Genomic DNA, 57,671 nt, shown 5'->3' with positions numbered 1-57,671 from the left:
CCTATCTGCGGCAAGAAAACCAATTGGTAGACGGTAATGGGTAATTGGTAGTTGGTAAAAATCATCTCCCTGCTTCCCCTATTCCCTGTTCCCTGTTCCCTGATAAAGTTATAAAAGAGATGATTGTGCAAAAATTATGAGCAATTCTCCCGCAAACGAACCTAAACCCAGCTACGTGAAACTTGCCATGCGAAACATGGTGAGAAAAGGTGGAACATCTCTCAAACATTTTGGACTAACTGCTGTAGGACTATTAGCTCTTTTGGTTGGTCTTGCTTACCTAACTCGCTAACAAAGGAGATTTTGTGCCTCCTAAAATCGAATTATTTGTAGAAAATTGTTTTCAAGAATTTTCTCCTGTAGTAGCGGAAAACAGCGGGGTTACTCATGCACCCGTATCTGAATATACCTGGGAAAACTGGTTTGATCAATGGTTGGAAATTCTCACCCCTGAACTTCCACCTGCACCGAGTTATGAAATCGGGCTGCGTTTGACAAATGATGCCGAAATTCAAGAATTAAACGCTCAATACCGTCAACAAAATAAACCTACAGATGTTTTAGCCTTTGCTTGTTTGGAAGACAACTTCCCCCAAACCGAGGAAATGCTTGCTTCTCAACCTTTGTATTTAGGAGATATTATTGTATCTATAGATACAGCACAGCGTCAAGCTCAACAGCAGGAACATAGTTTAAGCACAGAGTTAGCTTGGTTAACTGCTCATGGTTTATTGCATCTTTTAGGCTGGGATCATCCTGATGAAGAAAGTTTGATGCAAATGTTAAAAAAACAAGCAACATTACTAGATGCAGTAGGTATTATTGTTAACTTTAAATAGTGGATGTAGATAAGATTTTTGCTTTGGGTGGCAATGTTTACAAAATTATTGTCACAAATTCCTTAAAATTACCTCAAATTTTCATCCCGCCCTTAAAATTAACCAAGATTCCCACGTTAGAAGATTTGTCTTCTCCAGCCTATGTCCCAACAAATTTCCCCACCACCAACACCAAACCGCTTACCAACCGTTGTGTCCAAAGAACGGGAATTTTCCTGGCAGATAGCCTCTAATTTATTTGTTAGTTTTAAGTATGCCTGGGCTGGAATCAGCTATAGTTTTCAAACTCAACGCAACTTTCGTGTTCATGTAGCTGTTTGCGCTTTCGCTATTGGATTGAGTCTTCTTTTACATCTACAAGCAGTAGAAATAGCCATAATTGCTATTACCAGCGGTTTAGTTTTGACCTTGGAGTTAGTAAATACAGCTATTGAGTCTCTGGTAGACTTAACAGTTAAGCAAACATACCATGACTTAGCCAAAGTTGCTAAAGACTGTGCTGCTGGTGCTGTGCTTGTATCAGCTTTGGTATCTCTGCTGGTAGCGGCTACACTTTTACTTCCTCCTCTAGTAGCTTTAATCATGAATGCTATTTAAAGGATGTTTGTAAATCAACCTTTTCCCATAGTATTGAAAATTTTGGGAAACAACTGTTGTCTATCTTTGATGTCAAGATACTCAAAGGAAGACGGCGATTTTTAATCTAAATAAATTAGGTAAAAATTGTGATTATAGTCATCGATAATTACGATAGCTTTACATATAATTTGGTGCAGTATTTGGGAGAACTAGCCGCAGATTTCCCAGTAGCTACCCAGTTGAAAGTTTTTCGTAACGATAAGATCACTGTAGATGAAATTCGGGCGTTAAATCCTGATGCAGTGGTAATTTCCCCAGGACCTGGTCGTCCAGAAGATGCAGGAATTTCTTTAGATGTAATTGAACAACTCGGATCTAGTTTACCGATTTTAGGTGTTTGTTTAGGACATCAAAGTATTGGTCAGGTGTTCGGTGGTAAAATCGTTTCTGCACCAGAGTTGATGCACGGTAAAACCTCCCTGGTATCTCATACTGGAGTTGGGGTTTTTCAAGGATTAGAAAATCCTATTACCGCCACCAGATATCATAGTTTGGTGATTGACCGCGAGACTTGCCCGGAAGTATTGGAAATCACGGCTTGGGTGGAAGATGGCACAATTATGGGAGTACAACACCGGAACTATCCTCACATTCAAGGTGTCCAGTTTCATCCAGAGAGTGTGCTGACTGCTTCGGGTAAGCAGTTACTACGGAATTTTCTGGAACAATTACAGGCGAGAGAGTGATTCATGAAACGACGAGAGTTGATGGGCTATGCTGGGGCTGGTTTGGTGACAGCTTTAGTTACTAATTTAGGTTCCAACCTTCAAGCTAACGCCCAATCTAGTGGTGTATCAGTTCAATGGTTGGGTCACACTTGCTTTCTGTTTACTGGTGGGGGTGTGAAAATTCTCGTCAATCCATTTCGGACTGTCGGCTGTACTGCTGGGTATCGTCTCCCAAAAGTTGCGGCTGATTTGGTGCTGATTAGCAGTCAACTGTTAGATGAAGGGGCTGTGGAGGGACTACCAGGAAATCCCAAGCTGATGTATGAACCTGGAGTTTATGAATTTAAAGGTCTTAAGTTCCAAGGAATTGCCATAGACCACGACCGCAAAGGTGGTAAACAATTTGGTAAAAATACTGCTTGGAAATGGACCCAAGGGGGAATCAATATTGTACATTTAGGGGGCGCTGCTGCTCCTATTTCCATTGAGCAAAAAATCCTCACAGGTCGCCCTGATGTGGCATTAGTTCCTGTGGGAGGTAGTGCTAAAGCTTACAATGCTGAGGAAGCAAAACAGGCGGTTGGGATCTTAAATCCAAAGTTGGTAATTCCTACTCACTATCGCACTAAAGCGGCTGATGCAGCTAGTTGTGAGATTACACCTGTAGATGATTTTCTAGCTTTGATGCCTGGTGTCAATGTCCGACGCAGTAATGGTGATGCGATCGCTATTAACTCTAAGGCTTTGCCGGAAAATACGGAAATCCAGATTTTGAGTTATAAGTTTTAGGTTGTAGTAGATTGTCGGTTGGGTTGAGGAAGATAGCTTGCTTCGTGCTGGGTGGAACTCAAAAATCCCGCAAGAAATTCAAGTTCCTTGCTAATGGCGCAAATCATTTAAAGATGACTAAACCAAGTGAAGTACCTCAACCAACGGCAAGTTATAGCAGGAGTCAGGAGTCAGGAGTCAGGAGTAAAACCCTTTTGTAGTGGGAGTTTTATTATCAATTGAGGTTCTAACCACCTTGTTCATGGCTATAATAAAAGGTTATAGTGAATCTCTATGAATTTCAAAGCCTTTTCTTTGGTAAAAGTCCTTTCGACTTTTCCGGTTTGGAGATAATCACCCTCCACAATCTTCAGGAAAGAGCGATCGCTCTCCGTTAAATTAAAAGAGCGATCGCTGTGTATGAGTTCCGAATAATAGACATCTCCGGTAATTAAATGTGCGTGGTTTGAAACCCTTGTAGAGACGTTCCGCCGGAACGTCTCTACCATATTTCCGGAGAGGTCTAATAGTCACTACTTTTCCGGTTTGGAGATAATCACCCTCCACAATCTTCAGGAAAGAGCGATCGCTCTCCGTTAAATTAAAAGAGCGATCGCTGTATATGAGTTCCGAATAATAGACATCTCCGGTAATTAAATGTGCGTGGTTTGAAACCCTTGTAGAGACGTTCCGCCGGAACGTCTCTACCATATTTCCGGAGAGGTCTAATAGTCACTACAAATCTTGGTGAACTGATAATAAATGATTTTTCCCCATCACCAATTACCAATTACCCATTTAAGCTGTATACCATTCTGGAGTCAGCTTATCTGCATCAGCCACAAGATTCTCTGTTGCTAGAGTTCCATTCATTGTCCAGATTTTATCTGCACTTGTTTGCTGATCTCTCCAGTAAACATCAGTTTTACCATCACCATTGAAATCACCAAGAGATGCTGTCAAACCAGGGCTATTGCTGGGTAGGAAGGCTTCAGAACTAACGGTTGTACCATCCATTAACCAAGCGGTATTTTCACCAGTTGTTGCATTGTGCCAGAAAATATCAGTCTTACCATTTCCGTCAAAATCACCAATTTTAGCAGTCCAATCTGTGCTTAATGTATTTACAACACCTTCGGTCACGAAAATGCCATTCATTGTCCAAATTTTATTTTCACCGCTGGCGGTATTGCGCCACAAAATATCTGTCTTTAAGTCACCGTTAAAATCACCCAAAGTAGCAGTCCAGGACGCATCTTGTGATTGTAAATTATATTCAGTGGCTTCGCTACCATCCATAAACCAAGCAATATTTTCGCCGGTTGTGTTGTTGCGCCAGAAAATGTCACTCTTGCCGTTGCCGTCGAAATCAACAATGGTTGCAGTCAAGCTTAAATCTGTGGTTTCCAGAACAGTTGCATTAACTACTGTTGTTCCATCCATCTGCCAAATGGCGTTCTGACCTGTTTGATTATTATGCCAGAAAATATCAGTTTTGCGATCGCCATTAAAATCGCCAATATTCGCACTCCAACCTGGATCAACTCTATCTAACGTCAGAAAACTAGCAACTCTTGTACCATCCATTAACACAACTACATTCTCGCCAGTTTGTTCGTTGCGTAACAAGAAGTCGGTCTTATTATCGCTGTTGAAATCAGCGGTTTTATAACTCCAGGTTGTTAAGTCATATTGACCTAAAGAAGCCTGTTCTATAACTCTTGTTCCATCCATGAGGCGAACTAAAATTTCACCTGTTTGTACATTTACCCACATTTTATCTGTTTTGCCATCACCGTTGAAATCAGGAACAATGGCGGCGCTAGTTAGGTAAGGATTGGGATTGGGATTGACACTGCCTACAGGTGGCAAAGTTGGGAATGAATCAAGAGGCATTTGGGGAAATAATTGATCTGGTGATGATCCAGGTGCAGAACTACCACCACCAGGCAATGAGATATCAAGAGGGTTTGTCAAATCTTGTGATGTTTGGCGAGATTCTAGCGCCCAACTCTTTGTATTTAGATCTAATCCTGATTTACTAGGCATGGTGTGTTTTTATGAGTAATTAATATAAAGTTTTAATTTATTTAAAATGAAGATTCTGTAAGTAAAAAACATTTGATTAATCATTTTTAGTAAATGTCATTATTTGTGGATATTGCATGGCTGTTTTTTCTGAATAATTAAAAAAAATAAAAAGTCATCTATGAACAATCAAAAAAAATCTTTTTTATTTATCAATATCAAAATTTCAGCATCAAATCCTGTTTTGTTGACAATCTGAACTATAGGAGAAACCCGACTTATCTCAAAAATTGCGTCTTCTCATGTAGATAAGATTTAGGATTGCTATAGTTCAGTCAATTGAAAATTGGCTACAATAATTGAGATGAGCAATTACAAACAGATATATCTGTGTAGTTTTGCTAAAGTTAAAAAGAATACTATTTTTCGGCAATAAATCAGCTATGCAATCAGAATATCGGCAACGTCGTGAGCATTTAATGGCGAAAATTGGTAGTGGTACAGCGATTTTTCGCAGCGCACCCTCAGCAGTTATGCACAACGATGTAGAGTATGTTTATCGTCAAGACAGTGATTTTTATTACTTAACTGGTTTTAATGAAGCCCAAGCAGTTGCAGTCTTAGCACCCCATCACGCAGAACATCGGTTTATCTTGTTTGTGCAACCCAAAGATAGAGAAAAGGAAGTTTGGAGTGGTTATCGTTGTGGAGTAGATGCAGCAAAAGAAATATATGGTGCAGATGCAGCTTACCCCATCGCAGAATTAGATGAGAAGTTACCGCAGTATTTAGAAAAAGCAGATCGGATATATTATCATTTAGGACGCGATCGCAATTTTAATGACAGAATTCTCAAACATTATCAAAGTCTACTGCGTACCTATCCCAAACGTGGAACAGGACCAGTTGCAATAGAAGATACCAGCACTATTTTACACGGTTTGAGATTACATAAAAGTAAAACCGAAATCGACTTAATGCGACAAGCGGCCGATATTGCAGTGGAAGCACACAATCATGCTTTAACACATACAGTACCAGGACGTTATGAATATGAAATTCAAGCAGAAATAGAACATATTTTCCGTCTACGAGGTGGGATGGGTCCAGCTTATCCTTCTATTGTTGCTGCTGGGAAAAATGCTTGCGTTCTGCATTACATTGAAAATAATTGTCAGATGCAAGAAAATGAATTGTTATTAATTGATGCTGGTTGTGCTTATGGTTATTACAATTCTGATATTACCCGCACATTTCCGGTAAGTGGGAAATTTACAGCAGAACAAAAAGCATTATATGAAATTGTATTAGAAGCACAAAAACAAGCGATCTCAGAAGTAAAACCCGGAAATGCTTTTAATGCACCTCATAATAAAGCAGTGCGTATTCTCACAGAAGGTTTAGTAGAATTGGGTTTACTGAAAGGGGAAATTGACAAATTAATAGAAGAGGAAAAATATAAACCATTTTATATGCACCGCACCAGTCATTGGTTAGGGTTAGATGTTCATGATGTTGGTGTTTATCAACATGGAGAAAACCCGCAACTTTTACAACCTGGTCAAGTGCTAACAATAGAACCAGGTCTTTATATTGTACCTGATACTAAACCCGCAGAAGACCAACCAGAAATTGATCCACGTTGGGTAGGAATTGGGATTAGGATTGAAGATGATGTATTGGTTACAGCACAGTGGAATGAGGTTTTAACTGCGGGAGTTCCGAAGGAAATTAAGGATGTAGAAAGATGATATAGATCCCCGACTTCTAGCAGGAATTTTCAAATTTATGGACAAGATAAAAAAAGAAGTCGGGGATCTGGTTTATAGATATATAGACATATATTATAGCCAGGGAATAAATTCCCTGTCTCAAAGCTGAAGTCGGTTAAAACCGACTATTTTCAGAGTGCGTTTTAACGCACTTTTGCTATTGCCTAGAAATTGATTTCCGGGTGGGTGTGGAAGCTAACAAATCAACCTGATCCCAGCATGGGAATAATTGTCAATTGTTGACTATTTCACAGCTTTCTAACAGTTTCTTTAATTCATTCTTGCTATCATTGGCAGATTTAAAACCAACCAAGCTAGAAATTACACCTACACCGATGTTAAGATGGCTTTGTTCAATTTTGCCAGTGTAAAATAAACAAACACTAGCAAAAGTAAAAACTGCTGATAGCGTACCGATGGCAATTTTAACTTTATATCCTAACTGAATTTGCCAAATGTACGCATTGAAAGCTTGCTTTTGTTGTTATGGGGTTAGTTTTGAGTTTTGATATTACAGTTTATTAAAGTTTATGAATAAATCAAAAACACCAGCAGACTTGATAAGTCAAGATCGAGGTGACGACACATTGAGACGTTTTCGTTATCAAATTACTTATGCAGCAATATTATCTTTGTCATTATTAGATGATAAAAATGAAATAAGTGCTATATATTGTGAACACCACGAAGATATAGAATTAGAAACAGTTGATGGTAAATTTATTGGTATTCAAGTTAAAACTAAAGAGAAAGAACAACACCCATTTAAAAGTTATGACGATCAAGTAATTAAATCAATTAGAAGATTTATACAACATGAGTTAAAATATCCTGACAAATTTGAAAAATATATAATAGCTGCTAATTGTGGATTTTGGGACGAAACCGACAATAAAAATAACTTGAAATACCTATTAAGTTTAACTCAGAAAGTTGACATATATAATCTAGATATAGATAAAGACTTAAAGAATTGGTTTAATGATAAGTTAAATAATGAAACAGACGTAAAAACTATTATTAAGGTATTTAAAAAAATAGAACTTAGGAAAACACCTGGGTTAGATAGTATAGACGATAGTTTATTGAATTCTCTATCAAAATATTTTGAAAAATCAAAAACTATACTACATAAGCAAGTTACTGATATTAAGGACAAACTTATTTTAAAATGTTTTAATGCTAGTTCCCTTGTTCTTCCTCCAGAGGCAGAATATTATTATCTATTCAGTAATCAAAGTTATCAAAAATCTAATATAGAGATTGAATCCAAAAAAATTACAAAAACAACCCTTGAAGCTATAATCAATGCTGTAAATGAATCATCTAAACAAGAATTTAGTGATACACTTTTACCAGTTAAATTTGATGAAGATTTCAACACTAACAATTACTCATGTAACCCTGAACATTTTGTTGGTAGAGATAGAGAGAAAAAACATTTTTGGGACTTTATAGACAACATAAGAAAAGGTAAAGCCGAAAAACACCTTATTTGCTTTGAAGGTAATTATGGTATGGGAAAATCATCTTTAATTTTGAAATTACAATCAGAAAGTAATAGTAAAAATGTGTTTTTTGAGCAGTTTGATACAAAAATTACAAAAACTGAACATTTTGATTTTGGGTATGTAGCAATTAAAAAAGCTATTTATAATGCAATTGATAAAAAATTCATTGACCTACCTCCATCTATATATGATGAAATAGAACCAGCAGAATATTCACTCTTCTTGCGACAACCAGCGATAAAAAAAGTATTAAACTACTTAAATGAAAATGATAAGGTTATTGTGATATTCTTTGATCACTTTGATCATCTACTAAGACAACCAAGCAGAGAAAGTACATTTGATTTTTTCGAGCAATTAATTCATGAATTCGCCTATGATAAAACAAGTATAGTATTAGGGTTTTCTTGGACAAGTGCAATATCTTTAGGTTTAGATCCAAATATAAGATTTAGGTGGGAAAAATTGATAACAGACAAAATGGAATTAGTTACAATCAGTCAGCTTTTAGATGAAGAACCTAAAAATTGCATTGAAATTTTTAAAAAATGGTTAAAAGAGAAACGAAATAAATCTCAAGAATTAAAAAAAATACAACAATTAGAAGACTGGATTTTAAATAAATATTCTGCTTTCCCATGGTTACTTAGAAGGTTATTAACTAAATTTTGTAATCCTCCGTTAGATTCTAATTTTCCTATAAAAACACAAGATATTCATAAATTGGTGATTAATATGCTTGAAAGTGATTTAAAGAAGAATTTACAACTCAGAGAACGTCAATGTTTAGAGAAAATAGCCAATTTTGAGTCTAATATATTGGAATCTTATGAAAAAGAAATACAAGTTTTAATAGAGAAAAACTTGATTATTGAATCTGATACTGAATACATAGTTAGAGATGATATTTTGCGTGAGTATATTTTAAACAAGGACATTACATTACCAGATTTGAGTATAACTTACATCCCTAAACGTCCTGTAGATTCTATATTAAAGGTATTCCGTTTACTGGAAACGGAAATAACTAAGGAGCAATTAATCAATAAACTGCTCGAACATAATCTGATAAAAACAGAAAATAAATCTCAATCTAGAAATAAAAGAAATAAAAATAACACTAAACCTGAGAATATTGATAATGTTAATAATATTATTAGCGATTTACGTCATTTTTTCCAGGTTGAATATGATACAAAAACCAAATCAATTAAAATCAAAAAAGATTTATTAGATAAAGATGATAATGAAATCTCAGATTATTTAAGAGAACAATTGGAAGAACATCTAGTTATTAAAGAAATCTGTAAAAATAAACATAAAATTAAGACTGGAAAATATTTTAAAAAGGATATGCTTAAAGACTTATTAAAAACATTATATTCTAGTGAATCTGAAGATGAATATGAAGATATTGAACTCCCATTATTAACAATATCTACTAAAAAGAAGGTACAGAAAAGGGATAAATTTGACCATTATACTAGCAGATTACTTTCTTGGTTTCGTTTTGCAGGAATAATTGAACGAAAAATTGAACAAGATGAAGATTCAATATTGTTAATACCTACTAATCGTCCTGGTAAAGAAAAAGGTAAGATAAAAAAGGAAGAGACTACAGAAGATGCTAAACATCAACAGTTAGAATTGCTTTGAAAGGTGACAGATGAATAGTTTATCTTTCTCTGCTTTAGCAAAGAGTGAAAATTTTGTCGGTCGTGATTTTATCTTCACTGCAATTAATAATTTTCTCCACCGTTACCCCAAGGGTTATTTCACCATTGTGGGTGTACCCGGTAGCGGTAAAAGTGCCATTCTTGCCCAATTTGTGCGCCAAAATCCCCATACTATTTATTACAATGCCCAAATTGCCGGTAAAAATCGAGTTGAGGCATTTTTTCCAGAGGTTTGTACACAGTTAAATTTATTGTTAGAGAAATTATCTAGCACCCCTCCCCAACCCTCCCCGCAAACGATGAGGGAGACAGGATTTATCAATGCAAATGAGGGAAGTTGGTTATTTTCTACTTTATTGCAACAAGTCAGCGAGAAATTACCAGATCAGAAAATAATTATTGTCATTGATGGTTTGGATGGAATTGATATAAATAGTCAAGCTGTAGGAACGAATTTATTTTATCTACCGCGATATTTACCGGATCAAATTTATTTTATTTTCGCTCGTCGTCCCTATCAAAAATCCCATAGTGGCTTGTTAATTGAAGCACCATCAGAGATTTTAGATTTAGCAGATTATCCAGTGGAAAATCGGCAGGATATTCAAGCATATATTCGGAGAAACCTAACCCCCCTAACCCCCCTTCCCTACCAGGGAATGGGGGAACAAGAATTTTCTAACTCCCCTCTCCTTGTAGGAGAGGGGTTGGGGGAGAGGTCAGAATTAAATGAAAATGAGAGAAACCTAACCCCCCTAACCCCCCTTCCCTACCAGGGAATGGGGGAACAAGAATTTTCTAACTCCCCTCTCCTCGCAGGAGAGGGGTTGGGGGAGAGGTCAAATCTGCTTGCTGAAAATGAAGATAATTTTATGTATGTGCAACAAATTTTAAAAGCAATAGCTAATGGTTTTTATTCTGCAAATAATTTTGAGCAAATTCCCCCAGATTTAGAAACCTATTATCAACAACATTGGCAAAAGATGCAAGGTCAGGGTTTATCTGATGTTGCGATGGATATATTGCGGGTTTTAACTGCTGAAGAAACTCAAACGATGTCAACCGTAGCTATTAGTAAAATTATCAAAGCTGATGTTTTGGATGTAGCGGAAATTATGGAAACTTGGTTAGAATTTCTGCAAGAAACACGCGAGGGTAAAGAAACTAAATATCAATTATATCATCATGGTTTTAGAAAGTGGTTGAGGGGTTATTTGAAAGGTATTATTTAAGTCAGGAAATAATTAAACTCCTGACTCCTAATATTTAACTACATCCCTCCACAAATTCTACTTCTGGTAATTTACCTGACCTATATCTAGTTACACGCTGTCCATCAGTTTCAAAAATAACTCTAAAATTTTGGTCAGCTTTATCTTTGGGTATCAAAGTTAGATAATGTCCATTTCTGACATAATTATGAGGAGTAACTTTAATTTGTCCGGGATAAAGTGATTTAATTCGTGCTTCTGTATCACCAATTTTTGCTCCTGAAACTGTGGTGATATTTGGGTTATCAATATCTACCCTAGCGATAACATCACTGGTGATATATTTCTGACGACTTTTAGCATCATCTTTTGTCACCATAAACGATATACCTTTTAGTTCTCCTTCTGTTTGAAGATAGTAACAGCTATCGCCGGCAGAAGGGACAATATATAAACGCGTATTTGCAGCAGCAGATGCTGCTTCAGGAAGATTCATTCCTGCCTTTACCGCACCAATACCATTAATAGTTACTTTTGATTGACTGGTTAATTTCGTCTGTGCAGTAACCATTCCCACTGTGAAAACAGAAGCGGTGACGGTGATAGCAGCAATAGTTAATATTTTGGTTTTGCTATTCATAGTATTTTGGGAAAGTTTCTATATTTAGATACAATAGAAAATATCTAGTTTCGTATTTTTGTTGTTTGTCAAAAACCAAATTTACACGGAGGTGACAATGACTCTTACTTTAGTCAGACACCAATTTACAGTTAAACAATATCATCAAATGGCTGAATCTGGTATTTTAACCGAAAATGACCGAGTAGAGTTAATTCGGGGGGAAATGATTGATATGTCACCTATTGGGACAAGACACGCAGGTTGTGTTCTATTTTTAAATAATTTACTAGCATTGCTATTAGGAGGACGTGCTTTAATTAATGTGCAGAATCCTTTAGAATTAAATGAAACTTCTGAACCCCAACCAGACATAGCATTATTAAAACCCCGTGCAGATTTTTATAGAAATTCACACCCCCAACCAGAGGATATATTTTTGTTAATAGAAGTTGCCGATACAACGGTAAAATATGATAGGGAAGTGAAAATTCCTTTGTATGCAGAAGCAAATATTCCTGAAGTTTGGTTAGTGGATGTTAATCAGGAAATTATAGAAGTTTATAGAAATCCTATTGATGAAATTTATCAGGATGTAAAGAATTTAGGGAAGAATCAAGTTTTATCAATTCAAGCTTTTCCTGATGTGAATATTAATGTAAGTGAATTATTTTAAATTGCAAATACACTGTTGAATTTATAATTGCGTAGGTTGGGTTGACGTAAGGAAACCCAACATTTTGATGCTCAACTTTTTATGATTTTGTTGGGTTGCGCTGTCGCTTAACCCAACCTACAATTTTATCATGAATATTTACTCTATTGGAAAACCAGGAATTAAAGTATCAATTTCCTGCATTAACCGCAAGGTTTCTGTTAAAGCAACTACTATTTTTTGATAATGAATAATTTCATCTTCAGATAATACACGATTGGCGTTTTTTCTATCTTTTAACCATTTATCTAATACTTGATATCCCCCAATTTTAAATTCCCAGATGTGTTGAGGAATATTTGTAAAATAATTCTGTTTATTTATATAAACTCTTTGCAATTCTGAATTATAGGTAACTTCGGTAATTTGATTATCTCCTATTGGTTGATAAGTTGTAATTAAATTATCAAGTGTTTCAGATTTCATTAAATGTAAATTGACTAATTCTTCTCCTTTGGTAGCTAAAGAATTAAAGAGTTTTTGATTACTGGTTAAGGGAAGACGAGGAAAATCAATCTTGAGAAATTCTGCGTATCTAGTGCGATAGGTTGGACTATGAAAAATAGCATAAGCATAGTAAAATATTGCTTCTGGTGTTGGTGTTTTACCGAGTTTATCTGTGATATTTTCTAAGAATTTAGGAGATAAGTTAGGAGTTCTTTCTATAAAAAGGTTGGTTTGTTGATTTTCTGTATTTGGATAAGTGTAGAGAGGGAAAACACTTGGCCTACCTCTATTACTAAAAAAACTACGATTATCAACTATTTGATTACAAACCATAAAATGTGTATATTGATTATCTCCTGAAGCTACTTGTCTCATTGCTAATAGTCCCAGGTTATCCTGAATTAAATTTGTTAAAACTTTTTCTTGCATTCTTCTAAGAATACTATGAAAATAGGTAAATCTTATATCAAATGGTCTATAGTATATCGGTTGAATTAAATCCTCTTGTATCCCATCTTTGATAATCAATAATCGAGATTTAAAAAAATTCCAGTTGGAAGAATCTGCAATTTTATAAATATCAGCTATATTTTGATCAAGAATTTCAGGATTAGATAATTTTTTAATAAATTCGTGTATTGTGTTTTTATCGAAAGAAATTAAAACATCATCTTTTCCTGTTTCTATGACATTAGAATATACTAAAAATATATCCTGAAGATTCCAGTAATTTTGATATTCTTTATCTATATCTAGAGAATAATTAATAGCTGTAAAAAAGTAATTAGGTGCAGTTGGTTTTAACTCTATCCAGTCAACATTACTTAAACTTGCAGATTCCAAAAACTTATATTTTTCATCACGACTTCCCCACAGATCATAATACCACACCTTAGCTTTTTCCTTGATACCATCTCTGGATTTATAAGCAGTAGAAAAATAATCAGGTTCGCTTTTTTCGCGCACAGCAATTAAAATAGATACACCTTGTTGAATGTCAAAAACATTTTGATCAACATTTCCATCTGGTGTAGTTTCTTTTAATAAAGAATTACCATGCAAATCCATAATATATAAAGTGTCAAAATACTTTAATAACTCCTCTCTCATCCCCCGATGAATTAACCCATTGAGATAGGAATGATTAGTAATAAAACCAATAATACCATAACCTTTAGGTGTTTTTTGAATTTGATATTGAGCAAACCGAATAAATTTAATATAATCATCATCTAAAGGTTGAATATTCTTTTCTTTTTCTAACCTTACTCTCCCCTTGTATAATTCTAAAAGTTCCCCAATATGGGTTAACTCAGTAATAGTTTTACCCGCTTTTCCGGTTTTATAAATCCGATTCCAAACTGAACCCGTATATTCAACATCAGCTAAATATTTCTCATCTTGATTTAAGATTCTTTTGCGTTTACTCGCATTTTGAGAACTGACAGAATAAGGAGGATTTCCTAATACCACCATTACCGGAACTTCTGTTTTCACTTTTCCTGCTTGACTGGATTCTTCCGCAATAATTTGCGTAATACCAGGAATTAAATCACCTTGTTTTATTCCTTCTTCTAACGCATTAGTTAAATAAACTTTTAATCTTTCTTCTGGTGCAAATTTATAACCCAAATCTCCTAATAATAAACCTAATTTTAAATGTGCTATCGTGTAGGGAGTCATTAATAACTCAAACCCAAAGAGACGATTTACCAGTTTTGCATCTCTTAAAAAACTATTCCATTTATCAATCCCATATTTAGCGACATTATCTCGAATTTGTTTAATAACCGCATATAAAAAAGTTCCTGTACCTGTTGCGGGGTCAAGAATTGTGACTCTACGATTTCCTAAACCATGTTGTAAATCAAAGATTTCTTCATTCACTAAAATATCATTAACAGCACGCACAATAAAATTAACTACAGGTTCAGGAGTGTAATAAACTCCTCGACTTTTTCTTAATGAAGATTGATAAGCAGCTAAAAATGTTTCATAAAAGTGAATAACTGGGTCTTCTGTGCGCGTTTCTCTACCAAAAGTTTCTAAAATATTGGTCATGTCAACTGTATTTAATAATTCTACTAAATTTTCAATTGACTTGTGAATTTTACTAACGCTATCAGTAGCAATAACTATATCAAATAAACCTTTTAAAAAAGGGATTCTATCACTAATATAAATACTTGCTGTTGTCCGGTTAAATGCAAATTGTCCAGGGTTTTGTGCATGACCTATTCTAGCAGTAAATAAACCATAAGCAATAGTTTGAGCGTACATATCCGCAAAACTTTGATTATCTATATCCAGAATCAATATTTGTTTAAATGTTTCCTTTAATTGATTTAATTGTTCGGTGTTTGCTTCTATATCTAAAGTTGAAAAAATCGCGTTTCTAATAGTTTTAGTATAAGCTGCCATTTCTTTAGCCAAATCATAATAGTTATTAATATCTTTGGCTTTTTGCTCAAGAAATAATTGTAGTAATTCTGTGATAGGTTGTAAATCATCAACCAGCGTAATTTCACCTTTTTCTAAATCAGCTAATTTAGCAGTTTTTTCACATTCTCCATCGACATACCAACGAAATTCCAGGTAATTAGTTAAAATCAAATTGTAACCAATATTGGATTCTAAATAACGTTTAATCTGTTCAGTTTTCTCTGTTTTAATTAAATCAACATTAATATCCTTAGCTTCTACATATCCCAAAACTCGATCATTTTTTCTGATAGTAAAATCAGGAATACCTTCTTGATTACCTTTTTCTTCAATTCTGGCATTAATACCAATCATTAAACCTTCAATGAGACGTTGTAAGCTAGGGTAATGACTACGTTCTCCACCGCGTTTAATGTTGGTTTGTATGTCTTGGATGTAGTAATTAAAATCAGTCATAACCAGCATTAAATTAATAGATAATATTTGTTAGACAATAGCATAAAAGTAAAACTTTTTCTAAGTGATTAAATTGTAGCGAAAACCTACAAAAATTCCATTTCTCAAACTCTTTCTCTCTGCGCCTCTGCGTGAGATAAATTCATATGCAAAAAAATGGATATGGTCAAATCAACCACATCCACTCACAAAATTTTATAGATTAGAAATTACAGTTGAGGTACAAACTGTGACTTATCAGGAACAACAGTGTACTCAGCAACAATTTGACGGAATTCTTCACCGTCAATGGTTTCTTTTTCAATCAACAAATCAACCAAACGGTCTGTAACACCGCGATGTTCACGGATAATTTTCTTAGCGTTATCGTAGCACTCTTCGGCGATCGCTCTAACTTGAGCATCAATACGAGCAGCAATAGAATCAGAATACTCAGAACGTGTTGTCCAGTCACGACCCAGGAATACTTCACCCTGTTGGCTTTCCAGTGACAAAGGACCTAAATCCGACATCCCAAACCGTGTTACCATTTGTCGTGCCATTCCTGATAACTGTTGCAAATCTCCACCCGCACCAGTTGTCACTTCCGCAGCACCGAAAATCACTTCTTCAGCAGCACGACCACCCAAAGCACCAGTAATTCTGGCCTTGAGTTGAGAACGAGAAATTAAACCTTGTTCTTCGTTGGGAGTAAACCAAGTTAAACCCTGTGCTTGTCCTCTGGGAATGAGAGTAACTTTTTGTACTGGGTCGTGGTCTTTTAATAAAGTACCGACCAAAGCGTGTCCGATTTCATGGTAAGCAATTAAGCGTTTGCTCTTGCTATCTACCAAAGGAGTACCTTCCATCCCCGCAACTACTCTGTCTACTGCATCATCAATTTCTAACAGGGTAATTGCGTCTTTGCGTCTTCTAGCGGTGAGAATAGCTGCTTCGTTGAGGAGGTTAGCTAAATCTGCACCTGTAAAACCAGGTGTACGACGGGCGATCGCATCTAAGGAAACACCGGGATCTAATTTCTTATTGCGAGCATGAACTTGTAAAACTTCCAAGCGTCCTTTAATATCAGGTGCGTCAACTGTCACCTGTCTGTCAAAACGACCAGGACGCAACAGTGCGGAGTCTAAAACATCAGGACGGTTGGTAGCAGCAATAATGATGATGCCAGTATTACCTTCAAAACCATCCATTTCGGTCAGCAGTTGGTTGAGAGTTTGTTCTCTCTCATCATTACCACCACCGATACCTGCACCCCGTTGACGACCTACAGCGTCAATTTCATCAATAAAGATGATACAAGGAGCGTTATCTTTGGCTTTTTTGAACAAGTCGCGGACACGGGAAGCACCCACACCAACGAACATTTCTACAAATTCTGAACCAGAAATTGAGAAGAAAGGAACACCAGCTTCACCAGCGATCGCTTTTGCTAGTAGAGTTTTACCAGTACCAGGAGGTCCAATTAACAATACACCTTTAGGAATTTTTGCACCTACCGCAGTAAATCTTTCTGGCTGTTTGAGGAAAGTAACAACTTCCTGTAATTCTTCCTTAGCTTCTTCAATTCCCGCCACATCATCAAATTTTACTCCGGTTTTCGCTTCCATTTGGAACCGAGCGCGGGACTTGCCAAAATTCATCGCTTGGCCAGGACCACCGGGAAGATTATTAGAACGACGAAACAAGAAAAATAGACCAGTAATCAACAACACTGGGAAGATCAGATTACCCAACAAACCCCAGATAGCGCCATCATTGCGGATGGGATGAGCATCAAAACTGACGTTATGTTCTTTGAGTTTGTTGATTAACTCAGGAGCATTAGTAGGTAAATCTACCCGCCAGCGTTGCACGCGGTTTTCAATATCTTGGTCATTAGCTTCGATAATTGCAGTTCTGCCCCCATCATACAGGTCTACATTGGTAACGCGATCAGCGTCCAAGTATTCCAGAAAACGTCCGTAGTTCATGCGGGTATTAGCTGCATTCTTACTTGCGTCCGCAGGAGCGCCTGCAAAAGCGCCTTGCCAGAAGAAAAAGCCAATTACCAAAGCCAGCACTGACCAGAGTGCTACGACTCTCCAAGAAAATTTCATCTTCTAATTTGCCTCTAGATGCCAATAGGACTGCTGTGTAACGGATGTTTATAAATCCATTTTGTTTAATTGGATATTTGATGACTGTTCATGAATGCCCAAAAAAACCATTAAGGCTTTACGGCAGATCCAGTGAGTCTATCAAGAATCTTAATTAAAGTTAACTTAATTCTCATTTTAATACAAATGCAAGGTCGTCAGAACACAGCAAGTTCCTTTGGTTATCTTTATCCACGTCATTAAAACCCCCAAACCCTTGACCTACTTAACTTCTGTAATTTTTAAAGTGTAGGGAAGATATTTACCTTTCTCGTAGGAACCAACCCAAATTTGGTAAATTCCCTGCAACCATTCACCCACAATGCCAGGATTTTTACCATCAAAATCATCATTGCACCAAGTACCACCGGGTCCTTTAATCATGATGGTGGTGTCTGCTGGACTTTCCACTTGTAATTTTAGGTAGTCAAATTTACTTGTTAATTTTAGGGTATGGTCTGGCGCTTCATCTACAAATCCATTACATGGACCCGTAGGGGTTTCACTTCCTCCGTTCACTTGTTTGCCAGGAATTGAACCACCACTCATTCCCCGCACTGTCAGCGGATCAGGCGAAAATTGGCGACCAATGGTAATATCACCAAAAATAGGTGGCGTTTCTTGAGCATCGACAATGGGATGAATTAAAGTTGTGATGCCCATCGTCACTATCATCAAAGATAATTTTATTGCTGTATTGAAAGATTTTTTGGGCATTGTAATTATATTTTTTTCTAAGTATTTTTAAAGACATGATTCTTACACTTCAAGTTCCCAATTTTCGCTCGGATAGATCCCCGACTTCTTTAAGAAGTCGGGGATCTCGGTCATAGTTCCCTATCACCTGTCACCGTATCAGCTAATTAGCGGCTGAAATTGCTTGATTTAACCGAGATTTATCTAAACCAATTTGATTTAATAACAACCATGATTGGATTAGGTCAGGCCCATGCACATCCCCAGTTAAAGCCGCTCTGAGCGATCGCATGACTAACCCTTTCTTCACACCTTGCTCTTTCACCACTTGTTTAATGATGTTTTGAGCGGTATCTGCTGAAAGTTCCGGCTGATTTTCTAAAGCTGTAAGAATAGCTTGCAGCGTCGCTTTCACACCTTCTTGCTGAAGTTGAGTTGAACCTTCTTCACTGAACTCTACCGCTTCAGTAAAAAACATTTTGCTCATGGGGACAGCATCCACCAACCGAGTCAGACTAGCAGCAATTAAACTCACCAACTGTTCTAACCAAGGACGCTCTCTAGCATCAGTAAATTGATACCCCGCTTCCTCCCAAAAAGGTATGAGTAAATCTGTCAGCTGAACAACAGGCATATTATGGATATATTGGCTATTAATCCAATCCAGTTTATCCCAGTCAAATTTAGCACCAGCTTTATTTACCCGCTCAAAGGTAAACTCCTTTGCTGCTGAGTCTAAGGTAAATATTTCCTGCGTAGAATCTGGGGCAGACCAACCTAACAAGGTCATATAATTGACTAAACCTTCCGCAGTAAAACCCATTTTCTGAAAGTCAGAAATAGAAGTTACTCCATCCCGTTTAGAAAGTTTGCGCCCTTCTTGATTCAAAATCAGGGGTGTATGGGCAAATTCGGGAGCTTTTGCACCCAAAGCTTCATACAAAAGAATTTGTTTAGCTGTGTTGGCGATATGGTCTTCTCCACGAATGACATGAGTAATTTGCATATCAATGTCATCCACAACGACGACAAAGTTATACAGTGGTTGACCAATACCTTCTTCTGAAGCGCGGGCAATTACCATATCACCACCAAGGTCACTACCACGCCATGACATTTGACCCCGCACCAAGTCATTCCAAACAATTTCTCGTCCATCGTCAATTTTGAAGCGAATCACAGAGGAGCGTCCTTCAGCTTCAAAAGCGGCGCATTGTTCTGGGGTCAGGTGACGGTGACGGTTATCGTACCGGGGTGCTTCGTTTCTGGCTTTTTGTCCTTCCCGTAGCGCGTCTAATTCTTCCGATGTGGTGTAGCAGCGATAAGCTAATCCTTGATCTAACAATTTTTGTACTGCTTCCCTGTAGAGGTGCAAACGTTGAGATTGGAAAAATGGCCCTTCATCCCAGTTCAATCCTAACCAGCGTAGTCCACTCAGAATATTATCGGTGTATTCAGGGCGCGATCGCTCTAAATCTGTATCTTCAATGCGTAGAATAAACTTCCCATCATGGTGACGGGCAAATAAATAATTGAATACAGCAGTTCTCGCTGTACCAATATGTAAATTCCCAGTAGGACTAGGAGCAATACGAACTCTTACAGACACAGTTATTTCTCTCTCTCACAAAGCAAGATCACTATAACAAGTGCTGACTGGCTATAAACCATCTCTGTGGGCTATTTTCCCAGGCTGATAAAACCAGCATAAACGGGTGCTTTTCCCATTACTCAGCTTTTAGTATCTTTATAACGGGACTGACGGGGCTCGAACCCGCAACTTCCGCCGTGACAGGGCGGTGCTCTAACCAATTGAACTACAGTCCCTTGTTGTTTTCAACTTTATTATTATTGCCTATGATTTTTTACTTGTCAAGTAGTTGGAAGAAAAAATTTTGAGTTTTTTTCACAAGGAACTCTTAACAGGGAACAGGGAGCAAGAAGCAGGGTAACCAGGGGCGAATAATCTTTTACCTTTTCCCAGTCACCAATCACCAATCACCTAAACTACAGCCTGGATTTGAGATTCCAGATGTTCCAATATTTGAGCTTGTATCTGCTTGTACTGCTGCTTTAACAACTTTTTGCTGACGTGGGACTGAGAGGAGGATGGTAGTTGCTGACTTTGTTTAACCCAATTTTTCAACTTTTGTCTCTGTGCTGGAGCAATGCTGCTGCTGAGGATATTGGCACAGTTATGAGGGGGTTCTAGAGTGAAGAGAATCAAAGGGTAGGACTTATTTTCCGCCAAGGACGATACTAACTGGAGATTGTGGGGATTTTGCATATCTAGGTAGCAGGGCAACCACTTGGGTTCGACTTGCCTATTGTAAAGTACCGTTATCCACAGCAGCATCGGATGGGGAGAGGTAATAAAGATAAACTGGTTATAGCGTTTTGTATCGGCGCGATTTTTAATTTCTTTCTGTGGTAACATTAACCACAGAGCAGGCACAGAAGTTTTTCCAGTATCTATCAGCTGAGGAAAAACAATTTCCTGAATAGGCTTATCTTCAGGCCAGACAATTTGCCCGTAGCTATTGGTAATCTTTTCTGAATATTCAGAAATCAAGGCATCATCAGAAGTAGTTTTTTTATCTAAACTTGTGAAAGTCGTTTGTTGGCTAGACTTTTCTATATTTGCCAAGACTTGCAGAATTTTTCTCATATTTTGGGGTCTATTCTCTGGTTTTTTCTCCAGACAAGCCATAATTAAATCATTTAACTGCTGAGGTACTTCAATATAGGGGTTTACCAGAGCCATCTCTCTTGGTTTTTCAAATTGATGTACCTTATACCAAGCGCCAAAATAGTTAGTTTCTGGTTGCCAAGGTTTTTTACCTGTCAACATTTCAAACATCATCACACCCAAGCTATAAATATCAGAGCGGCTGTCTAATTCTCCTCCATCTAATTGTTCTGGGGAACAATAGGGTAAAGTTCCATGAAATCCTTTAGTTTTGTTTGGTGTTGCCGAGTTTAAAAATTTCGCAATCCCAAAATCTAAAATTTTTACTAACTGCCCCAAAATGGGATCAGGAATTACGATTATGTTAGCTGGTTTAATATCTCTATGAACTAATGGATAAATTTGACCATCCATACTAATGCCTTCATGGGCGCACTGCAAGCCTAAACAAATTTGGCGTGAAAGATTGAGAAATATGGGTAGAGGTACAGGAATTAAATCTTTTAAAATCTGGCCAGATAGATATTCCATTACGTAAAATGCCTTACCACTTTTACTAACACCGTAATCATAAGCCCTGACAATATGTATACTCTTTTGGCTCAATGCTGCACTCAGAAGGGCTTCACGATTAAAGTTAGCTTGAATTTTGGGGTTGGTGAATGTCTGGGATAAAAATTTTATGGCAACTGGTGTACCTCCTAGCAAAACATCAGATGCTAAAAAAACTTCACCCATGCCACCTTTACCGATTAACTTTTGAAGTTGATAACGGTTGGCAAGCAACTCCTGATTTTCTGGAGACGCAAATGGGCCTGTGTTCACTTTAATAACCTCTAAATCTGAACCTGAATTTATTGGAAGTAATTGATGTTGATTGCTAGAGTAAGTAAGTCGGTGGGAAAAAACCGTAGACGCGTAGCGGCTTCTCGAAGAGTAGTATGTAACAAAAAGTAAATTCACCAAAACCCTCTTCCCCGTTCCCCGTTCCCTGTTCCCTTGTCATAACGACAATTTTTAACGCCCACTTACTTATGATTAAGATTTAAATAAATCAAATAATCTCACTAGCCAAGATTTGAAAAAACCTCCTGGTTTTTTGGATTTGGTATTGAGCTTTTTGCTAATTTGTGATTTTAATTTTTCATATTCTATTTTGAGAAGAATTTTTGCTTGATGGGAAGAAGTAAGTTTATCGAAATTTTTATTTTGACTTAAATTGATGGCATCAGATAGATATTGACGCTGTTTGGCTGTTAGCATAAAGGTCATGACATGACTACATTTATGAGGATCTTCACGGGCGAACAATAACAGATGATAGTAGCCAATTCCTGCTAAATTCCGCAAGATTTTTTCTTCTTTATTATCTTTAATATCCAAGTAATAAGATAACCATCTAATCAGATCAGACTGCTCATCATATAACATTGTCACCCACAATATCATTGGGTAATCTTCTATTTTACTAATAAATTCAGTAGTATGTATTTTTTCTTTTAATTTCCGAATTTCTGCTTGAGGTAACATAGCCCACAAAGTTAATATATTCCCTTTGGGTGTATGCAAGAGATGGGGAAAACAAATTAATCCCACTGGTTTATTTTTAGGCCACTGTTTTTGCCAACACTCTTGTTCTGAAATTGATGTTAAAGGTACTATTTTGACATTATGCTCCGGCTGTAGTTTTTCACCATCATGGCTAGGATATTGTTCAATCTGTGCTTTAATTTTAACTAAATCATCTAATATTTCCTTGACGCTCTGGGGTCTGTCATTCACATCCTTTGCTAAACAACGCATTACTAATTGTTGTAATTCCTGGGGAATACTGACATGGGGATTGACTTCTTCAAATGTAGGTGGAGCTTGAATACAATGAAGTTTACACCAAGTGCTAAAAGAGTGGCTTGTTGTATGAAATGGATGTTTTCTTGTGAGCATTTCAAACATCAACACGCCTAAACTATAAATATCAGAGCGCACATCTAAAATTTTCTGCCCTTGCATATGTTCTGGAGAGGAGTAAGGTAAACTGCCTATAAAAGATTCAGTCATTGTCATTCCACTACTCTCGGTCAAAAATTTGGCAATCCCAAAATCAAGAATTTTGACTATTTCTGTTTTTTTACCATTATTATTAATGAATATATTTTCTGGTTTAATATCTCTATGGATAATAGGATAAACTTTGCCATTTAGGGTTACTCCTTGATGAGCGCAATGTAAACCTAAACAAATTTGCTGGCACATTACTAAAAATCTTAATATGGTTAAACTTTCAACTTTCAGAATTTGTTTTATCGTGTTCCCCCGCAGATATTCCATAACATAAAACGGCACTCTTTCATTGGTGATGCCATAAGTGAACACACGGGTAATATGTGGACTTTTTTTCCCTAATTGAGCGCCAATAAAAATTTCTCTACCAAAGCGTTCTGCTAAATGTTTATTTCCTATACTTAAAGAGAGCATTTTCACAGCAACTAACATACATTCCTTGGTGACATCTTCTGCTAGGTAAACTCTACCCATGCCTCCTGCACCAAGTAAATTTCTAATTAAATAACGGTTATTTAATAATTGCCCAATATAAATGTCTGATGATGTTTTGGATTCATTCATATCCTGTTTGTTATGCTAGACTACAAAATAAATATAGATATTTACTACAGGATATTTTAGCAAAATTATTACAACTATGTTCTTCTACGTATACATAAATCTCAATCACGCTATGCGATGATGAATATGTTTGTTTTGTAAAGATTTAGCAGTGCTAAATTTCTACTTGTGGAGGCAGACAATAGCATTTAATTTGGACACCAATGATTGAGGATGGCTATAGCTCATCGATCCTGTTAATTGATATCAAATCACTTTGATTGACTTGGTAAAAGCTACCTCATCTTATGTAACATATTTTAGTAATCATTTTGTAACCGTATAAATACTTAAATTGTACTAACTTAAAACCTCAGTAGAGAGTAATTATACTGGAAATCAGTTATTGAGGAATGGGAACTGGCAGCAACCGCAATAGCCTGGTTAAGGGTGATTCCAGCTTGAGTTTAAAGGCTAGGATTTGGGTGCTTTGCAGTCTGTTGAAATTGTTGTCGCTGACTAAAATTAACGAAGTTTGTCCATCAGGTAGTTTAGAACCAAGGGTTAAGCCCTCAATGTTGTCTAGTGCTACATCCAGAGTTTGCAAATCTAAGAGTAGTTTTTTCTCTACGGGTTTGATTTTTTTGATGTCAACCGCTGACAGGCTATCAAGATTGTGAATATCATCTGCATTTTCCAGGGAAACCTGAAACAAGGAAATAGCAAATCCCAAACCAGTAAAAGTCCTTTCTAGACTCAGTAAGTGTCCTTGATTATCCAAGGAGAGTAAATCAGTTAATCCACTGTCAAACCTGCCTGTAAAATTGAATAGGGGTGTGACTGGTTCTGTTTGATAAAGAAATTCTTTTTCAGGTTGGTTGTTGTCCAGGCTATACTGCAAGATGCGGCAAGAATTAGCAAAGCCTGGTTTGGCTGCTGCACCATCTTGAATTAGTGAGTTTTCAGTCGCTGTAAATAATGATTGATTGTTGGGTGTGATGGTGAGGCTTTCAAAGGCTAGGTTATTACGGATACCCTGCTGATTTTTTGAATCTGGTAGAAATTTATTTGGTATGGGTAAAGTGGTAATAGCTTGACCAGAAGCAAGGGAAAATTCTTTAATAAAAGGATTAATTAATTTTTGAACATCACCTTCAGAAGAAATCAATACAGTTGCTTTGTTAGTTAAAGTAATACCTTCTGTATCAGTGGTTCTGGGGGTAAATTTTTGGTTATTTTCGTTTAATAAAGTGGTGACAGCTACGGGAGTAACTCCATCTTTAGTTAGCTTACCTGTGCTGAGGTCAATTTTTAGGGTATAAAATCGAGGGTTGGCTTTTTGTCCTCTATCGTCAGAAATGGCATAATAAAGGTCGTTTTTGGCATCGTAGGTAATTCCAGATAATCCTCCCAGTTCGGTTTTTTGGAAGGAGTATCCTGTGGGTAAAGTGGCTGCACCAATGAAATCTATACCAGTTACCTTAGTTGTTGCAGAAGCTAAATTACTGAGGAATAGACTGATAATTATGATGGTGATGGTAAAATAAATAATTAAAATAATTAACGGTGGTTTCCTGAGTTTTTTGATCAGTTGCATGGATAAATAATGCCTATGAAAAATAAAAAATAAAAAATTGGGTGGGAAAGTAGAGTGTAGTTTCCAAAATCCAAAATCTAAAATCTAAAATTGGATTACGCCAGTTTTCTAGCATATTCGGCTTGAAAAAAGTTAACTAGCCAGTCTTTAACTTTGCGGGTGGCGCGACAGTCGTCTTCGTTGTAGCGTTGGATCAGTTCTAGTAAGGTGTGATCGCCTGTTTCTAACCATTGATCATACCAGTAAATACACTTGGCACCACTAGCTTCTTGATCACGCCACTCAAATCCTAACCAACGAGCGATCGCTTTGAGGGCATAACTTTCTATTGGTAAAGCAACGCTTTGTGTTAATTGTTCATAAATATCTACAAAGCGATTGAGTATCGGACTGACTGAGGAGTAAGGTGTACGGTAAAGTCTCCCTAGTTTTTTGACGGTCTCAACTTCGTAAGCACAAAAATGATAAATTGGTGCTTGGGGATATTGGCAAACTAAATCTAAAAATTGCTGCCAAATTAATTCTTCTTCGGCTGGTGTTTCTGCTAACAATGAATAAAACTGTTCTGTGTTCTCTTGTCTATCAACTACTAAAACCCCCAATAGGTAATTTAAATTTAAATCTGGTTGTGCTTCAATATCAAAATATAACTCGATGGGGGCTGTAAATGTAAGATTTTCTCCAGGTAAAGCGTAGGGTAAAATTAAAGGACGTTTTGTTAATGTTGATTGCGCTTGCAATATGAGTTTGGATGCGACTTCAGGATCAAAACCAATCAAGTTTTCTAACGTGCTGGGACTGATGTTAGCGACTGCTTCTAAAGTAGTGGTAGATAGTGCTTGTAGTTGAGTGTAGCGAATTGGGGTGACACCTGGTAACAGGGAGAGATGTTGCTGAGATTGGGCGATCGCATAACAATGATGATACCAGTGACAGAGATTGCACTTTTGCCGGGCAATAAATACTTCCGGTGCTTCTGGTGACTCAACCACTTGAATATACTCCGCCAAAATATCAAGCATTTGTGGTGTCCATTTATCTAAGTCCACCACATAAGTTGCATCCTTATTCCGCAATATCAGCCAAGCTTCTTCCAGGATTACTTCCTGTAACGCCCCCAAAATCTCCGCGTGAAAAGCAGCGACAACTTGATATTCTTGTTTGGGACGTTTACCTAGTTGAATATCCACAGGAACATAAAACCAGTCACCAAAGCTGGATGTTCCTGGCTGTTTGACAAGTAAATCTGGACGACTCAGTAAAGTATATTTTTCTTCATAAGTGGCTAATAACACTCCGCGATGAATAAGCTCAACACCTTGCTGCATTAATTCTACAGTTGCTGCTGCACCAGCTTCCCAGTTCCTGGAGGGATAATCAGGCTGGTGATAAGCCGCCAAGTTTTTTAACACGCTTTGCTGATGAGTGAGTTTGTCTTGTTGCACTTTCACCAGCAACTCATGGGTAACATCTCGCTGGCTATAGTCACCATGAGTATCTAAAAAAGGCCGCCGCTTACAGCGTTGATATTGGAGTAGGAGTTCAGCATTAATGATCATTCATTTAATTTAACAATAATTGGGATATTTTGGGAGGCAGGAGGCAGGAGGCAGGAGGCAGGAAGAATAATATTATTAATATAGGTTTTTAGGCTAAATCTTCGGATTTAACATTTTAAATTTCAAATCCAAAATCCAAAATCTAAAATCCAAAATTGATATGTTGCATCACCATCGCGCCAAATTTCCAGCTTTAGCGAATAAAATTTATTTTAATTATGGGGGACAAGGACCAATGCCTCAAGGGGCGATGGATGCTATCACACAAACTCAAGCGCATATTCAGGAAATAGGACCTTTTGGTGCTGAGGCTTATGGCTGGATATCTCCCCAGATGCAAGCTACTAGGGAGGCGATCGCATCTACATTAAATGTACCAACTGACACGATTACCCTCACAGGTAATGTCACCATTGGCTGTAACATCGGAATGTGGGGAATTGATTGGCAAGCTGGTGATCATTTGTTGCTTTCCGACTGTGAACATCCGGGAGTGATTGCCACTGCTCAAGAAATTAGTCGTAGATTCGCTATAGAAGTTTCCACTTGTCCCCTGATGGCAACTTTAAACGAGGGCGATCCTGTCACTATTATTGCCGAAAGTTTACGCCCCAATACACGACTAGTAATTTTAAGTCATGTCTTATGGAATACAGGTCAAGTTTTGCCTATTGACAAAATAACAGAAATATGCAGGAATAACAATTCCTTGTTGTTGGTAGATGCGGCTCAATCTGTTGGGGTTCTGCCTTTAAATTTAACAGAATCAGGGGTTGATTTCTATGCTTTTACTGGACATAAATGGTTATGTGGACCAGCAGGTGTAGGTGCTTTGTATGTGCGACCCCAAACGCGGGAAATGTTACAACCGACATTTATTGGTTTGGATGGAGTAATTACCAACAATCAAGCACAACCTATTAATTGGCAACCAGATGGGCGAAGATATGAAGTGTCTACCTTGGCAACTCCATTATATGTGGGTTTAAGGGAAGCGATCGCCGTTCATAATCAGTGGGGAACCGCAGAAGAACGCTATCAGAAAATTTGCAGAAACAGTGAATATCTTTGGCAAAAGTTAACAGCATTAACAAATGTCAAATGTTTAAAAAATTCTCCACCTCAAAGCGGTTTAGTTGCCTTTCAGCTTGCTAATAATCAGCCTAGTTCCAAATTAGTTCAATTTTTAGAATCCCAAAAAATCTTAACTCGCACAATTGCCAATCCTAATTGTGTTCGCGTTAGTGTTCATTACCTAACTTTAGAATCAGAAATTGACCAATTAATAGCAGCAATCGAAATATTTTCTCATCTGTAAATGTCAATTTTAAGCTACACCCAAAGATACAGATATAGTAGTTCCCATGCTCGTGAGGTACAAAGTTTTTTAGTTTTAGGGAACAGGGAACAGGGAACAGGGAACAGGGAACAGGGAACAGCGAATAAATTGGTGTGTACTTCATTAGACTGGGAAACGTTATAAGTTCTGCTATTCTTGGCATCTTTACGTCTAGTCTGAGAGAAGCCGCTAACGCGTCTATGCGTGAGGTAAATCAAAACCGAAACAACCATGAAACGTCCAATTTTATATATAGCCATTACTAATCACGGCTTTGGCCATACTACCCGCACTGCATCAATAGCCGCAACAATTCAAAAATTATGTCCAGAAGTGCTGTTAATTCTTGTCACAACTGCACCTCGATGGCTGCTAGAATCCTATATAAAAGGTGATTTTATCCTGCGTCAAAGATCATTTGATTTAGGTGTTGTTCAAGCTGATAGTTTGTCAATGGATAAAGCAGCCACTCTAGAAAAGTTAAGAGAGATTAAAAAAAATCAGAATTCGTTAATTGCGTCGGAAGTTAATTTTATTCGTCAAAATCGTGTTAATCTCATTTTGGCAGATATTCCCTTTCTTGCGGCTGGCTTTGCGAAAGCGGCAAACATTCCCTGTTGGATGACAAGTAACTTTAGTTGGGAGTTTATTTATCGCCATTGGGGAGGAGAATTTATAGAAATTGCTGATTGGATCAGTGATTGGTATAATAAAAGCGATCGCTTGTTTCGTCTTCCCTTCCATGAACCAATGTCCGCTTTTCCCAACATCCTAGATGTGGGTTTAACAGGTGGTTCTCCCAACTTCTCCATTGATGAAATACGCACCACTTGGGGAATAACTGCACCACCAGAAAAAACCATCTTATTAACATTTGGAGGTTTGGGTTTACAGGCAATTCCTTATGATAATATTAGGAAATTTGCTGATTGGCAATTTATCACCTTTGATGCCTTAGCACCAGAGTTGCCTAACTTAATTAAAGTTCAAAATCGTCAATACCGTCCTGTCGATTTTATGCCAATTTGTGGAAGAGTCGTTTCTAAACCTGGGTACAGCACTTTTGCAGAAGCTACACTTCTAGGACTGCCTATTATTACCATACCTCGTAATGACTTTGCTGAAGCTGCCTTGCTATTAGAAGGAATTAAAAATTACAACCACCATCAAATTATCACACCAACAGAATTTTTTGACGGCAATTGGGATTTTCTCCATGACTCTACCCAACCACCAAAGCAAGCGCAACCAATAGCTAAAGATGGTAATGAAACTATAGCCAAAGCCGTGATAGATTATTTTCAGGGAAGCATTCAGGGGTGAGCAGTCAGCTATCAGCTTTAGTTATAAGCGCGTGATTTGGGGAAATGGGGAAATATTAAAGGTTTATTCTTTCCCTAAATAGCAGCTTCTACCCACATATCATAATTGATAATTGATAAATTCCGAAAATTCAATTATGAGTTATGAATCCTTACCTATAAATTAGCAATGACACACTACCAAAAATTATTAAGAATTTCTACTACTGGCAAATCTTTTCAGAATATTACCTCAAAAATTGCTGCTATAGTCGCAGATTCTGGGGTTAAAACTGGGCTTTGCACTTTATTTTTGCGTCACACTTCAGCCAGTTTAGTTATTCAAGAAAATGCTGATCCTGATGTATTAATAGACTTAGCAAATTTTATGGCTAAATTGGTACCAGAAGGCAACCATTATATCCATGATGCCGAAGGTGCTGATGATATGCCAGGACACATCCGCACAGTTTTAACCCATACTTCCGAAAACATTCCCATTAATAATGGCCATTTAGTCTTGGGAACATGGCAAGGTATTTACATTTGGGAACATCGCCAGCATAATCATAGCAGAGAGTTAGTAGTTCACATTTCTGGTTAAAAATGTGATTAAATACTAAGTAAGAATTCAGGAGTCAGAAGTCAGGAGTAAAACCCTCTTGTATTCAGAGTTTGACTATCAATTGATGTCCTAAGCACCCTATCAACTGCTCTATAAAAAACTATAAAAGCAAATCCAACATATATTCATATATTAAATAGTCCACTTACCTCCTAAATTTACCATGCCATCTAAAATTACTCTCACCATCACTCAAGGTACACTCTCTGGAAAGGAATATAGTTTTGATTCTCGCAGCACTTGTATCATTGGCAGAAATCATGATTGTAATTTACAATTAGCTAATGAAATTGATATGACTATTTCCCGATATCACTGCTTATTAGATATTAACCCCCCAGATATTCGTGTGCGTGACTTGGGAAGTTTAAATGGCACTTTTGTTAATGGTAAAAAAATCGGACAAAGGAAACGCAATCAAACCGCACGAGAAGGTTTAAAATTAAATTTTCCAGAATATGATTTACAAGATGGTGATGAAATTAAATTGGGGGATATTTTATTTAAAATAGGCATAGAAGCAGAAGAATCACAGCTAATTAAAACGCCAACTCCAGTTATAGAAAAAGTAAAACCAAATTTTTTAAACATCATTCACCAATTACTAGATTTAGCTTCAGAGGGTAACGAGAATCTGCAAATAATTTCCTGTTATAAATTCGTCAAGTCTCTTGGTAAAGGTGGTTTGGGTGAAGTATTTTTAGCAGAAAATAGCAAGTTAAGAAAATTTGTGGCTATAAAGTTGATGTCCCCAGCGGTTGCTGGGAAAGAAGAGGGTATACAGAAGTTTTTGGAGGAGGCAGAAAAGACCAAGTGTTTGCAAAATCCTCATATAGTGCAGTTGTTAGATTATGGCTTTGCTGAAGAAACTTTCTTTTTTATCATGGAATACTGTGAAGGAGGTAATGTTTGGGATTTAATGCAAAGGTCAGGATGGCGTTTACCTGTTAATATCGCTGTAGAAATTATTATCCAAGTTCTCGATGGTTTGATATATGCCCATCAAGTAGAAATTCCTGATGGGAAAATGGGAACAGGTAAAAGTTTGATTCACCGTGATTTAAACCCATATAATATTTTGATTACATACATCGATGATAAAATAGTGGCGAAAATAGGTGATTATGGTTTAGCGAAAGCTTTTGATCTAGCTGGTTTAAGTGGTCAAACTTTGACAGGAAATCAGATGGGTACACCTGCATTTATCCCACGTCAGCAGGTGCTAGATTTTCAAAACTCGCTACCAGAAGTTGATGTTTGGGCAACAGCAGCTTGTTTATATAATATGCTAACGGGATATTTTCCCCGTGATTTTACAGGTGATCCTTGGTTAGCAGTCTTGCAAAATGACCCTGTACCTATTCTTCAACGTAATAAAACAATTCCTAAAAAATTAGCTGAAGTGATAGATTTAGCTTTAGTGGAAAAGCCGCAAATTACTTTTCAGACTGCTGAGAAGTTTAAGCAAGCATTGATAAATAGTATTCCCTAAGTATTTTCCCAGGTGCTATCTGTCCCCTATTTTCTATCCTCAGAGATATGATAACTATATCTCTAGCGAGTAGCGAAGCTCAAAAACTGACATCATACTGAGGACTTATCGTAGTTGGATTGAGGCTACAATGGTTGGTTGAATCACCCTCTAACTGTGTAATTACGTAAAATTACGGCGAAAACATCTCATGAAAATTGCTGATTTAATCACCTGGTTTGAAGAATGGGCAAATCCGGCTTGGTGTGAAAGCTGGGATAATTGCGGTTGGCAGATTGAGCCGGGTGTTTTAGAGGAAGAAGCACGGGTATTAGTGTGTTTGACTCCGACTTTAGCAGTGATGGCAGAAGCGATCGCTCTCAATGCTAATCTGATTTTTGCCCATCATCCCCTAATTTTTAATCCCCCCAAATCTCTACGCAGTGGGGAACCACTAGGGGAAATGGTGAAGTTAGCTTTTACTCACAATATCGGTATCTACAGCGCCCATACAAATTTCGACCAGGTAAATGATGGCACAGCGGATGTTTTGGCGCAAATGTTACATCTGCAAGCCGTTTCTCCCATAGTTCCTACCCAATCGGGTTTAGGATATGGCCGGGTAGGAATGTTACAAGCAGCTTTAACATTGCAAGAATTACTCACCACAATTCAACATCAACTTAACCCCCCAAAGTTGATTTTTTCCCCCGCTGCGAATTTACAACAACAAATTTCACGAGTTGCTGTTTTGGGTGGTTCGGGAGCAGGTTTTATTTCCGCAGTCGTGAAAACCAACGCCCAAGCCTATCTCACCGCTGATTGTAAATTTCATCAATTCCAAGAAAGTAGAGATCAAGGACTGATTTTAATTGATGCTGGACATTATGCCACTGAGCGCCCAGCGTGCGATCGCTTGGTACAAAAATTCCAATCACTCAACTTAAATTGGGTGCAATTAAGTCAAGAGGATGAAGATTTCCGCCAGTTTTTACCATGATGAAATCTTATTTTAGTTTGTGCTTTTAAATACTAGATATTAATTACGTAATTAAATAGCTTGTATAATTAAAAACAAAATTCTTTTTTAGCAATTTAATATTGTATGTTATTTTTGGCACTTATTTTTTATAAGTGCTTAGTTCATAACCTTATATATTATATGATTTGTTTTTTTCATCGTGACGGAGATCACAATTTTATGTAATGACAATCACGAATATTTACTGTCCTATATCAATGTATTTAGGGAGCAAGTGTTCCACACTAGAAATGATAAATCGTTCATTATGCCCTGTTTATCATGATTCGCACAATTATTGCATCTGCCTTCCAAACTGGATATCTTAGTGTTGAATCAGAGGGTCTACTCCTTCAAGTATTGGCAACTAGATGCTATCAGTCGGATGATTTAAAAGCTCTTACTACCCTATACGAAGCAATCCGCACAGGTAAAATTAAACGAGAAGCTTGCTCAAAAAATCTCAGAGAATTGCCGGTACTGAATAAAACTCACTAAGAATTGCTCGACGAAACTTAACATGAAGCCTGACTTTCTCAACCTTTGGCTGTTCTCACTGCTGGCATGGAATACATCACATTTATTTTCGGGTAGGCATCTTGCCTACCCTAGCAATTAACAAGACCGGGAGCTAGTACGAATTAATAATTCATAATTCATAATTAAGAAAGTCGCATTGCTCAGGGTGGCGGTGTTTAAATATATTGCATTCTTGTTTAAAATTCATAAGAAAGATTAAACCATTAAATATTTATCATCATAGTTATAATTGCTGTCTCATGGAACTGAGAGAATGCAAAATTGATTGAATACTGAGTAAAGGTTACTACTGAGCAATTTATCTGAATCACCGTCAGCAACTTACAAATAAAAAACCTCCCAATCATAAATCTCCCCATATTTTTGCCACTGACAGCCAAAATGCCTGTCCTAGACATCAGGTTACAGATCAAAACTCAAAACTCTTCGGTGATTGTTGTTTAAAACTATGAAGGTAAGCCTGAGAATGAGTTAAGATCAAATACATTAGGGTTAAAAGTACAGCCGAGTCCCCAGACTTCCTAGAAATGCCAATGATTACAAGTAGGCAACTCAAACAACCGCAATTATCGCTTGTTTTGCAGTACTATTTATTACATGATGGTAGTAAGGAATCACCACCACATATTAACCAGGTTAGGACAACTCCAGAAATGTTTGACTTCTATGAAGTAAACATTATCTAGCATTGCCCCAAAAGAGATTGACTTCAACAGATGGAGTAACCATTGGTTTATGACCCAAAATTTTCCTATAGTGACTACTACCACCGAGTCGTTGTGAGATTGGGTTACTAGACACACTAGTTCACAAAGCGTGAAATTGACCTCTTTAGGGTATTTCTGACCGGGGTAAGACCCAGATTTTGACAGGTTTAACTACGTTGTTTAAAAAGGCAGAAGCATTACATGCTACACCGCAAGATTTATCAACTGTGTTGCGACGGGCGGGAGGTATGTGTATTTTTGCGGGATCAGCAACGCTGGATAGAGCGGGCCCGCATCATCGATATAGAGGGAGATTTAGTGACTCTACGCTATGAAACGGACGAAGAAGACGAAGTTAGTTCTTGGGAAGAGATGGTTCGTCTAGAAAGCATTGGCTCTGTAACGCAGAAATTAGCTTCTGTATCACGGGGTAATGTCGAACCTCTCATGACTGAAGATTGTCCTGAGTCTGAGCGTATCCGCAACCGGTTCACTGACTTGAATCCCGACTAATGAGTGCTGAGTTATGAATTCTGAATCGCAAATTCTGATTCAGGATTCATGTTCAGATAACCGTTCAAAGGCAGGACAGTAACCTTCCAGAGTAACTTTAAAGTTATACAATGGGGCGGCGGGATTCCAACACCGTTGCCCTCTTTGGTATCTGCACGTACCACAGCATTCTAGATCAGACCATGTGTGGGGATGCCTATTGCGGGCTACATCTAAGCTATTTTGATTCAGCAGTTCTCGTTGGGACAAACTCCTTAACACCAGTTCTTCTCCCTGCCAACGAGCTTCTATTAAACCAGTATCCGCAAATTGCTGCCAACGAGGATCATCTGTAATTGCTTCTGGCAGGGTAATTGTAATTACTGTTTCTAGTTCCGTTAGCTCCCCTTCATAATTGGTTTCTGGGGCGGAAGGTTGTAAAAATGTTTCGCCAATGGGCAATTCTACCAAAATTCCCGCAGCGGGGGAATGAATATGATAACGATTTTGTAACTCGTCTAAGCTAGTCAGATCAGCTAAGTAAGCAGGGGAACCGTGGACAAAAACGACGTGCTGGGGTCGTAAATTATGAATTAATTGGGTTGTTCCCGGTCCATCACTATGTTGAGCTAAAAGATAGCTTTCAATGGTAGTCGGTGCTGGGTATTCTTGATCAACTTTTATATCAATTTTTTCGGGCAGGAGAATTAGCCAAGTCCCTGTGTTGGGTTGGCAATATTTGCCTAAATCCGCTGTAGAGTCCGTGAGGACAATACAGGGTGAACTGCCTAAATTAGCCAAATCTTCCACTTTTAACCGCCGCACGCGGGGACGTACCCGCTCATCCCAAAATAAAGGTTGATGACGGGCAAAATTCTGGACTGATGCGGGAAGATGGGGCAAAAGTTCTAAATAGGCATCGCAACCAGTAGCCACATTACCATCCACCCAAATATCTAAATCCCGACCAGTAAAATGATGATGAGAACGTAACAACATCAACAATTCTTGACCTAAGCCTAAAGCCGGTGTGGGTAAAATGATAGAACTATGATCAGCTATGGCTCGATTAATTCTTTCCGCCAGTTGATTTTCTTGGTTGCGTCGGTGGGGATGGCGGGATGTGCCATAGCTGCCCTCAATTAAGAGTACATCTAAATTTAAGCCCCTTAATTCCTCTAAACGTAATCCGTCTACTAGCCGAGAATTGGATAGAAAGAAATCTCCTGTGTAAAGTAATTTGTAATCACGATTTTCGGTGTGGTAGGTGAGGAGAATAGCCACAGCCCCAGGAAGATGGCCTGCGGGAAATAATTCTACAACTAAATTTTCCTGAATTTCTATAGGCGATCGCAATGGTAGCGCCTGACAAAACGCAGGAATTTCTTCGGGTGCTTGTTCCGGCCAATTTAAGGGTAATAACTTGCTAGTTACCTCACTAGCATAGACAGGCAACAGAGGAAAGGCTTGATTTAGCGCCAGCAAACCCCTAGCATGATCTGGGTGAGCATGACTGATTAATACTAAATCTGCCGCTAATAGTGAACTACCTTTATTTGCCGATTTAGTTATTCCCCTTGTCAGAGATGAAATATCCCCCAAACCACAATCTAATAAAATGCGGTGTGGACCCATCCTTACTAGTAGACATACACCTTCATCTTCATGCTGAACACTATAGGGTAGGCATTCCAATTCACTAGCCGCTTCCCCATCATCAGGAAGAGAGGATACCGACAGATCATTCCTCATGCTCTAGGAATTTACTCCTCTCTAACTGTGGTTAATGTGCAGAACCGTTGCCATGATAATTGTCTGAATCATAAAATCCGTTTTTCGTGCCGAAAAATAAGCACGCAAAGGTAAATATAACGGTTAATCCCACTAAAATTAGCTTAACATCCATCTGCTTGCCGTCCTTGATTAAAGACTTTTTTATGGTAATAGTCTAATTCTATATTTGGGCAGAATCGCTAGAAAATCTTTACTTATCAGGGACTGGGGACTGGGAAAGCAGGGGAGCAGGCGAGCAGGGGAGCAGGCGAGCAGGGGAGCAGGGGAGCAGGGGAGCAGGGGAGCAGGGGAGCAGGGGAGCAGGGGAGAAATAAATACAAAATTTAAAATTCAAAAGCTCTTGCCTTTTGCCTTTTGCCTTTTGCCTTCTTTCTGTCACCTATTCCCTGTCACCTGTCACCTTACAAAACAACTTCCTTACCGCGCTCTGTAAAGCGGACATCTTTGATTTTCCATTGGGGGTTACTGGTGAGGGTTTTGCGGAGACTACCAAATAAAGCAAACTGCTCACAACTAGAAAGAGAAACTATTTGCCGCTTAGATTCAGGAGCTAACCGTAAATCAACTGTAGCAACGCCGTCGTTAACGTTTACACGATACCCAGACAAGCTAAAGTCAGCGGTATCTCGTTGCTCTAAAATTTTCCCGACGGCTTCGTTCATGGGTTCATCGGCTGACACTGAAGCTTGTTTAGAAACATAATCTTGACATTGAGCATCACTTGTGTAGAGTGTGACTTGAGTAGTTTTCCCAGAAATAGCTTTAGAAGTTGCATCTGGAGATGGCTGGGTGGAAAATGGTTCAGATGTGACTGGAGAATTAAGGGGAGTTGGGGAGACTGTGCTGTTTTGTGTTGGTGGTGAACTTGTATTATCAGAAGTATCGCTGGAAGTACAACTGCTGATGCTGGCGCAAACTGCTAATAAAATTACGGGTAAAATATATTTTATCTTAGTGTTCATAGTAATGTTTTGGCGCTGAAGTAACTAACCCAATCTTACAGACAAGTACCAAGCTGATTTTACTGCTGATAGCTGACTGCTGTTGTATTCTGGAAATGCTTACATTTTCAATTGGGGTTGGGAGCAAGCCCTAAGACATAGCAGAAGGCAAGAGGCACTCATGCAAAAGGCAAAAGTAAAACCCTTGCCATCACTGAGTTTGAGCTTTCCAGAATGTCCTAACCGCTTTGTCCACTGCTATAGATACATTAACTTTAAAACCAAATCTCAGACTATTGGCGGAAATTTTTCTTTTTAATAATTATGGAGAAATAAATATAAATGGTGCAACCGCGCAAGCAATTTGCTCAACACTGGTTAAAAAGCGAAAAAGCACTTAACGCCATTGTCAAAGCAGCAGAATGTCAAGAAGATGATAGGATTCTGGAAATTGGTCCGGGTACGGGAATTTTAACTCGGCGTTTATTACCTTTAGTTCATTCTTTAGTTGCTGTAGAAATTGACCGTGATTTGTGTAAACTACTGGTGAAGCAACTGGGCGAGAGGGAAAATTTTTTACTTCTACAAGGAGATTTTCTGACTCTTGATGTAGCATCCCAACTGACAGGTTTTGCCAAGTTCCAAAAGCAAAATAAAGTTGTTGCCAATATTCCCTACAATATTACGGGTCCAATTATTGAAAAGTTACTTGGTACTATTGCTAACCCTAACCCAGAACCTTATGACTCTATCGTGCTACTGGTGCAGAAAGAAGTAGCAGAAAGGTTGTATGCTAATCCAGGTTCAAGAACTTTTGGGGCGTTGTCGGTGCGGGTGCAGTATTTGGCAGATTGTGAGTTAATTTGTACAGTTCCTGCTGGTGCATTTTATCCACCACCAAAAGTCGATTCCGCTGTGGTGCGCTTACTCCCCCGACAGATAGAAATTCCTGCTAATGACCCCAAAAAGTTGGAAAATCTGGTTAAATTAGGGTTTGGGGCGAAGCGGAAAATGTTAAGAAATAATTTGCAATCGGTCATTGATCGCGATCGCTTGACGCAATTACTGGAACAATTAAATATTAATCCCCAAGTTCGCGCCGAAGACCTTAGTGTTTCACAATGGGTATCACTGGTAAATCAGGTGACTGGGGACTGGTGACTGGGGACTGGTGGGAATTGGAAGAAGCAAATAAACCAATGCCCAATGACTAATGACCAATGACCAATGACTAATGACCAATTACCACTGATATGCGTTCTTATAGTTTAATTGCACCTGCGAAAATCAACTTATATTTAGAAATCATTGGCGACCGCCCTGATGGATATCATGAGTTGGCGATGATACTGCAAAGTATCGACCTTGCAGACCAAATTGATTTACACGCCGCAAGTACGGAAGCGATTCGTGTTTACTGCAACCACCCCCAAGTACCTACAGATAACAGTAATCTAGCATACCGAGCCGCCGCACTGATGGCGAAGCAATTCCCCGATGCTTTTAATAATTTCGGTGGGATGGATATTACTGTAAAAAAACGGATTCCTGTGGCTGCGGGGTTAGCTGGAGGTTCGACAAATGCAGCAGCGGTGTTAGTGGGGATAGATTTACTCTGGAACCTGGGATTAACTAAATCAGAATTAGAAGAATTGGGCGCACAACTCGGTTCAGATGTGCCGTTTTGTGTTTCTGGGGGAACAGTAATTGCTACAGGTAGAGGTGAACAACTTTCTCCTTTAACAAGTTTAAATAACATATATATAGTATTAGCTAAATACCATAGTCTAGAAGTTTCTACAGCTTGGGCTTATAAAACCTATCGGCAAGTATTTGGTAGCACATATATTAAAAATACCGAAGATTTAGCGGCTCGTGCTAGTGCAGTTCATTCGGGAGAAATTGTCAAAGCTATCTTAGATAAAGATGCGGCAGAAATTAGCCGAAAAATGCACAATGATTTAGAAAAGGTAGTATTGCCAGCTTATCCTCAAGTATTACAACTGCGCGAATTATTTGCTAGTCAAGAAGGGGTTTTAGGCACAATGATGTCAGGTTCAGGACCTTCAGTATTTGCCATTGTGGAATCAAAAGCACAAGCAGAAGTAGTCAAGGAACGTATACGATCAGCAATACCTGATGAGGATTTAGAATTGTTTGTAACTCGGACAATTGCAACTGGAATTCAAATATTAAAGTAAATTGGGGACTGGGGACTGGGGAATAAAAATTAGTTCTTTATTATTCAATTCTTATTTATTTTTCCTGTTCCCTGTTCCCTGTTCCCTGTTCCCTGTTCCCTGTTCCCTGTTCCCTGTTCCCTGTTCCCTATTCCCTGTTCCCTATTCCTGTTCCCTGTTCCCTGTTCCCTGTTCCCTGTTCCCTGTTCCCTGTTCCCTTTTCCCTGTTCCCTGTTCCCTTTTCCCCAATTACCAAATTATGAATGAACCAAATGTTACGCCATCAAAAGAGACTCCCGAACAAGTACCACCAACACCATTACGATGTATAACGGGGGCGGTAATGTCGGGAGGATTCGCATTTGCGATGTATTCTTTGATGATAGCGATCGCCACTACCTTTGCTGCCAAACCCATCCATTCCGATAACCCAATGGTGGTGAATATAGGCTCCGCTGTTCGTACCCTAGTTGTGGGTGTGGTGGCTTTGGGAACGGGTATATTTGGTATAGTAGCTTTGGGTTTGTTAGCCTTATCTGTACAATTAGTAATACAGCAGTTTACAACCTCTAAGAATAGTTAACAAATTAACAAGGAATAGCGTTTGTTAACTGAGAGCGAGATTTGATAAATTGCAGGTTTGAAGCTGCGGAAACATGAACTAATTGATGTTGTTTTCTCCAAATTGTGGGAGATAAACCATGATGTTGACGAAACTGACGGGAAAAATGACAAGCATTTTGATAGCCCAGTCTTATGGCAATTTCTTCAATAGTCTGATTAGTATTTTTCAGTAAAGGACGCGCTGCGGCCATACGTCGCTTGACAATCCAAGTGTTAACACTTTCGCCTGTTTGCTTGGATACTTGGGTCGTTAAGTACGCTGGAGAATAACCAACAGCTTCAGCGACATCAGATAAAGTAATGCCTTGGTGATAATGAGCTTCAATATAGTCGAAAACTTTTTTTAAGTGGGGAACCATGGGAAAGGTTAAGTCTGAATTTGCTGATGTAGCTGGAAGTTCTGAGATTGGATGAGACCTAGCAGCATACCAGGAGCGGAGAAGAGATTGCTTTTCTAATCGAATAGTGATTGCTTTTAGCAAATCATCGATTGTAGCAGGTTTACTTAAATAATCATCTGCTCCCAATTCCATCCCTTTTCTTATAGATGCCTTAGAGTTACTAGCTGTGAGAAAAATAAAAGGAATAATTGCTGTGAGATGATTTTGACGCAGCCTAGTTAAAACACTGTAACCATCCATAACTGGCATCATCAGATCACAAATTACTAAATCAGGTAAATACTCTTCTGCTTGCTGAATACCAACTTGGCCGTTTTCTGCTCCTATCGTTACAAAACCTTCAGCCTCAAGACCCTTTAAGAAAAGATGGCGGGTAAGAGCATGATCTTCAATTACAAGAATTGTTTTCGACGATTCGTGTATCATTTTGAAACCAATAAAAGTTGTTACAGAGAATGATTAACAAATAGAGTATTAAGCAATTTCAGAATCACAAGAGGGAACGGATGGTAGCACCACAGTAAATGTAGTACCTACACCAACTTCACTAACCACTTTGATTTGACCTCCATGTAAGTCAACAAGAGTTTTAACAATCGATAAGCCCAGTCCTGTTCCCGAAATTTTATCAACATTGCTACCTCTATAAAACGGTTCAAAAAGCCTTTGCTGATCTACTTCGGGAATACCAATACCTTCATCTTTAATCTGAAAAGTTATTGTCTCTTGGTCACAATCAACCGTTAAATCCACCACACTGCCAATAGGAGAATATTTAATTGCATTTTCAAGCAAGTTATTCAAAATAGGCTCCAGTAATTTTTGATCAATCCATACTTTCAAACAGTTTCCTCGACTATGAAAATCAATATACTTGCCACTATTAGCTATCAGTATTTTTGCAATTAAATCCTGGCACAGATCCACTAAATTAATTTGTTTAGATTCAAAACCAACTTTTGATGATTCTGTTTTAGCCAAGAATAAAATATCATCTAATACCTGATTTACTTGTTCTACCGCTGTTTGTATGTGTCCAAGAAATAGTAAGCTCTTTTCTCCTTTCCATCTATCTATATGTCGTTTGAGTAAGCTATTAGAAAATGAAATAACATTTAGTGGTGTACGAAATTGATGGCAGAGCATAGCCACAACATTCGCTCTAAGTTCGCTGATTTCTTTAGCTTGTTTTAAAGTCTGACGCAATTCTAATTGTGCATATTTGTAATCTGTGATATCAATAGCTGTAAAGACTTCAACTTCTTGACCATGAAAATCTATGCCTCCATCAAACCGAGTTACCGCAACGTCTAACCATCGCTCTGTACCGTCTTTGGTAAGGATATTTATCTCCTGATGTTCAGAGTTAGTTGCTTCCCGATGTTTAGGTTTTCGAGTCTTGATAAGTTGGTTAAAATCAAAGCCTGCTAACAGTTCCCTTTTTGTATAGCCAGTGAGTAACTCCGCAGCAGGATTTACATAGCAAATTTGTGTACCTTGAAGCAGAAAAATACTAGCGTTGGTAGCTTCTAGCAAAGTGCGAAATCTAGACTCTCTGAGCCGCAGTAAGGTGTCAATATGTTGAGGTTGAATTTTAGCACTTTCTTTTTGTAAACTTTTTTTAATTTCTCTACCTTCATCAATCCATTTTTGGACACTCAAATCTACTAATTCGTTACTGTTTTCCCGAATGAAACCACAGCAAAACTCGCTGTCTTGGTATTGTATATAAGTAAGATTTATTGCAGCTAAAAATATTCGTCCTTCCTTTGTGCGATAGCGAGATTTAAAGGAGAGGTTCTCTAGGTTTGTCAGATGTTGCCATTGTGCTGACCAGTTGTGCGATGAACAATCTACATCTAAATCATTTAGCTTCATAGAAAGTAATTCTTCGCGGGAATACTCTGTTAGATCGCAGGTGGCATTATTGACATAAAGAAACTGCGCGTTTTCTCCTAAACAAAAAGCTGCATCTACAATTTTATTGATGAGAAAATCAGCAAATTTTAACTCCAATCCTGGATGAAAACTCCCGTAGTTGAGTTTTTTTAACATGGAATCCCCAAAATCCCCAAAATTCATATTCATACTTACTCCTGAGTATTAGTTAATTATGTATCTACCCTTAGGTTGAACATAATCAGAATTGGCAGTTTGATAGATATTAATAACGCTATTAATTTACAAATCTCATTGATTTAAATTTGATTTTAACAATAAAAAATTCATAACTTCTATTTTGTTGCATATATTCTTCCCCTTAAATCCTGAGCATTAAATCCTGAACTAAGTAATTTTTTGTGGATAATAAAATACCCTAATAAAAATTTTATTCCTGAAGCAATTACAAACAATCTATTTGGCAAATCAAGTTAAATTAAGTGGAAGTAAAATCTTGAGACTCTACTTGTTATGGTAAAAATTTATTTCGTCAACCAGTGTAATATATTTAGGTTTACCTCGATGTTGTTTGATAAATAGGGAAAAAGTATTCGATTTATTTGAATAAGTTTAATTAGCCATAAAGGGGATTGAACTATATATAAATACGTCTGGTCATCTCTCATAGGGAATACCTTTTAGTAAACAATATCCTCCTAACAAGGAAACATCTTACTAAAGATATATAAATTGTAAAAAATTAATGTGTTGAAGTATACAAAGAAATCAGACCTCTGACTAAAGATATATAAATTGTAAAGAATCAATGTGTTGAAGTATACGAAACCTGAAATCCTTACTCCATCTAGAAAATTTACGGCTAGAAATACAAGCTATCAGAATTAAGCATGATCAAAAAATGCAAGAGCGAAAAAATAGACAAGTCGATCAAAAAATAGTTCATTTATCAAGTGCTGAACTTTGAGTAGGCTTAATGAAAGAAGTAGCTTGTGCAATAAGTTGAATCTGTAGGGGTGGGGTGGTTTTAGCTATATATCTCTTGTCCAAACAACAATGTTGCTCTAGCTGGTTAAATCAGCCCCTACTTTCGGTAACAACAGATAAAACTCTTGATATAGGTTTATAAATTTGTCTTCAGCAGGTGTTTGTCTCAGCATCATCTACTACTACTTCAACTGTGCTGAGAATTCGGAAATATGAAGAAAAGCTGACAAGCTATTGATTTGATTTCATTCACACATAGGAGTGCATACCATGAGTCAAAACGTTGCTGATTATAATAGACAAATTAATAAGAAAATTAATACCGAACAAATAGAACAAATAGTCAAGGCAATTATAGCCGGCAAGTATTCCTGGGCTTGTGTTTTACTGTTGCGTTTTTCTGGACACAACCCTATCGACTATATACCCTACCGTACTTATATCAGATTGCTCAAAAATAATTGCCTACTCGGTGGCTCTAGACAAGATCAAACTGCTAAAAAAGAGGTGGAAATGTTTAACCTTAAGTCAAGTTGGATTCATTTTTAAGATGCCAATAAGGACTACTTGGTGCGGTTTAAGATTTGTGCAATAGTCGTAGGGGTGGGTTTAATACTGCTCCCTTTGTAATTTTCAACTGATAATTTGACTTGGGTCAAGGGTAAAGGGCAAGAATTCAGGATTCAGGAGTCAGAATGCTTGTCATGTCAAGATTTTCTCCAATCGAGATTTTCTTCAGATCATCCCCGCAATAACTGCAACCATCGTTCATTCTGGATTTTGTTAGCGTAGCTTGCCGTAGATATATTCTGAATTCTTACGTTCATTCTTTCCCCTTTCCCCTCCCCCTTAAGCAATGAGTATTGGGTGTATGTTTACCGGAAATATTTTCAGGTACTAAAGATGATTTGTCAACCCACCTGCATGGTTTTTAAATGTAAGATTGGACAAAATTGGTATGTTGTCCCAGATATAAGTAGGTGGGTGTTAAAAATTGTCGTTGTGATAAGGCAATAGGCAAAAGGGAAGAGGTTTTGGGCAATTTTACTTTTCGTTACATACTACTCTTCGAGAAGCCGCTCCGCGTCTACGGTTTTTTGTGCCTTTCTACTTATTTCTCATAATTTGCTATGAGAAAAAATGAAGGTAGAAATTCCTTAACTCTTAATTATTAATTATTAATTCATTCTCATCATGAACTACCCAATTACTATCTCTAATAGTCGTCTGCAACCCATACTCAGAGAAATTGTCTGGCAGAAAAAGCTAGAAGTTGCACAAATACAACAAGAAATGTCTCTCGCATCTTTGCAACGTCAATTAACTGCTGCTCCGACTGTCAGAGATTTCTTTACTGCTTTGCAGCAAAGTCTTGACAAACCTAGCTTGATTGCAGAGGTAAAAAAAAGATTTGCTGACGAAGATATACTTACAGCAGATTTTGATCCTTTAGCGATCGCTAAATCTTATGAACGTGGTGGAGCAACTTGTATATCTGTCGTTACTGACCAAAAATTCTTTCATGGTGGTTTTGATCATCTGCGGATTATCCGACATCGGATAGCATTACCGCTGTTGTGTAAAGATTTCATTCTTGATCCTTGCCAAATTTATTTAGCAAGAGCAGCAGGTGCGGATGCAGTTTTATTAATTGCTGCTATTCTTACAGATCAGCAGATAAATAACTTTTTGCGGGTGATTCACTATTTGGGAATGAATGCTGTGGTTGAAGTTCATAATTTAACTGAATTAGATCGTGTACTCAAGTTAGATGATGTACGTATTATCAGCATTAATAACCGCAGTTTAGAAGATTTTAGTGTGAATATTAGCACTACTCAGCAATTAATGGCTGCTAGGCGATCGCATTTACAAAACTTAGGGATTTTGGTTGTCAGTGAGTCGGGAATTGAGACACCTGCTGATTTATCTTTGATGGCTGATGCTGGTATTAATGCAGTTTTGATGGGAGATTCTTTACTACAAGAAGGAGATTTAGAAGAGGCTGTCAGGAGTCTACTCAAGTCCAAAATTCCTGTCTATAAAGACTTAGTGAAAAAAGGAATTTAACAGTTAACAGTTATCAGTTATCACTAAACTCCGATATTAGCTTATAGCTGATAACTTATACACAGCAGATTGCAAGTCAATTTGCTGATGATTAACGATTGCGAATATATCCTTCAGATTCCAATTTTTGTAAAGCTCTTTGGGCAGCTTCTCTGCCATATTTGATCCCAATTTCTGTGGAATCTCGAGTAATTTGAGGAGTTACAGTCAAAGTTTTTTGTCCTATTGGTGTTTGATAAAAGGCAATAAGGGCTTTTATTTCTTCATTGGTAAAATATTTATCATATAGAGGAATATACTCCTTGATCATTTCATCTGGGTTGAGTTCAGCAGCAAAAGTATCCCAGAATTTTGCTGGTACTTGATTGTATTCAGATTTCATTGAATTTAACATTTGATTTAATATCTGTTGAGTCAGACTTTTTGCACCTGTTATTTCTAATAATTTTTTGATGTTATTAATTTTTTCGGTGTCTTTAACATTAGCCGCAAGTTCATTTCGATTAGTAAGAGACTGAGCCGAAGTTGGTAGGCTTACAGATGTTATAAGTAAAAATAGCACTGCTGAACTTAGGAATTTGATCTTCATAAATTTTGCTTTCCAAGAATGTGATATTTTTACACCTACATTTAATTATAACTTAAGTTTTTATAACCTTTAGGTTGTGGATTTTGTTATCCATACAACCACTAATAAATCCCCCTAAAGACTGAATTTGCAGCAGATATTCTAAAGCCGATTTTGTAATGATTTCTCCAGGCATTAATACAGGAATTCCAGGAGGATAGGGGCAAACAATTTCTGCACAAACTCTATCTACAGTTTTCTCCAAAGGGAGGGTTTCACTATTAGCAAAAAAAGCCTCACGGGGAGAAATGCACAAGATATGAGCAATCTTAGCATCGTTTCTATATTTACATATTTTGTACTGACTTGTCAATTGTGGTATCTGAGCCAGTTTTTTCAACCCTTGCACTAATGCGTCAATATCTGATTGATTGTTACCCAAACTAATAATAAAAGTCAGATTTTGCAGGGATGAAAATTCTGGAGTTACACCCATTTCATTGAGGATATCTTCAGCTGCAAACCCTGTTAAACCTAATTGAACAACATTCACAGTTAACCTTGTTTGATCCAAATCAAAAACCCCCCCCTTTTTAAAGGTTGGGGAGATCTCCAAAACTGACAAACCAGGAATTTGACTAATTTCATTTCTTGCTCCTTCAGCTAATTGCAAAGTTTGAGACATCAACTTTTGTCCATTGATAGCCATTTGTTGACGTGCAGCATCGAGGGAAGCTAAAAGAATAAAACTAGGACTTGTAGATTGTACTAATTGTAAGGCTTTATTTAATCTATCAATATTAATTCTATTACCTTGAATATGTAACATTGATGCCTGTGTCATTGCACCCAATGTTTTATGAATTGACTGTATTGTTAAATCTGCACCTGCGGCTAAAGCTGAGGTAGGTAAATCAGCGTGAAAAGCAAAATGTGCGCCATGTGCTTCATCTACAATCAGGGGAATATGATATTGATGGGTAATTTGGGCGATCGCACTCAAATCTCCACAAACACCATAATAAGTAGGATAAACTATCAGCACTGCTTTAGCATCAGGATGTTTGGCTAAAGTTGTGTTTAAATCTTCCGGTGTAATGCTATGAGCAATATCTAAATCTTCATCATATTCGGGATGAATAAAAATAGGAATTGCACCAGAAAGAATTAAACCAGAAATTACAGAAGAATGCACATTTCTAGGCAGAATAATTTTATCATTCATACCGCAAGTAGCGAGAATTGCGGCTTCAATTCCACAGGTAGAACCATTAACTAAAAACCAAGTTTTTTCTGCACCAAAAGCTGCTGCGGCTAATTCTTGTGCTGTTAAAATTGCACTTTCAGGTGTGAAGAGATTATCTAATTCTGCGAGTTCGGTTAAATCAGCACGAAAGACATCTTTACCGAATAAATCCGTTAAAATTGGGGAAATTCCTGCACCGCGTTTATGTCCAGGGGTGTAAAATGGTGCGTGGGGACGAGAAATGGAGGCTTTTAAGGCATCTATGAGGGGGGTTTGGTTTTGGTTGAGCATTTTGGGGGGAAATGAGGCGGTTAGAGCTTTATGTAAAAATTGATAAATTATCGCATATAATTAACTAATAAACTATATTGTGTTCTGATAAAACTCTATGCAGACTACATTTACAACAGAAGAAGAAGTAACTTTTTTTGAGGAAGAAGAAGAGCAAGAAATTGAGCCTCAATCTCGTAATAAGTTAATTCCTGTATTAGAGGAAATATCGAAAATCGTTGTTTCTGGTAGTGATTGGACAACGGAAACTATCCTTAATCAACTTGTGCGGGATAATATACAGCTAAATCCACAATTTCAAAGACGAGATGCTTGGGATATAACTCGTAAAAGTAGGTTCATAGAATCACTTATAGTTGGATTTCCAGTCCCCCAAATAGTGTTAGCTGTTAATCGTCAAGAAAAAGGTAAATTTATAGTTCTTGATGGTAAGCAAAGATTGTTAACTATCCTGCAATTTTATGGTAGGAGTGAAAAAACTAAAAACAATGCTTTTGCTTTAAAAGATTTAGAGTTTAGACGTGATTTAATTGGCAAAAAATATGATGATTTTCAAAATGATGTAATCTTGAGTTATGATCTTAATGCTTTAGACAACCAAACTATTCGGACTATATTAATTCGGAATTGGTATAGTGAAGATTTGCTATATAAAATGTTCCTGCGGTTGAATGTAGAAAACACTCCATTATCTCCTCAAGAACTCAGACAAGCATTACATCCAGGTGGTTTTATCAATTTCTTAGATGATAAATCAGTTGAAAGTAAGGCTTTACGAAAAATATTAAAATCACCAAATCCTGATTTTCGGATGAGAGATGTGGAATTGCTGTTGCGTTATATAGGATTTCATTATTTTTTATCTGAATATAGAGGAAATCTTAAAAAATTTCTTGATATGACTTGTGAAAATCTTAATAAAGATTGGGAAAAAATACAGGATGATGTTGAAAATGCAGTTAATCAATTCGAGAAAGCAGTAGAAACAACTATTAATATATTTGGAGGTAGTTTCTCGCGTATGTGGTTGGGCAATAAATATCGCAGCCAGTTTAATCGAGCAATTTTAGATGTAATGGTTTTCTACTTTAAAGATGAGACTATAAGGGAATCTGCTCAAAGAAATAAGGAAAAAGTTGAAGAAGCTTTCAAAAGCTTATGTTCATCCAACAGTAACTTTAAAGAAGCTATTGAGGGAACAACCAAAAACATTCGAGAAACTTACAATCGTTTGAGATTGTGGGGAGAAAGTCTATTAGAAGTTTTAGATGTAGATTTTAACCTACCTGAACTTGTTGATAATCGAATTATTTTTAATGGGTTGAGGTAGGGTATTTATATAATATGCCAAAATCTGCTAGATTTAGGATTTTAACTAGGGAGCTAAATAGGTTAAAAAAGCAATTTCTACCTAAAATTAGTCCTACAGGTTTATATTCTGATAGACAGTTAGTGAGAACTCTTGCATATAGAGTTTTAGCTCATGCTGAAATCGAATCATACCTTGAAGATAGAGCGTGGGAAGTAGTTTTAAATGCCAAAAGAGCTTGGGATGCTACAGGTAAGACATCCCGCACTTTGATATGTCTAGTTGGTTTCTCTGCTTTAACTATGGATAAACCACCAGACACACTCAACAAACCTAGTAGGGTAAGTCAAGATGATCACGACAAACGACTGAAAATAAGTAAGAAAATAGATTCAGCTATCAATAATTTTCGGTGGGTTAAAGATAATAATCATGGAGTTAAAGAGGCTAATATTTTGGCATTACTCTTACCAATAGGAATAGATAGTAATGATTTAGATCCTGCTTGGCTTGCTACCATGAATACATTTGGGAAAGAACGAGGTCTGGTAGCGCATTCGTCAGCCACATCTTACATGACTATTCAACCTCCAGATCCGGCAACTGAACTAAATACGGTACAGCAAATTACTCAGGAACTTTTAAGAATTGATGAATTAATAAATAATTTAATGAGATAAAATTTACAATGTAATTACTATACAAAATCAAGAAAAATGAACTTCAAACATATCAAACAAAAATTATTCACTATCATCAAATTCATCTCCATCCCCCTGATCACCAGCGCCATTGGCTTAGAATTATGGAACATCCAAACAGTAACAACTAACAACCAACTACCAAGTATATTAACTCCCGCTTTAATACTTGCTCATATTGCACTTTCAGCGCATTTTGTTGAAGGAATCATTGCAGCTTACTATGCACCTTCTCAAAATCACAACCCCATCAAATATGCAACTTATACATTTTTTGTCGGTACAGTTGGTTTATTAGAACTGTGGGAAAATCGTAATAACTAAGATTTGGGTATAGCCATTTGGGAAGATGTCAACGGTATAAGTTATCATCTAGCTTGGGAAAGTCGAATCATGCAATTAGACTTACCATGCTTTATCCCTCCGCTATCTCCATACCCGAACCGCAAATACCAACTCCTGGACCCAACCCCCTACCCAGTCCCGAACCTCCACCAGAACCAACCATTCCTCCACCGTTCCCAGAACCAGTACCAGAAACAGTACCAGCACCCATTCCCCAAACAGTACCGGGTCCAATTCCCCAAACCATTCCTAAACCTGTTTGAATTATCCTTATAAAGAAATCGAGCGAACCAAAACCACGCTCGACAAAGTATCTTCGCCACGCTCCGATACTTTGTTGTGCTTTAGACACTGGATGTAGGTGAGCGGCTTGCCCCGTTAGGGGCAGTCATAATCTGGTTTTTCTTGTTTAGGGTTTGCCATACTCCCTCAAGAATGCTATTTTTAGAGCAGGTCGAGATGATAATTACAATGATTGTTTTTGAGTTCAAAGCCAAAGGCACAAAACAGCAATATCAGAAAATTGATGAAGCTATACGCGTAGCTAGGTTCATCCGTAACAAGTGCTTGCGGTTTTGGATGGACAATCAAAATGTTAAACCTTACGACCTAAATAAATATACTGCTGTTTTAGCGTCGGAATTTGATTTTGCTGATAAGTTAAATTCAATGGCTAGACAAGCAGCAGCAGAAAGAACTGCTTTTGCAATTAAAAGATTTTTTGATAATTGTCAAGCTAAAGTTCCCGGCAAAAAAGGATATCCCAGGTTTCAGAAAAACAACCGTTCAGTTGAATATAAATCAACTGGTTGGAAACTTTTAGATGACCGTAAACACATTAAATTTATAGATAAGTGTGATATTGGTCAACTAAAGTTAATTGGAACTTGGGATTTGCACTTTTACCAAATTAAGCAAATAAAAAGAGTCAGGATAGTTAAACGTTCTGACGGTTATTACGTACAGTTTTGTGTAGATACTGAAAGAAAAATTGACATTACTCCAGCAGGTAAAACAGTTGGGTTAGATGTTGGTCTTACTAATTTCTATACTGATTCTCAAGGGAACAAAGTTGATAATCCAAGATATTTGCGTAAGTCAGAAAAATCTTTAAAACGATTACAAAAAAGAGTTAGTTGCAAGAAGAAAGGTTCTAACAATCGCAAAAAAGCTATTAACCGTCTTGGTAGAAAACACTTGCAAGTATCACGTCAGCGTAAAGACTTTGCTGTAAAAGAAGCATTGTGCGTGGTCAAATCTAACGATTTGGTGGCGTTTGAAAAACTGCAAGTGAGAAATATGGTTAAAAATAGCAAACTAGCCAAGTCAATTAGTGATGTTAGTTGGTTATTGTTCACTCAATGGTTAGAGTATTTTGGGAAGATTTACGGGCGCGTGGTTGTACCAGTCGCACCGCAATATACCTCTCAGAATTGCTCTAATTGTGGAGAAACTGTCAAGAAATCATTGTCAGTTAGAACTCATGTTTGTAAGTGTGGGTGTGTTCTTGACCGTGACCACAACGCCGCAATCAACATTTTAGCGAAAGCACTAAAACAAACTGGCTATGATTTAAGTACCGTCGGGCGGACGGAAACTTTTAACGCTTGTGGAGAGATGACCCTCTACCCAGATTTGGGAACAAGTCTAGGCAAGGTTGCTCATTGAAGCAAGAATCTGCGCTCCTTTAGGACGCAGAGTGTCAAAATTGCAATCAACATCTAAAAATCTACAATGCTAAGAGCCGGAATAGTCGGACTTCCCAACGTCGGAAAATCAACCTTATTTAACGCTGTCGTCGCTAATGCTAAAGCCGAAGCTGCTAACTTCCCATTCTGCACAATTGAACCGAATGTTGGCATTGTCTCAGTACCAGATGACCGGTTAAACGTTCTCGCCAAAATTGCCACTTCTAAACAAATTATACCTGCTCGTGTTGAGTTTGTCGATATCGCTGGTTTGGTGAAGGGTGCAAGTCAAGGAGAAGGACTAGGTAATCAATTCTTATCCCACATTCGGGAAGTTGACGCAATAGTTCATGTTGTGCGTTGTTTTGAAAATGATGATATCATTCACGTTGCCGGTTCTGTAGACCCAGCGCGAGATATTGAAATCATTAATTTAGAATTGGGTTTATCAGATTTATCGCAAATTGAAAAACGCATTGACAGAACTCGCAAACAAGCACGCACCAGCAAAGATGCACAATTTGAAATCACTGTGCTGGAAAAATTAGCTGCGGCTTTAAATGAAGGTAAATCTGTCCGTCAAGTGAGTTTAAATGAAGAAGAAGCCGCAATTATTAAAGGCTTAGGACTACTCACAAATAAACCAATTATCTATGCTGCTAATGTTTCTGAAGATGACTTAGCAACAGGTAATGATTTTGTTGAACAAGTGCGCCAAGTTGCATCGGCTGAAAATGCCCAAGTTGTGATTGTTTCTGCACAAGTTGAAGCGGAATTAGTCGAATTACCAGAAGAAGATAAAGCTGATTTTCTCGAATCTTTGGGTGTGAAAGAAGGTGGTTTAAAATCTTTAATTCGTGCAACTTACGCACTTTTAGGTTTGCGGACATATTTCACTTGTGGTCCTCAAGAAACTCGCGCTTGGACAATTAATGCAGGAATGTCTGCACCCCAAGCAGCAGGTGTCATTCACTCTGATTTTGAACGTGGTTTTATTCGTGCAGAAACCGTTGCTTATAATGATTTAGTAACACATGGTTCGATGAATGGTGCCAAGGAAAAAGGGTTAGTCAGAAGTGAAGGTAAGGAGTATATTGTGCAGGAAGGGGATGTAATGTTATTTAGATTTAATGTGTAGATATAACAGGTGACAGGTGAAATTTCTCGTTCCCATACTCTGTATGGGAATGAATTTTAGAAGGCTCTGCCTTCTTTGTAAAATAGAGGTAGAACCTCTTGATAGCATTCCCAGTCTGAGACTGGGAACGAGATAACACACCCTACATTTATTCACCTATCATATAAATAGAAGCACCCATATTTTCATCATCTGTTCCTACTATTATTCCTCCTGCTGCACCTGGTACAATTTCTAAGCCTTCAATTTTATGATATTTATCCCGGTAAATAGGGAAAAGTTGCTGATTTGGTCGCCATTGTATTTTGTTATCATTCAAGCTTAAATAACCTGCAACATAAACAGCAGACTCAAATGGTCCATCATCTCCATTATCACTAGCTGAGGTAATATAAACAATTCCGGCATTATCTATTTTAATATCAGAAATATGGCGGACATTACCATCAGGAAATGGTACTTTAAAATTAGCTGTACCTGCAAGAGTGATTTGATATTTAGCTAAATTTAATATTCCCCAATAAATCTTTGCTGGTTCTTCACCTTCTCCGCGATGTCCCCAAATTGCCATTAATTTATTATCAATTTTCTGTAAACTGAAAGATTCAAAGTTGCTATTTTTAGCAATTTCTGGTAAATCAAATTCTTTGATTATAGAGATAGTTTTGTTTTTAAAACCTAAATTAAGATGATAAGCTTTACCAGCACTAGATAAAGCAATGAAATCAGAGTTATTTGTCTCTGGAATAGATGTTAATGCTTCTAAATCATTAGGTGATTTTATCTTATTTTGCCAATTTAAGGGGAAATATTCAGTTTGTTTTTTACCTTGAATACTAATAATTGCTAAACGTCCTTGATTTGGTTTTTTGTTGTCATGAACAATTAAAAAATCTAGTTTATTACTTTGTTTTTCTATTAAAGCTATCCCGCTAATACCAAAGGGAATACCACCGCGAACAGGTATCCAATTTTGTGCAAAAATCTCCTGAGATGATAGTAATAATCCTCCCAAAACTGCTATCGTGATGATTAATCTGAGAAATTTCGGCATAGTGATTTATCTAAGTAGATTTGTCATCATACCAAACTCAGGGAAACTATCTTTTGTATTCAGGGTTAATCGTTTTTATTAAGCGATACTTCCCCGCTTTCTGGCTTCTTTGTAAGAAATACCCACATTTTTTATACCAGCTTTAATCATTTCTCGTTCCAAAAGGGCAAAGAAATGGTTTCTATCCCCACCTCTGACTACAGCTTGATTATGTGCCTCCGCAATTGCTACAGGATAACCGTATCCTTTTTGCACCTGTGCCAACATTAATCCTAGTGCTTGATCCAACATACTAGAATTTTCTGCTACCCACATAGGAAATTCTATCCGGGCAATTTCTGTACCTACATGAACGTAACAAAAATAAATAGTTTGGTCTTCATATAATTGTAAAATGCGGTTATTGCTACGCCATAGGGGTCCGCGTTGTCCTGGTTGCAGTTGGGTTGTCCATAAAGTTGTATCTCGTAAATTATCAAATTTTTTACATGGTAAAGCTTCCAATTGATCGGGGCAATAACTGATACAATCTGGGACGGGATGGGGACAAGCTAACAACCGTAAAAAGTTTGTGGCTTCGATGTTACGGGCGGCACTAAGATAACCCATGATGGGAATTTCCGCTTTACGTAATTGTTGCCAAGCTTCTAAAATAGGGGGTAAGATGCGATCGCGGGCATCCATCGGTAATTGATCTAAAAACCAGTATATTAAGGAACCATCTACCATTGCTAAAGCTGGTGCTTCGGTTTTGGCACTACAAGCCAGTTCTGCTAATACCGTGGTTTCATCAGCAGTACGGCGATGACTCATCCATTCTTCGGTTCTTAAACCCCACTGACGGGCTATATATAAATCTTCTGGGCGATAAAATACCTCCGGTAAACTATCGAGAATAGGGTGGCGATTTTGACCGTAATGTAATACGACTCTGCCGATATTTAATAAGTAACAATACGCAATTTCGTGATGGTTAGGGGCAATTTGGGAACCATCGGTAGCAATGACAGTATGAACTTTGGGGGGAGTGGGAATATCAATACAGGTTTCTAAAGGTTCAATGGGTGTAGCATTAGCAAAAAGTATGCGATCGCGCCATTTTTCTTGCCGTGAAATTAACTCTTGTTGACACTCAAAAGCAGTTTTTAAATGTTCTTTTGCTAATTCCAACCTGCGGTTACTTTCAGCAACTTCTGAAGAAAGATGCTGACTTAAACCTTGCATTTGTCCCGCTATTTTTGTTAAATCCAGCATAATAATTTTTCAAAGAATAGGAATTTAGATCCCCGACTTCTTATAGAAGTCGGGGATCTTGCTTTTTACCAATTTATCTTTACAAACATAGCTACCATTTAGAGAAATCTTGAGAAAACTGAGAAAGTGATATTACCTGAATGCGTGAATCATTTTGTCCTGCTTCTCTTTCTGGTTGAGTATTATAACCCCAATCTGCTAAGAAAAGTTGGACATGATCTAAGTCTGATTGCTTTTGGACTAATTGTAATGTTTTCAGTCTATCTTCAACAAACCATAACCTTACAGGTTTATGTTCAGCTTTCTCAATTAATTCTCGCAAAGTTTCATATTTTGGGCGTTTTACTTCTTTCCCAAAAATCGCTGCGGGTGGTAAATCAATTCCTTCCTGTTGTAACAATTGCTTGACAAAACGCCCTTCTTTAGTCGTGACTATATATAGCTTTACTCCACTAACAAGAGTCATTTTGAGTCTTTCTATCACACCCGCATAGAATTTATGCAGATTTAACCAACCATTTAAATCTGTAGCTATCCATTCATCCCGCAAAGTGTCAAGTTTTTTAGCAACTGCTTTCGCGTCTAGGTTATCTGCTGCTAAAATCTGTGGAGTAATATTTACCCATTCTTGCAGAATTTTATCATCAGAAAAACCCTCAATTAAGGCTTTAATCAAAATAGGCATTTCCCAACCCGTTTCAATTACAGGACGCAAGCGATAGAATCTTAAAGCTAAATCATCTGGTGGTGTATCGTTAGCAGATGACCAAATTTGACAGTAGGTACGCCAAGCTACCTCAAAATATTCAATTAGTCCATCGCAAATCACTCCATCAAAGTCTAAGGCTAAAATCGTGGGACTATTTGCTGTCATTGTTTTGAGGTGAAAAACTGCTTTTTTTAGCTTACCCGAACTGGAAATTATTTATTGTATCTGAAATTCCGCCCTTCTGTTTTCGCAATATACTCAAAATGGCTTAATCGTTTGATTTTATAGGTAGGGGTTTAGCATTGCTAAACCCTTACAAATCTAGTACAACACTGCGTAAATAATACAACCTACTGCTATTTTTAGAAGAACCAGAAATTAGCTCCTGTAATGTTCTCAGAGATATTAGAACTACTAAAGCCACTGGTTCCAGATAAAGTAACCAATAGATCCCCTGTAGCAAAACCAGCATTCCCAGCAATTCCATCACCGAGTCTAAACTGCGTTGAATTACCAACAGTCTTAACATCAATGTCAGTAATACCAGAGAACAATAACAAGTCACCACTTATACGATTAAACTGCCGAATCATATCTGTACCGTCGTCCTTGGCATAGATGACACTATCTACACTAGCATCTATACCCAGGTACAACCTGTCATTACCAGCACCACCACTGAGGCTATTAGCAGCCATGTTACCTATGATGGTATTGTTTAGCTCGTTACCAGTGCCATTGATATCAGTTATACCTGTTAAAGTCAGATTTTCTAGGTTGTCTCCTAAAACCCAACTCACAGCAGATCGGACAGTATCTATACCCCCATTCTCTTCTTCACCGATGATGGTGTCAGTTGGGTTATCAATAATATAGATATCGTTACCTTCATCACCACTCATGGTATCTGCACCTAGTCCACCATCCAGATAGTCATTGCCAGCTGCACCAGTCAGGTTATCGTCACCATCCCTGCCGTAGAGTTTGTCATTACCAGCACCACCACTGAGGTTATTTGCCGCATTATTGCCTGTGATTCTGTTGTCAAGGTCGTTACCTGTGCCATTGATAGCAGTTATACCTGTTAAAATCAGGTTTTCTAGGTTGTCTCCTAAAACCCAACTCACAGCAGATCGGACAATATCTATACCCCCATTCTCTTCTTCACCGATGATGGTGTCAGTTGGGTTATCAATAATATAGATATCGTTACCTTCAGCACCACTCATGGTATCTGCACCTAGTCCACCATCCAGATAGTCATTGCCAGCTGCACCAGTCAGGTTATCGTCACCATCCCTGCCGTAGAGTTTGTCATTACCAGCACCACCACTGAGGTTATTTGCCGCATTATTGCCTGTGATTCTGTTGTCAAGGTCGTTACCTGTGCCATTGATAGCAGTTATACCTGTTAAAATCAGGTTTTCTAGGTTGTCTCCTAAAACCCAACTCACGGCAGATCGGACACTATCTATACCCCCATTCTCTTCTTCACCGATGATGGTGTCACCTGGGTTATCAATAATATAGATATCGTTACCTTCACCACCACTCATTGTATCTGCACCTAGTCCACCATCTAGATAGTTATTACCACCTGTACCCGTCAGGTTATCGTTTTGGTTGCTACCTTTGATGGGTTTGGTATTGACGGTGAGCTTAACTGTGGCGGTATCTTTGCCATCATTACCATCATCAACTTGGTAAATGAAAACATCCGTTCCTGTAAAATCCGCAAAGGGAATGTAGCGAATAAAGTCATCTTCGTAATTTTCAGGTGTGCCGTTGTCATTGATTTCGGCAGTACCGTGCATGGGTGCAATGGCGATCGCTAAACTGAGTGCATCATTGTCGCTGTCTTGATCATTACTCAGGACATCAATATCAACCGCCGTACCTTCCTTA

50 protein-coding genes and 1 tRNA gene (2 of these 51 cut by a window edge) are annotated in these 57,671 nt (G+C 37.7%); 28 read left to right on the top strand and 23 right to left on the bottom strand.

The annotated features are described in order from the left end of the window. From prfB to H6G06_RS00410, 6 genes are all read left to right on the top strand, one after another. Positions 1–44, top strand: a protein-coding gene (gene prfB, locus H6G06_RS00435) for a peptide chain release factor 2 (RefSeq protein ID WP_190556005.1) (it extends 1,076 nt beyond the left edge of the window). Within the gene, positions 1–44 belong to an annotated coding region that runs on past the window's edge; the region does not span the whole gene. Positions 45–136: 92 nt separating this feature from the next. Then, the gene (locus H6G06_RS00430) at positions 137–292 is read left to right on the top strand and encodes a DUF3285 domain-containing protein (RefSeq protein ID WP_190556003.1); all 156 of its coding nucleotides are present in this window, start codon (positions 137–139) and stop codon (positions 290–292) included. A 13-nt stretch (positions 293–305) separates the two neighbouring features. Beyond that, entirely contained in the window at positions 306–839 is a 534-nt protein-coding gene (ybeY, locus tag H6G06_RS00425; protein WP_190556001.1) for an rRNA maturation RNase YbeY, read from the top strand. Between the two features lie 141 nt (positions 840–980). Next, positions 981–1,436 carry a diacylglycerol kinase family protein gene (locus H6G06_RS00420; RefSeq protein WP_190555999.1) on the top strand — a complete coding sequence of 152 codons (456 nt, stop codon included), beginning with the start codon at positions 981–983 and terminating at the stop codon, positions 1,434–1,436. Positions 1,437–1,564: 128 nt separating this feature from the next. Then, positions 1,565–2,164: a glutamine amidotransferase-related protein gene (locus H6G06_RS00415; protein ID WP_190555997.1), complete on the top strand. Its 600-nt coding sequence runs from the start codon at positions 1,565–1,567 to the stop codon at positions 2,162–2,164. 3 nt (positions 2,165–2,167) lie between these two features. Beyond that, positions 2,168–2,935 (top strand): MBL fold metallo-hydrolase, encoded by a 768-nt coding sequence (locus H6G06_RS00410; RefSeq protein ID WP_190555995.1) that lies wholly within the window; start codon positions 2,168–2,170, stop codon positions 2,933–2,935. A 378-nt stretch (positions 2,936–3,313) separates the two neighbouring features. Here H6G06_RS00410 and H6G06_RS00405 read toward each other — a convergent pair whose 3' ends face one another. Then, complete coding sequence (locus H6G06_RS00405; protein ID WP_190555993.1) at positions 3,314–3,625, bottom strand: hypothetical protein; 312 nt, start codon at positions 3,623–3,625, stop codon at positions 3,314–3,316. 87 nt (positions 3,626–3,712) lie between these two features. Beyond that, positions 3,713–4,963, bottom strand: a complete 1,251-nt coding sequence (locus tag H6G06_RS00400; protein ID WP_190555991.1) for an FG-GAP repeat domain-containing protein — start codon at positions 4,961–4,963, stop codon at positions 3,713–3,715. Between the two features lie 422 nt (positions 4,964–5,385). Between H6G06_RS00400 and H6G06_RS00395 the strand changes: the two genes are divergently transcribed. Continuing rightward, entirely contained in the window at positions 5,386–6,693 is a 1,308-nt protein-coding gene (locus H6G06_RS00395) for an aminopeptidase P N-terminal domain-containing protein (RefSeq protein WP_190555989.1), read from the top strand. A 253-nt stretch (positions 6,694–6,946) separates the two neighbouring features. On the opposite strand, the gene H6G06_RS28095 is transcribed toward H6G06_RS00395, so the two are convergent. Beyond that, positions 6,947–7,162, bottom strand: coding sequence for a TRADD-N-associated membrane domain-containing protein (locus tag H6G06_RS28095; protein ID WP_422387039.1), 216 nt, complete (start codon positions 7,160–7,162; stop codon positions 6,947–6,949). Between the two features lie 82 nt (positions 7,163–7,244). On the opposite strand from H6G06_RS28095, the gene H6G06_RS00390 reads away from it, so the two are divergent. Both H6G06_RS00390 and H6G06_RS00385 read left to right on the top strand, forming a co-directional pair. Continuing rightward, positions 7,245–9,881, top strand: a complete 2,637-nt coding sequence (locus H6G06_RS00390; protein ID WP_190555987.1) for a dsDNA nuclease domain-containing protein — start codon at positions 7,245–7,247, stop codon at positions 9,879–9,881. 10 nt (positions 9,882–9,891) lie between these two features. Further along, positions 9,892–11,133, top strand: coding sequence for an ATP-binding protein (locus tag H6G06_RS00385; protein WP_190555985.1), 1,242 nt, complete (start codon positions 9,892–9,894; stop codon positions 11,131–11,133). 34 nt (positions 11,134–11,167) lie between these two features. Here the strand turns inward: H6G06_RS00385 and H6G06_RS00380 are convergent, their stop codons facing one another. Further along, positions 11,168–11,752 (bottom strand): hypothetical protein, encoded by a 585-nt coding sequence (locus tag H6G06_RS00380; protein ID WP_190555983.1) that lies wholly within the window; start codon positions 11,750–11,752, stop codon positions 11,168–11,170. Positions 11,753–11,849: 97 nt separating this feature from the next. Here H6G06_RS00380 and H6G06_RS00375 point away from each other — a divergent pair, with 97 nt between their 5' ends. Next, on the top strand, positions 11,850–12,407 hold the full coding sequence (locus tag H6G06_RS00375; protein WP_190555981.1) for a Uma2 family endonuclease: 558 nt from the start codon (positions 11,850–11,852) through the stop codon (positions 12,405–12,407). A 138-nt stretch (positions 12,408–12,545) separates the two neighbouring features. On the opposite strand, the gene H6G06_RS00370 is transcribed toward H6G06_RS00375, so the two are convergent. The 9 genes from H6G06_RS00370 to H6G06_RS00330 form a co-directional block, all read right to left on the bottom strand. Beyond that, on the bottom strand, positions 12,546–15,791 hold the full coding sequence (locus H6G06_RS00370; RefSeq protein WP_190555979.1) for a type ISP restriction/modification enzyme: 3,246 nt from the start codon (positions 15,789–15,791) through the stop codon (positions 12,546–12,548). Between the two features lie 209 nt (positions 15,792–16,000). Further along, entirely contained in the window at positions 16,001–17,887 is a 1,887-nt protein-coding gene (gene ftsH2, locus H6G06_RS00365) for an ATP-dependent zinc metalloprotease FtsH2 (protein ID WP_190555977.1), read from the bottom strand. Between the two features lie 261 nt (positions 17,888–18,148). Continuing rightward, positions 18,149–18,643, bottom strand: coding sequence for a hypothetical protein (locus H6G06_RS00360; RefSeq protein WP_190555975.1), 495 nt, complete (start codon positions 18,641–18,643; stop codon positions 18,149–18,151). A 142-nt stretch (positions 18,644–18,785) separates the two neighbouring features. Continuing rightward, a complete protein-coding gene (gene gltX, locus H6G06_RS00355; protein WP_190555973.1) occupies positions 18,786–20,231 on the bottom strand; it encodes a glutamate--tRNA ligase in 1,446 nt (481 codons plus the stop codon). A 144-nt stretch (positions 20,232–20,375) separates the two neighbouring features. Then, positions 20,376–20,449 (bottom strand) — tRNA-Asp (locus H6G06_RS00350). Positions 20,450–20,624: 175 nt separating this feature from the next. Beyond that, entirely contained in the window at positions 20,625–22,136 is a 1,512-nt protein-coding gene (locus tag H6G06_RS00345) for a protein kinase domain-containing protein (protein ID WP_190555971.1), read from the bottom strand. Positions 22,137–22,349: 213 nt separating this feature from the next. After that, positions 22,350–23,936, bottom strand: coding sequence for a serine/threonine-protein kinase (locus H6G06_RS00340; RefSeq protein WP_190555969.1), 1,587 nt, complete (start codon positions 23,934–23,936; stop codon positions 22,350–22,352). A gap of 382 nt (positions 23,937–24,318) precedes the next feature. Further along, a complete protein-coding gene (locus tag H6G06_RS00335; RefSeq protein ID WP_190555968.1) occupies positions 24,319–25,512 on the bottom strand; it encodes an esterase-like activity of phytase family protein in 1,194 nt (397 codons plus the stop codon). 95 nt (positions 25,513–25,607) lie between these two features. Then, positions 25,608–27,071: a TM0106 family RecB-like putative nuclease gene (locus H6G06_RS00330; RefSeq protein ID WP_190555966.1), complete on the bottom strand. Its 1,464-nt coding sequence runs from the start codon at positions 27,069–27,071 to the stop codon at positions 25,608–25,610. Between the two features lie 160 nt (positions 27,072–27,231). Here H6G06_RS00330 and H6G06_RS00325 point away from each other — a divergent pair, with 160 nt between their 5' ends. From H6G06_RS00325 to H6G06_RS00295, 7 genes are all read left to right on the top strand, one after another. Further along, positions 27,232–28,389: an aminotransferase class V-fold PLP-dependent enzyme gene (locus H6G06_RS00325; RefSeq protein ID WP_190555965.1), complete on the top strand. Its 1,158-nt coding sequence runs from the start codon at positions 27,232–27,234 to the stop codon at positions 28,387–28,389. Positions 28,390–28,641: 252 nt separating this feature from the next. Then, positions 28,642–29,733 carry a glycosyltransferase family protein gene (locus H6G06_RS00320; RefSeq protein WP_190555963.1) on the top strand — a complete coding sequence of 364 codons (1,092 nt, stop codon included), beginning with the start codon at positions 28,642–28,644 and terminating at the stop codon, positions 29,731–29,733. Between the two features lie 168 nt (positions 29,734–29,901). Further along, positions 29,902–30,315, top strand: coding sequence for a secondary thiamine-phosphate synthase enzyme YjbQ (locus tag H6G06_RS00315; RefSeq protein ID WP_190555960.1), 414 nt, complete (start codon positions 29,902–29,904; stop codon positions 30,313–30,315). Positions 30,316–30,499: 184 nt separating this feature from the next. Then, positions 30,500–31,828, top strand: coding sequence for a protein kinase domain-containing protein (locus H6G06_RS00310; RefSeq protein ID WP_190555958.1), 1,329 nt, complete (start codon positions 30,500–30,502; stop codon positions 31,826–31,828). Positions 31,829–32,018: 190 nt separating this feature from the next. Beyond that, positions 32,019–32,807, top strand: a complete 789-nt coding sequence (locus H6G06_RS00305) for a Nif3-like dinuclear metal center hexameric protein (protein WP_190555956.1) — start codon at positions 32,019–32,021, stop codon at positions 32,805–32,807. Between the two features lie 303 nt (positions 32,808–33,110). Beyond that, positions 33,111–33,326 carry a hypothetical protein gene (locus H6G06_RS00300; protein ID WP_190555954.1) on the top strand — a complete coding sequence of 72 codons (216 nt, stop codon included), beginning with the start codon at positions 33,111–33,113 and terminating at the stop codon, positions 33,324–33,326. Positions 33,327–34,276: 950 nt separating this feature from the next. Next, a complete protein-coding gene (locus H6G06_RS00295; RefSeq protein WP_190555952.1) occupies positions 34,277–34,588 on the top strand; it encodes a DUF6679 family protein in 312 nt (103 codons plus the stop codon). 39 nt (positions 34,589–34,627) lie between these two features. Here H6G06_RS00295 and H6G06_RS00290 read toward each other — a convergent pair whose 3' ends face one another. Together H6G06_RS00290 and H6G06_RS00285 are read right to left on the bottom strand one after the other, a co-directional pair. Next, on the bottom strand, positions 34,628–36,319 hold the full coding sequence (locus tag H6G06_RS00290; RefSeq protein ID WP_190555950.1) for an MBL fold metallo-hydrolase: 1,692 nt from the start codon (positions 36,317–36,319) through the stop codon (positions 34,628–34,630). Positions 36,320–36,762: 443 nt separating this feature from the next. After that, positions 36,763–37,323 carry a GerMN domain-containing protein gene (locus H6G06_RS00285; RefSeq protein ID WP_190555948.1) on the bottom strand — a complete coding sequence of 187 codons (561 nt, stop codon included), beginning with the start codon at positions 37,321–37,323 and terminating at the stop codon, positions 36,763–36,765. Positions 37,324–37,644: 321 nt separating this feature from the next. Between H6G06_RS00285 and rsmA the strand changes: the two genes are divergently transcribed. The 3 genes from rsmA (at position 37,645) to H6G06_RS00270 (ending at position 40,065) form a co-directional block, all read left to right on the top strand. Continuing rightward, positions 37,645–38,463, top strand: coding sequence for a 16S rRNA (adenine(1518)-N(6)/adenine(1519)-N(6))-dimethyltransferase RsmA (rsmA, locus tag H6G06_RS00280; protein ID WP_190555946.1), 819 nt, complete (start codon positions 37,645–37,647; stop codon positions 38,461–38,463). Positions 38,464–38,555: 92 nt separating this feature from the next. After that, positions 38,556–39,503 (top strand): 4-(cytidine 5'-diphospho)-2-C-methyl-D-erythritol kinase, encoded by a 948-nt coding sequence (gene ispE / locus H6G06_RS00275; RefSeq protein ID WP_190555944.1) that lies wholly within the window; start codon positions 38,556–38,558, stop codon positions 39,501–39,503. Positions 39,504–39,741: 238 nt separating this feature from the next. Then, on the top strand, positions 39,742–40,065 hold the full coding sequence (locus H6G06_RS00270) for a DUF3082 domain-containing protein (protein WP_190555942.1): 324 nt from the start codon (positions 39,742–39,744) through the stop codon (positions 40,063–40,065). 4 nt (positions 40,066–40,069) lie between these two features. On the opposite strand, the gene H6G06_RS00265 is transcribed toward H6G06_RS00270, so the two are convergent. Together H6G06_RS00265 and H6G06_RS00260 are read right to left on the bottom strand one after the other, a co-directional pair. Then, positions 40,070–40,933 carry a response regulator transcription factor gene (locus H6G06_RS00265; protein WP_190555940.1) on the bottom strand — a complete coding sequence of 288 codons (864 nt, stop codon included), beginning with the start codon at positions 40,931–40,933 and terminating at the stop codon, positions 40,070–40,072. A 48-nt stretch (positions 40,934–40,981) separates the two neighbouring features. Beyond that, positions 40,982–42,595 (bottom strand): sensor histidine kinase, encoded by a 1,614-nt coding sequence (locus H6G06_RS00260; protein WP_338422896.1) that lies wholly within the window; start codon positions 42,593–42,595, stop codon positions 40,982–40,984. Between the two features lie 1,068 nt (positions 42,596–43,663). Here H6G06_RS00260 and H6G06_RS00255 point away from each other — a divergent pair. Then, positions 43,664–43,942 (top strand): HetP family heterocyst commitment protein, encoded by a 279-nt coding sequence (locus H6G06_RS00255; RefSeq protein ID WP_190555938.1) that lies wholly within the window; start codon positions 43,664–43,666, stop codon positions 43,940–43,942. A 645-nt stretch (positions 43,943–44,587) separates the two neighbouring features. After that, positions 44,588–45,463 (top strand): indole-3-glycerol phosphate synthase TrpC, encoded by an 876-nt coding sequence (trpC, locus tag H6G06_RS00250; RefSeq protein ID WP_190555936.1) that lies wholly within the window; start codon positions 44,588–44,590, stop codon positions 45,461–45,463. Positions 45,464–45,554: 91 nt separating this feature from the next. On the opposite strand, the gene H6G06_RS00245 is transcribed toward trpC, so the two are convergent. Both H6G06_RS00245 and H6G06_RS00240 read right to left on the bottom strand, forming a co-directional pair. Beyond that, positions 45,555–46,052 (bottom strand): DUF2059 domain-containing protein, encoded by a 498-nt coding sequence (locus H6G06_RS00245; RefSeq protein WP_190555934.1) that lies wholly within the window; start codon positions 46,050–46,052, stop codon positions 45,555–45,557. A 52-nt stretch (positions 46,053–46,104) separates the two neighbouring features. Then, positions 46,105–47,568, bottom strand: coding sequence for an aminotransferase class I/II-fold pyridoxal phosphate-dependent enzyme (locus tag H6G06_RS00240; RefSeq protein WP_190555933.1), 1,464 nt, complete (start codon positions 47,566–47,568; stop codon positions 46,105–46,107). Positions 47,569–47,665: 97 nt separating this feature from the next. Here H6G06_RS00240 and H6G06_RS00235 point away from each other — a divergent pair, with 97 nt between their 5' ends. From H6G06_RS00235 to ychF, 6 genes are all read left to right on the top strand, one after another. Further along, on the top strand, positions 47,666–48,898 hold the full coding sequence (locus H6G06_RS00235; RefSeq protein WP_190555931.1) for a DUF262 domain-containing protein: 1,233 nt from the start codon (positions 47,666–47,668) through the stop codon (positions 48,896–48,898). A 14-nt stretch (positions 48,899–48,912) separates the two neighbouring features. Next, entirely contained in the window at positions 48,913–49,557 is a 645-nt protein-coding gene (locus H6G06_RS00230; RefSeq protein ID WP_190555929.1) for a HEPN domain-containing protein, read from the top strand. A 36-nt stretch (positions 49,558–49,593) separates the two neighbouring features. Further along, entirely contained in the window at positions 49,594–49,902 is a 309-nt protein-coding gene (locus tag H6G06_RS00225; protein ID WP_190555927.1) for a hypothetical protein, read from the top strand. Between the two features lie 86 nt (positions 49,903–49,988). Beyond that, positions 49,989–50,186, top strand: coding sequence for a hypothetical protein (locus tag H6G06_RS27155; RefSeq protein ID WP_242039558.1), 198 nt, complete (start codon positions 49,989–49,991; stop codon positions 50,184–50,186). A 208-nt stretch (positions 50,187–50,394) separates the two neighbouring features. After that, positions 50,395–51,591 (top strand): RNA-guided endonuclease InsQ/TnpB family protein, encoded by a 1,197-nt coding sequence (locus H6G06_RS00215; RefSeq protein WP_190557182.1) that lies wholly within the window; start codon positions 50,395–50,397, stop codon positions 51,589–51,591. 66 nt (positions 51,592–51,657) lie between these two features. Continuing rightward, a complete protein-coding gene (ychF, locus tag H6G06_RS00210; protein WP_190555923.1) occupies positions 51,658–52,749 on the top strand; it encodes a redox-regulated ATPase YchF in 1,092 nt (363 codons plus the stop codon). Between the two features lie 148 nt (positions 52,750–52,897). Here ychF and H6G06_RS00205 read toward each other — a convergent pair whose 3' ends face one another. From H6G06_RS00205 to H6G06_RS27730, 4 genes are all read right to left on the bottom strand, one after another. Continuing rightward, positions 52,898–53,803, bottom strand: coding sequence for a hypothetical protein (locus H6G06_RS00205; RefSeq protein WP_190555921.1), 906 nt, complete (start codon positions 53,801–53,803; stop codon positions 52,898–52,900). Between the two features lie 78 nt (positions 53,804–53,881). Next, positions 53,882–55,057, bottom strand: coding sequence for a DNA double-strand break repair nuclease NurA (locus tag H6G06_RS00200; protein ID WP_190555919.1), 1,176 nt, complete (start codon positions 55,055–55,057; stop codon positions 53,882–53,884). Positions 55,058–55,148: 91 nt separating this feature from the next. Beyond that, positions 55,149–55,931, bottom strand: coding sequence for an HAD family hydrolase (locus tag H6G06_RS00195; RefSeq protein ID WP_190555917.1), 783 nt, complete (start codon positions 55,929–55,931; stop codon positions 55,149–55,151). A 197-nt stretch (positions 55,932–56,128) separates the two neighbouring features. Beyond that, a protein-coding gene (locus H6G06_RS27730) for an Ig-like domain-containing protein (protein WP_190555915.1) crosses the window boundary here: on the bottom strand, positions 56,129–57,671 show its final stretch. Its footprint extends 6,647 nt past the window's final position; the window shows 1,543 of its 8,190 coding nt (coding positions 6,648–8,190); its start codon lies beyond the right edge, outside the window — the gene reads right to left on this strand; its stop codon occupies positions 56,129–56,131.

It is taken from the genome of Anabaena sphaerica FACHB-251, assembly GCF_014696825.1.
Lineage (GTDB): Bacteria > Cyanobacteriota > Cyanobacteriia > Cyanobacteriales > Nostocaceae > RDYJ01.
The sequence above is the reverse complement of the archived record's forward strand: the minus strand, read 5'-3'. Positions and strand labels throughout refer to the sequence as shown.

Excerpts from the sequence above, each read along its gene's own strand:
- H6G06_RS00195 (WP_190555917.1), bottom strand. The coding sequence starts at position 55,931 with ATGACAGCAAATAGTCCCACGATTTTAGCCTTAGACTTTGATGGAGTG.
- ispE (WP_190555944.1), top strand. The coding sequence starts at position 38,556 with ATGCGTTCTTATAGTTTAATTGCACCTGCGAAAATCAACTTATATTTA.
- H6G06_RS00290 (WP_190555950.1), bottom strand. The coding sequence starts at position 36,319 with ATGAGGAATGATCTGTCGGTATCCTCTCTTCCTGATGATGGGGAAGCG.
- H6G06_RS00215 (WP_190557182.1), top strand. The coding sequence starts at position 50,395 with ATGATTGTTTTTGAGTTCAAAGCCAAAGGCACAAAACAGCAATATCAG.
- H6G06_RS00390 (WP_190555987.1), top strand. The coding sequence starts at position 7,245 with ATGAATAAATCAAAAACACCAGCAGACTTGATAAGTCAAGATCGAGGT.
- H6G06_RS00205 (WP_190555921.1), bottom strand. The coding sequence starts at position 53,803 with ATGCCGAAATTTCTCAGATTAATCATCACGATAGCAGTTTTGGGAGGA.
- H6G06_RS00245 (WP_190555934.1), bottom strand. The coding sequence starts at position 46,052 with ATGAAGATCAAATTCCTAAGTTCAGCAGTGCTATTTTTACTTATAACA.
- H6G06_RS00315 (WP_190555960.1), top strand. The coding sequence starts at position 29,902 with ATGACACACTACCAAAAATTATTAAGAATTTCTACTACTGGCAAATCT.
- H6G06_RS00380 (WP_190555983.1), bottom strand. The coding sequence starts at position 11,752 with ATGAATAGCAAAACCAAAATATTAACTATTGCTGCTATCACCGTCACC.
- H6G06_RS00240 (WP_190555933.1), bottom strand. The coding sequence starts at position 47,568 with ATGCTCAACCAAAACCAAACCCCCCTCATAGATGCCTTAAAAGCCTCC.
- H6G06_RS00400 (WP_190555991.1), bottom strand. The coding sequence starts at position 4,963 with ATGCCTAGTAAATCAGGATTAGATCTAAATACAAAGAGTTGGGCGCTA.
- H6G06_RS00255 (WP_190555938.1), top strand. The coding sequence starts at position 43,664 with ATGAGTCAAAACGTTGCTGATTATAATAGACAAATTAATAAGAAAATT.
- ychF (WP_190555923.1), top strand. The coding sequence starts at position 51,658 with ATGCTAAGAGCCGGAATAGTCGGACTTCCCAACGTCGGAAAATCAACC.
- H6G06_RS00335 (WP_190555968.1), bottom strand. The coding sequence starts at position 25,512 with ATGCAACTGATCAAAAAACTCAGGAAACCACCGTTAATTATTTTAATT.
- H6G06_RS00320 (WP_190555963.1), top strand. The coding sequence starts at position 28,642 with ATGAAACGTCCAATTTTATATATAGCCATTACTAATCACGGCTTTGGC.
- H6G06_RS00230 (WP_190555929.1), top strand. The coding sequence starts at position 48,913 with ATGCCAAAATCTGCTAGATTTAGGATTTTAACTAGGGAGCTAAATAGG.
- H6G06_RS00325 (WP_190555965.1), top strand. The coding sequence starts at position 27,232 with ATGTTGCATCACCATCGCGCCAAATTTCCAGCTTTAGCGAATAAAATT.
- H6G06_RS00295 (WP_190555952.1), top strand. The coding sequence starts at position 34,277 with ATGCTACACCGCAAGATTTATCAACTGTGTTGCGACGGGCGGGAGGTA.
- H6G06_RS00265 (WP_190555940.1), bottom strand. The coding sequence starts at position 40,933 with ATGATACACGAATCGTCGAAAACAATTCTTGTAATTGAAGATCATGCT.
- H6G06_RS00330 (WP_190555966.1), bottom strand. The coding sequence starts at position 27,071 with ATGATCATTAATGCTGAACTCCTACTCCAATATCAACGCTGTAAGCGG.
- H6G06_RS00360 (WP_190555975.1), bottom strand. The coding sequence starts at position 18,643 with ATGCCCAAAAAATCTTTCAATACAGCAATAAAATTATCTTTGATGATA.
- H6G06_RS00225 (WP_190555927.1), top strand. The coding sequence starts at position 49,594 with ATGAACTTCAAACATATCAAACAAAAATTATTCACTATCATCAAATTC.
- H6G06_RS00305 (WP_190555956.1), top strand. The coding sequence starts at position 32,019 with ATGAAAATTGCTGATTTAATCACCTGGTTTGAAGAATGGGCAAATCCG.
- ftsH2 (WP_190555977.1), bottom strand. The coding sequence starts at position 17,887 with ATGAAATTTTCTTGGAGAGTCGTAGCACTCTGGTCAGTGCTGGCTTTG.
- trpC (WP_190555936.1), top strand. The coding sequence starts at position 44,588 with ATGAACTACCCAATTACTATCTCTAATAGTCGTCTGCAACCCATACTC.
- H6G06_RS00270 (WP_190555942.1), top strand. The coding sequence starts at position 39,742 with ATGAATGAACCAAATGTTACGCCATCAAAAGAGACTCCCGAACAAGTA.
- H6G06_RS00260 (WP_338422896.1), bottom strand. The coding sequence starts at position 42,595 with ATGAATATGAATTTTGGGGATTTTGGGGATTCCATGTTAAAAAAACTC.
- H6G06_RS00200 (WP_190555919.1), bottom strand. The coding sequence starts at position 55,057 with ATGCTGGATTTAACAAAAATAGCGGGACAAATGCAAGGTTTAAGTCAG.
- rsmA (WP_190555946.1), top strand. The coding sequence starts at position 37,645 with ATGGTGCAACCGCGCAAGCAATTTGCTCAACACTGGTTAAAAAGCGAA.
- H6G06_RS00420 (WP_190555999.1), top strand. The coding sequence starts at position 981 with ATGTCCCAACAAATTTCCCCACCACCAACACCAAACCGCTTACCAACC.
- H6G06_RS00300 (WP_190555954.1), top strand. The coding sequence starts at position 33,111 with ATGATTCGCACAATTATTGCATCTGCCTTCCAAACTGGATATCTTAGT.
- H6G06_RS00285 (WP_190555948.1), bottom strand. The coding sequence starts at position 37,323 with ATGAACACTAAGATAAAATATATTTTACCCGTAATTTTATTAGCAGTT.
- H6G06_RS00405 (WP_190555993.1), bottom strand. The coding sequence starts at position 3,625 with ATGGTAGAGACGTTCCGGCGGAACGTCTCTACAAGGGTTTCAAACCAC.
- H6G06_RS00410 (WP_190555995.1), top strand. The coding sequence starts at position 2,168 with ATGAAACGACGAGAGTTGATGGGCTATGCTGGGGCTGGTTTGGTGACA.
- H6G06_RS00310 (WP_190555958.1), top strand. The coding sequence starts at position 30,500 with ATGCCATCTAAAATTACTCTCACCATCACTCAAGGTACACTCTCTGGA.
- H6G06_RS00395 (WP_190555989.1), top strand. The coding sequence starts at position 5,386 with ATGCAATCAGAATATCGGCAACGTCGTGAGCATTTAATGGCGAAAATT.
- H6G06_RS00340 (WP_190555969.1), bottom strand. The coding sequence starts at position 23,936 with ATGAATGAATCCAAAACATCATCAGACATTTATATTGGGCAATTATTA.
- H6G06_RS00375 (WP_190555981.1), top strand. The coding sequence starts at position 11,850 with ATGACTCTTACTTTAGTCAGACACCAATTTACAGTTAAACAATATCAT.
- H6G06_RS00430 (WP_190556003.1), top strand. The coding sequence starts at position 137 with ATGAGCAATTCTCCCGCAAACGAACCTAAACCCAGCTACGTGAAACTT.
- H6G06_RS00235 (WP_190555931.1), top strand. The coding sequence starts at position 47,666 with ATGCAGACTACATTTACAACAGAAGAAGAAGTAACTTTTTTTGAGGAA.
- H6G06_RS00385 (WP_190555985.1), top strand. The coding sequence starts at position 9,892 with ATGAATAGTTTATCTTTCTCTGCTTTAGCAAAGAGTGAAAATTTTGTC.
- H6G06_RS00370 (WP_190555979.1), bottom strand. The coding sequence starts at position 15,791 with ATGACTGATTTTAATTACTACATCCAAGACATACAAACCAACATTAAA.
- H6G06_RS27155 (WP_242039558.1), top strand. The coding sequence starts at position 49,989 with ATGCTTTATCCCTCCGCTATCTCCATACCCGAACCGCAAATACCAACT.